This is a genomic window from Rhodoblastus acidophilus (assembly GCF_025961575.1).
Taxonomy (GTDB): Bacteria; Pseudomonadota; Alphaproteobacteria; order Rhizobiales; family Beijerinckiaceae; genus Rhodoblastus; species Rhodoblastus acidophilus_C.
Genome location: NZ_JAOQNX010000034.1, coordinates 1 through 52,668 on the forward strand (window position 1 = coordinate 1; position 52,668 = coordinate 52,668).

The 52,668-nt window shown below is 60.9% G+C and carries 34 protein-coding genes and 4 pseudogenes; 16 read left to right on the forward strand and 22 right to left on the reverse strand.

The features are described from left to right. Positions 1-123: 123 nt before the first annotated feature. Positions 124-318, forward strand: a complete 195-nt coding sequence (locus M2320_RS19530; RefSeq protein ID WP_264598720.1) for a hypothetical protein — start codon at positions 124-126, stop codon at positions 316-318. 766 nt (positions 319-1,084) lie between these two features. On the opposite strand, the gene M2320_RS19535 is transcribed toward M2320_RS19530, so the two are convergent. The 3 genes from M2320_RS19535 to M2320_RS19545 are packed head-to-tail and all read right to left on the reverse strand — an operon-like array spanning position 1,085 to position 3,470. Then, positions 1,085-1,612 (reverse strand): PAS domain-containing protein, encoded by a 528-nt coding sequence (locus M2320_RS19535; RefSeq protein WP_264598721.1) that lies wholly within the window; start codon positions 1,610-1,612, stop codon positions 1,085-1,087. A 33-nt stretch (positions 1,613-1,645) separates the two neighbouring features. Continuing rightward, positions 1,646-2,974, reverse strand: coding sequence for a methyl-accepting chemotaxis protein (locus tag M2320_RS19540; RefSeq protein ID WP_264598722.1), 1,329 nt, complete (start codon positions 2,972-2,974; stop codon positions 1,646-1,648). Then, positions 2,943-3,470, reverse strand: a complete 528-nt coding sequence (locus tag M2320_RS19545; RefSeq protein ID WP_264598738.1) for a PAS domain-containing protein — start codon at positions 3,468-3,470, stop codon at positions 2,943-2,945. Before M2320_RS19545 ends, M2320_RS19540 begins: the two co-directional genes overlap by 32 nt. A 173-nt stretch (positions 3,471-3,643) precedes the next feature. Here M2320_RS19545 and M2320_RS19550 point away from each other — a divergent pair. Both M2320_RS19550 and M2320_RS19560 read left to right on the forward strand, forming a co-directional pair. Further along, positions 3,644-3,808: pseudogene (locus M2320_RS19550) on the forward strand (transposase); the annotation flags it as partial. A 637-nt stretch (positions 3,809-4,445) separates the two neighbouring features. Further along, positions 4,446-6,836: an EAL domain-containing protein gene (locus M2320_RS19560; protein WP_264598723.1), complete on the forward strand. Its 2,391-nt coding sequence runs from the start codon at positions 4,446-4,448 to the stop codon at positions 6,834-6,836. A gap of 102 nt (positions 6,837-6,938) precedes the next feature. Here M2320_RS19560 and M2320_RS19565 read toward each other — a convergent pair whose 3' ends face one another. Further along, entirely contained in the window at positions 6,939-7,400 is a 462-nt protein-coding gene (locus tag M2320_RS19565; protein WP_264598724.1) for a bacteriohemerythrin, read from the reverse strand. A gap of 843 nt (positions 7,401-8,243) precedes the next feature. Here M2320_RS19565 and M2320_RS23270 point away from each other — a divergent pair. Next, on the forward strand, positions 8,244-9,956 hold the full coding sequence (locus M2320_RS23270) for a methyl-accepting chemotaxis protein (RefSeq protein WP_319801455.1): 1,713 nt from the start codon (positions 8,244-8,246) through the stop codon (positions 9,954-9,956). A 2,060-nt stretch (positions 9,957-12,016) separates the two neighbouring features. Here M2320_RS23270 and M2320_RS19575 read toward each other — a convergent pair. Next, the gene (locus M2320_RS19575) at positions 12,017-15,028 is read right to left on the reverse strand and encodes a hybrid sensor histidine kinase/response regulator (protein ID WP_264598725.1); all 3,012 of its coding nucleotides are present in this window, start codon (positions 15,026-15,028) and stop codon (positions 12,017-12,019) included. Between the two features lie 510 nt (positions 15,029-15,538). Between M2320_RS19575 and M2320_RS19580 the strand changes: the two genes are divergently transcribed. After that, a complete protein-coding gene (locus M2320_RS19580) occupies positions 15,539-16,078 on the forward strand; it encodes a hypothetical protein (RefSeq protein ID WP_264598726.1) in 540 nt (179 codons plus the stop codon). A 92-nt stretch (positions 16,079-16,170) separates the two neighbouring features. On the opposite strand, the gene M2320_RS19585 is transcribed toward M2320_RS19580, so the two are convergent. From M2320_RS19585 to M2320_RS19600, 4 genes are all read right to left on the reverse strand, one after another. After that, a complete protein-coding gene (locus M2320_RS19585; RefSeq protein ID WP_264598727.1) occupies positions 16,171-18,933 on the reverse strand; it encodes a response regulator in 2,763 nt (920 codons plus the stop codon). 3 nt (positions 18,934-18,936) lie between these two features. After that, positions 18,937-19,377, reverse strand: a complete 441-nt coding sequence (locus M2320_RS19590) for a response regulator (RefSeq protein ID WP_184429983.1) — start codon at positions 19,375-19,377, stop codon at positions 18,937-18,939. Next, a complete protein-coding gene (locus M2320_RS19595) occupies positions 19,374-21,686 on the reverse strand; it encodes an ATP-binding protein (RefSeq protein ID WP_264598728.1) in 2,313 nt (770 codons plus the stop codon). Before M2320_RS19595 ends, M2320_RS19590 begins: the two co-directional genes overlap by 4 nt. A gap of 313 nt (positions 21,687-21,999) precedes the next feature. Further along, a protein-coding gene (locus M2320_RS19600; RefSeq protein WP_425540696.1) for an IS5 family transposase occupies positions 22,000-22,757 on the reverse strand; the annotation gives its coding sequence in 2 pieces (ribosomal slippage) (positions 22,000-22,401 and positions 22,404-22,757; 756 coding nt in all). 188 nt (positions 22,758-22,945) lie between these two features. On the opposite strand from M2320_RS19600, the gene M2320_RS19605 reads away from it, so the two are divergent. From M2320_RS19605 to M2320_RS19620, 4 genes are all read left to right on the forward strand, one after another. Then, positions 22,946-24,517 (forward strand): PAS domain-containing sensor histidine kinase, encoded by a 1,572-nt coding sequence (locus M2320_RS19605; RefSeq protein ID WP_264598730.1) that lies wholly within the window; start codon positions 22,946-22,948, stop codon positions 24,515-24,517. Further along, entirely contained in the window at positions 24,418-24,813 is a 396-nt protein-coding gene (locus M2320_RS19610; RefSeq protein WP_264598740.1) for a response regulator, read from the forward strand. Before M2320_RS19605 ends, M2320_RS19610 begins: the two co-directional genes overlap by 100 nt. Further along, positions 24,729-25,712 (forward strand): sensor histidine kinase, encoded by a 984-nt coding sequence (locus tag M2320_RS19615; protein ID WP_264598741.1) that lies wholly within the window; start codon positions 24,729-24,731, stop codon positions 25,710-25,712. The genes M2320_RS19610 and M2320_RS19615 overlap by 85 nt, the downstream gene beginning before the upstream one ends. A 165-nt stretch (positions 25,713-25,877) precedes the next feature. Further along, positions 25,878-26,099, forward strand: coding sequence for a hypothetical protein (locus tag M2320_RS19620; RefSeq protein ID WP_264598731.1), 222 nt, complete (start codon positions 25,878-25,880; stop codon positions 26,097-26,099). A 46-nt stretch (positions 26,100-26,145) separates the two neighbouring features. On the opposite strand, the gene M2320_RS19625 is transcribed toward M2320_RS19620, so the two are convergent. Next, positions 26,146-28,464 (reverse strand): multiheme c-type cytochrome, encoded by a 2,319-nt coding sequence (locus tag M2320_RS19625; RefSeq protein ID WP_264598732.1) that lies wholly within the window; start codon positions 28,462-28,464, stop codon positions 26,146-26,148. Continuing rightward, the gene (locus M2320_RS19630; RefSeq protein ID WP_184429986.1) at positions 28,461-30,134 is read right to left on the reverse strand and encodes an arylsulfatase; all 1,674 of its coding nucleotides are present in this window, start codon (positions 30,132-30,134) and stop codon (positions 28,461-28,463) included. Before M2320_RS19630 ends, M2320_RS19625 begins: the two co-directional genes overlap by 4 nt. A gap of 338 nt (positions 30,135-30,472) precedes the next feature. Between M2320_RS19630 and M2320_RS23400 the strand changes: the two genes are divergently transcribed. The 3 genes from M2320_RS23400 (at position 30,473) to M2320_RS19645 (ending at position 37,008) form a co-directional block, all read left to right on the forward strand. Continuing rightward, entirely contained in the window at positions 30,473-31,051 is a 579-nt protein-coding gene (locus tag M2320_RS23400; protein WP_425540699.1) for an acyl-CoA dehydrogenase family protein, read from the forward strand. A gap of 622 nt (positions 31,052-31,673) precedes the next feature. Then, the gene (locus M2320_RS19640) at positions 31,674-36,554 is read left to right on the forward strand and encodes a chemotaxis protein CheB (RefSeq protein ID WP_264598733.1); all 4,881 of its coding nucleotides are present in this window, start codon (positions 31,674-31,676) and stop codon (positions 36,552-36,554) included. Between the two features lie 4 nt (positions 36,555-36,558). Continuing rightward, complete coding sequence (locus M2320_RS19645; protein WP_184429990.1) at positions 36,559-37,008, forward strand: response regulator; 450 nt, start codon at positions 36,559-36,561, stop codon at positions 37,006-37,008. Between the two features lie 22 nt (positions 37,009-37,030). On the opposite strand, the gene M2320_RS19650 is transcribed toward M2320_RS19645, so the two are convergent. The 3 genes from M2320_RS19650 to M2320_RS19660 are packed head-to-tail and all read right to left on the reverse strand — an operon-like array spanning position 37,031 to position 41,245. Further along, on the reverse strand, positions 37,031-39,175 hold the full coding sequence (locus tag M2320_RS19650; protein WP_264598734.1) for a putative bifunctional diguanylate cyclase/phosphodiesterase: 2,145 nt from the start codon (positions 39,173-39,175) through the stop codon (positions 37,031-37,033). Then, positions 39,172-40,119: a GGDEF domain-containing protein gene (locus M2320_RS19655; protein ID WP_264598735.1), complete on the reverse strand. Its 948-nt coding sequence runs from the start codon at positions 40,117-40,119 to the stop codon at positions 39,172-39,174. Before M2320_RS19655 ends, M2320_RS19650 begins: the two co-directional genes overlap by 4 nt. A 22-nt stretch (positions 40,120-40,141) precedes the next feature. Continuing rightward, on the reverse strand, positions 40,142-41,245 hold the full coding sequence (locus M2320_RS19660; RefSeq protein WP_184429993.1) for a cobalamin B12-binding domain-containing protein: 1,104 nt from the start codon (positions 41,243-41,245) through the stop codon (positions 40,142-40,144). A 520-nt stretch (positions 41,246-41,765) separates the two neighbouring features. Here M2320_RS19660 and M2320_RS19665 point away from each other — a divergent pair. Then, positions 41,766-41,916: pseudogene (locus tag M2320_RS19665) on the forward strand (IS5/IS1182 family transposase); the annotation flags it as partial. Here the strand turns inward: M2320_RS19665 and M2320_RS19670 are convergent. From M2320_RS19670 to istA, 5 genes are all read right to left on the reverse strand, one after another. After that, entirely contained in the window at positions 41,895-42,464 is a 570-nt protein-coding gene (locus tag M2320_RS19670) for an IS66 family transposase (RefSeq protein WP_184429994.1), read from the reverse strand. The pseudogene M2320_RS19665 and the gene M2320_RS19670 sit on opposite strands and share 22 nt — an antisense overlap. Positions 42,465-42,945: 481 nt before the next feature. Then, positions 42,946-44,156, reverse strand: a protein-coding gene (locus tag M2320_RS19675) for an IS3 family transposase (protein WP_425540697.1) whose coding sequence is annotated in 2 segments (ribosomal slippage) — positions 42,946-43,880 and positions 43,880-44,156 — 1,212 coding nt in all. Because the reading frame shifts where the segments join, the coding sequence is not laid out codon by codon here. 530 nt (positions 44,157-44,686) lie between these two features. After that, positions 44,687-44,875, reverse strand: a complete 189-nt coding sequence (locus M2320_RS19680) for a hypothetical protein (protein ID WP_264598736.1) — start codon at positions 44,873-44,875, stop codon at positions 44,687-44,689. A gap of 429 nt (positions 44,876-45,304) precedes the next feature. Then, a complete protein-coding gene (gene istB / locus M2320_RS19685) occupies positions 45,305-46,135 on the reverse strand; it encodes an IS21-like element helper ATPase IstB (RefSeq protein WP_264598737.1) in 831 nt (276 codons plus the stop codon). Then, the gene (istA, locus tag M2320_RS19690) at positions 46,132-47,634 is read right to left on the reverse strand and encodes an IS21 family transposase (protein WP_425540698.1); all 1,503 of its coding nucleotides are present in this window, start codon (positions 47,632-47,634) and stop codon (positions 46,132-46,134) included. The genes istB and istA overlap by 4 nt, the downstream gene beginning before the upstream one ends. A gap of 760 nt (positions 47,635-48,394) precedes the next feature. Here istA and ltrA point away from each other — a divergent pair. Next, positions 48,395-49,723, forward strand: a complete 1,329-nt coding sequence (ltrA, locus tag M2320_RS19695; RefSeq protein WP_264598744.1) for a group II intron reverse transcriptase/maturase — start codon at positions 48,395-48,397, stop codon at positions 49,721-49,723. Positions 49,724-49,902: 179 nt separating this feature from the next. Next, positions 49,903-50,855: pseudogene (locus M2320_RS19700) on the forward strand (IS256 family transposase); the annotation flags it as partial. 60 nt (positions 50,856-50,915) lie between these two features. Here M2320_RS19700 and M2320_RS19705 read toward each other — a convergent pair. The 3 genes from M2320_RS19705 to M2320_RS19715 all read right to left on the reverse strand — a co-directional run bounded on the left by M2320_RS19705 (position 50,916) and on the right by M2320_RS19715 (position 52,228). After that, the gene (locus M2320_RS19705; RefSeq protein WP_264598745.1) at positions 50,916-51,068 is read right to left on the reverse strand and encodes a hypothetical protein; all 153 of its coding nucleotides are present in this window, start codon (positions 51,066-51,068) and stop codon (positions 50,916-50,918) included. Positions 51,069-51,248: 180 nt separating this feature from the next. Next, positions 51,249-51,467 carry a hypothetical protein gene (locus M2320_RS19710; protein ID WP_184429999.1) on the reverse strand — a complete coding sequence of 73 codons (219 nt, stop codon included), beginning with the start codon at positions 51,465-51,467 and terminating at the stop codon, positions 51,249-51,251. A gap of 227 nt (positions 51,468-51,694) precedes the next feature. Further along, positions 51,695-52,228 (reverse strand): hypothetical protein, encoded by a 534-nt coding sequence (locus M2320_RS19715; protein WP_264598746.1) that lies wholly within the window; start codon positions 52,226-52,228, stop codon positions 51,695-51,697. 306 nt (positions 52,229-52,534) lie between these two features. Here M2320_RS19715 and M2320_RS19720 point away from each other — a divergent pair. Next, positions 52,535-52,668, forward strand: a pseudogene (locus tag M2320_RS19720) (biotin-independent malonate decarboxylase subunit beta); the annotation flags it as partial.

A 52,668-nucleotide genomic window follows, 5' to 3' on the forward strand; every position in this document is an offset into this window, starting at 1 on the left:
AACGCCAGCGTCCCGTCTCATCGCCATCGCCATAGACCCCGTCGAGTTTACGTGACCCATGGGAATCAGCGCCAGCCGACTTCGTCAACGGGCTGCTAAACAGTGCGTGGGGAGAAGCCGACTATGAAGACGAATTGCGGCGACAAGCTGAGCGAAGTGGTGGAAATCAATTTGCTTTATGCGCAGAGAGAAATGGATCTGGCGGTTTTCGACCGCTCAGCGCTGGTTCGCGCCCGTCAACATCTCGAACATGCGTTGAAAGCCATCCGCGCAGAGAAGAGCGGTAAGCTGAAAATCGTAAAGAACGACGCGGCCTGAAAGTTCAACCGAGCGGACGCCCGGCGCCTCCTGCCGGGCTTTTCATTTCAAAATGGTTCGCGACTGCGCACGTTTGCCCGTTCCCGGAACGCCGCTTGCCGCACATTTCGCACTTCAGCCGAGCCAGTACCCCGCCGAGCTGCAAATCGCCTCCTGTGCGCTCGGAGAGAATTAACAGCGTGGGTTGGATCAAGTCCCAGTGGGTGGTGTCGGACGCCGGGAGCCGCTCGCGAAGCGCGCTTCCCTTAGCGCTGTAGCGAGAGAGCGGCTTTCGGCGACCCCCGACGATTTTCCCGTTTAGGTCGGGTTGCGACACACCAACGCAGACGTGGAGCGGCGGGATTGCGAAGATCCCAATCAAGGCCGCCAGCAGCGTACCGCCGAAAGCCGGCGTGCCCACGTCACGGCGGGCGAGTTGAGATGCTCGCGCCACGACCGCGGATTCAGGCCGAGGATGGAAGGCGAATGAGGTAATCATCACGGGGCTGAACCGGTCGCGGACGCTGACCTCCTCCCCTGATTTTCTGCCCGAACAGATCGGAGAACGCGCGGCGCAGCCGGTTATATGAACCGCAAGTGCGTGGGCGTTCGGCCCGAACGCTGGCGGCTTCCGGCAGCGGTGCCTCGGTCGTCGCGCCCGCAGCGGATTGAAAAACGCCGATGGCGCCGCGCGAACGGCGGATCGCGGCAACTCGAACCTCTGATGCCGACTTGGAGGCTTGCTCCACCGTTTCGCCCGGGAAGGCCGCCGTGCTGGCCTGCTTGCCTAAACGAGAGAGAAGACCAGTTCGTCGTAGCTGCGCGCCTTGCTCTGAACGACATCCTTGAATTGCCGGTAGGACGCCGCCAGGCCCTCCTTGGCGTTGGCGGTCGCCGTCTCGGTGTTCAGCAAGGTCTCGTAGAGCGGAACAATGGCGTCCCTCACGACGCCGGGGTCCGGCGCGCGCCGGTTGGAATGGAAGCCAAACAGGTTTCCGCCCATGTCATAGGACGGGGTGATATGGGCGAAGACCCAATAGTGGTCGCCGGTCTTGGCCATATTCTTCACATAGGCGAAGATTTCGTGGCCTTCCAGGATGCGTTCCCACATGAATTTGAACACCGCCCGCGGCATGTCGGGGTGGCGGACGATGGAATGCGGCGCGCCGATCAGCTCCTTCTCGCTGTAGCCCGCGACAGTGCAGAACACCCGGTTTGCGTAAGTGATCCGTCCCTTCAGGTCTGTTTTCGAGACGATGATCTCGTCGCGATCGAAAAAGACTTCGCGCTGGGTCGGCTGAATCACTTTCGTCATCGGGGCAGTCTTCCGGGTTGAAGCCGCGTTGGGTCACGCCGCCTGGGATCGCTGGCCGCTGGCGACTTCGCGCGCCAGTTTGAGGAAATCGGCGACCGACTGGTCGAGGCGGCCGACTTCGCTCGCCAGCGCGCCGGAAATTTTCGCGACATCATGCGCTGCTCGGCCGCTGTCGTTGGCGACCGTGTTCACGACGCTTGCGTTGCTCGTCACCGCCGCCGTCGCATCCGTGACGGTTTGCATGGTCCGCGCGATTTCCTGGGTCGCCAGCGATTGCTGCTCGGTCGCCGCGGAAATCGCCGAGGCGATTTCGACCACTTCCGACGTCGTTTGCCCAATCTCGAAAATCGAGTGCAGGCCGCGATCGGATTTGGCCTGAATGTCGGCAATCCGCGCCTTGATTTGCTCGGTCGCGTCGGCGGTTTGCGCCGCCAGATTCTTGACTTCCGTCGCCACCACGCCGAACCCGCGTCCGTGATCGCCGGCGCGCACCGCCTCGATATTGGCGTTCAGCGCGAGGGTGCGCGTCTGGGTCGAAATGTCGGCGATCAGCTCGACGACCTCGGCGATTTCGTGAATGGCGGCGGTCAATTCGGTCATCGCGTCGCCGGCGACAGAGGATTGCTGCTGCGCTGAGCGCGACACATCCAGGGCGCGGCGGGTTTGCGCGGCGATTTCGCTGGCCGAAGCCGTCAGCTGCTCCGAGGCGGAGGAGACCGTGGACACGCTTGCGGAGGTTTCCGCCGCCTGTTGCGTGATCGCGCCGGACCGTTCCTGCGTTTCAGTGGCGGCCACGTTCATGGATTTCGCCGCGCTGTCGAGCACCTGGACTTCATTCGCCAGCACGCCGGAGACGGCGCCCACGGTGCGATCGAACTCGCCGATCACTTGCGAAAAGCCGCTCAGCCGTCCGTGAATGGTGACCACGGCTTCGTTCATCGTCTGCGCGCCCCGGGCGAAGGTTCCGGCGAGCCCGCGTTCGACGATCCGCCGGTGGAATTCGCTGTCGCGCACGCAGGCGAGCGTCGCCGTCGCCTCGCGCACGAAGGCGTCGACGAGATCGAGCGCGCGGTTCAGGTCATCGGTCAAGGCCAGCATCTCGCCGCCATCGCGCGTCAGCACGAGGCGCGGCTCCAGATCGCCCTTGGCGGCGCTCGCCAGAACGGCGCTGACGGCCTTGAGCGTGGCGCGGGCGCGCCTGAGGCGCGCCATCGCCACGCCGGCGCACAGGCTGGCGGCGGCCAGGGCCGCCGCGTCGAGGATGCGGTCGTTGAACAGGGAGATGACCGCGCCCGCGAGGGCCACGATGGCGGTCAGGCGGACAAGCCATTCAGCTTGCGAGAGAGAAGACGAATTGGTCATAGGTGACGCCCGCTTGTGCGAGAATTGCGTTGAGGTGGGCGCGCGATTGCGCGAGCCCGTCGGCGCGATTGGCGCTTGTGTCCTCGATGTCGCGAAGTTTGCGATAGATCGGCTTGATCTTTTCGACGGCGTCCGCGTTGGGGACGCGGCGGTTGGAATGGAAGCCGACGATCGCGCCGCTGGCGGCAAAGGTCGGCGTCACATGGGCATGGACCCAATAATGGTCGCCATTGGCCGCGAGATTGACGACATAGGCGAAGATTTCCTTTCCGGCGGTCAGGCGCTCCCAGAGCAGCGCGAACACGGCGCGGGGCATGTCGGGATGGCGGAGAAACGAATGGGGCGCGCCGATGACCTCCCGCTCCGTCAGTCCGGCGACATCGAGGAACACGCGATTGGCGTAGGTGATGGTTCCCTTGAGGTCGGTCTTTGAGACGATGATGTCCGTTTCCGGAAAGCGGCGCTCGACGCCGGTTGGAGCGACGCGCGACAGCAGCTTCTGCTTGATCGGTCCGGCGGGCGCGGATCGGAAACTTGGGAACAAGGCACAATGCCTGAGGAAACGCTTGGGGACAATCACGTAGCGAAACTGACGGCTGACGCTTGCGTCAGGCTTGCACTTAGTTAGGCGCTTGATTTCCATTGTATTTGAGTGAATTATGATTGCGAGCCCCACCCAGGCAGACCTTCAGACGCGGCCGCGATTTTGCTGCCTGGCTTGGCCTCGTGCCAGTTCAGCGTTCAAGCGGAGGCAAGCAGCGCCTTGGGCGCACGACGAAAATGGGGCAGAGCGACATCCGTCGGCTCTTGATCATCGGCGCCGTGGCGGTGATCGGCTGGGCGTCGAAGCGTGGCGCACCCGAGCGATCCTGGATCAGTCGTGTGTTTGAGCTTTTGGACTTGGTCTTACGTTTGATCCGAAGCCCTCGCCCGTGTGGCGGATTGAAGTCATCACGGGTGGCGGGGGCGCGCGAAGCCAATGGTCGGATGGCGCCTCGACTTCTGGCTGACTTGCCAGCCGCGAATGGTTCCAGTCGCGCCAAGTGCCGCCGCCGCAGCATCGCCGTTGAGCACATAGCGGGCGTCGTAGGCGGGGGTCTGGGCGTCGGCGGAACCGGATAAATGGCGGAGATGCGCCGCATAACGACTTTCGCCGCCTCGTAGACGCGGGCGTCCGCTGTCAGAACAGAATGGTTTGCCTCGTTCTCGGCGACCCTCGAAAAATCTAATCGAGTGTATTGCTAACCGAGAACAACCCAGAATTGTTAACCTCTTGCAAATAGGGTCTCATCCGCGCAAACCGCGCGACGCCACTCCCGCGGCAACAGCAATGATTGAGGCGCTTCAAAGAATAAGAAGCCGCGTCCTCGGATGTGTGAACCACGCCCAGGCCGACGCTCGCGATGCGCTGAGTGCATCAAGACCCGCCTCGAAAGCTGGCTTGCTCCGAACCCTCGCCCTCCCGATCCTTATGATCGCGATTCAAGCGATGGTCGCTACCGTCAGTCTTCATACTCTGTCGGTCTTGCGCGTTCTTGTCGAAGCCGAGAGCGAGTGGTCCAAAGCGCAAAAGACCGCCGCCAACTTCCTGAATCAATATCTCGACCGCGGCGACGAGCAGGACTACCAAAGATTTCTCGCAGCGATCGCAACGGATTTCGGCTTCAATGCGGCGCGCCAGGCGCTGGAAAAGCCAGAGCCGGACGTCAGCGCCGCAGCGGCTGGGCTTCAGCGCGTCGGTGTTCATCCTGACGATGTTTCCGGCATGATTTTCTTCGTCAGGCATTTTCGCGACTACGGTCACTTTCGTGCGGCGATCGACATTTGGCGGGAAACCGACGCGATGCTGGCGGAACTTGCCGCCTTTGGAGAAGCTCTCCATTCGCGTGTCGCGCAAGGAGGTCGACCTTCGAACGAAGAGGCGCTGAGAACCTACCTCCGCGAATTCGATTTAAGCCTCTCGACCAAAGCCACCGCCTTTTCAGACGATCTCGGCGCCGGGGCGCGGGCGCTGACGAAACAGTTGGCGGGCGCCAACATTGGCTTGGCTCTGTTTCTCGTTGGGCTCGTCGTTTGGCGCGTGCGCGCCCTTTTCCGGCGAATCCATCTTTTCGAGAAAGCCTTGCGCGGTGAGAAGGAGCACGCCCAGGTCACGTTGCAGTCCATCGGCGATGGCGTAATCCGCGTGGACGCGAAAGCTTGCGTCGAATACGTCAATCCCGCGGCGGAACGACTTATCGGCATGACTCAGGCCGCGACGCAGGGGCGGTCGGTTGCGAGCCTGATCAGGATTGTCGACCACGACGCAAACGTGCTTTCCTTGCTCGAAGGCGAGGTGCGGTTCGACGCCTCTTGCGAACTCAAGCTTGTGACGACCGCAGGGATGACGCCGATTTCCGTGCAGAGGGAGGATCTGCAAGCCAGTGGCGAAGCGCCGGGCGCGGTTCTTGTGCTTCGCGATATGACCCGCGAGCGCGACCTCATCGAGCGCCTTTCTTGGCAAGCAAGCCACGACGAATTGACGGGGCTCGCGAACCGACGAGAATTGGATCGCAGGCTGCGCCGCGAAGCGGCCGCGCTGGCCGTTGAGGGTGGAGAATCCGCTTTCCTATTGCTCGATTTGGATCAGTTCAAGCTCGTCAACGATACGTGCGGACATGCCGCGGGCGACCAGCTCCTGCGCGAAGTCGCGACGATACTCAAACGAGAGGTGGGCGACAGCGGCCTGGCCGCGCGCATAGGCGGCGACGAATTCGGCGCCCTCCTGACGGGGTGCGAAATCCTGTGCGCGATAAAAATCGCCGAAAAACTGCGTCTTGCGATCCAGGACTTCTGCTTTGTCTGGGAAGGCCGCACCGTCAAGATCGGAGCGAGCATCGGCCTCGTCCCCAACGTCGGGGCGAGCGCAAACGCCGAGGATGTTTTGCGCGCGGCGGATGTCGCCTGCTACATCGCCAAAGAAAATGGCCGCAACCGCGTGGAGCTGCACACGCCGACCGGTGACGAGATCTTGAAGCGCGTCAGCGAAATGGGATGGGTGCATAAGATACGCGCCGCGCTCGACAAGGGCCACCTCTGCCTTCACGCCCAGCCTATCGTTCCGCTCCGCGGCGACGCGAAGGGCGCGCATTACGAATTGCTGGTGCGAATGCACGACGAGCAGGGCAAGCTGGTGGCGCCCCGCAACTTCATCCCCGCCGCCGAGCGTTACGCCCTGATGCCGCGCATCGATCGGTTCGTCGTCAACGCCGCCTTCGCCAACCTCGCCGCAATCACGGCAGGCGCCGGCGAAACGAGGCCGATCACATTCGCCATCAACCTTTCTGGACAGAGCCTCGGCGATCCAACTTTCATAGACTTCGTTCAATCCCAGTTCGACGCCTATGATGTCTCCCCGTCCTCCATTGCTTTCGAAATCACCGAAACGATTGCGATCGCCAACCTGGAGGCCGCGACCAGGTTCATTGAGACATTCAAGGAGGTCGGCTGCAGATTCCTGCTCGACGATTTTGGCGCCGGCATGAGTTCCTTCGGCTACTTGAAGCGCCTTCCCGTGGATTTCCTCAAAATCGACGGCGGCTTCGTCAAGGACATGCTCAACAGCCCGGTGGACCGCGTCATGGTCGATATGATCGTGAGGCTGGCGCGAACGCTTGGCATCGAGACCGTCGCAGAATGCGTCGAAACCGATGAGGTCGTGGAGGCGCTGCGCGCGCTCGGCATCGACTACGTTCAGGGCTATGCGGTCGGGCGGCCATGCGCCATTTGCCAGCAGTTTGGCGCCAAGACCTTGATCTGCCATTCGACGCGCTGCGACTTCCTAAAGCACTCGATCGACGTCGATGGCGCGCTATGTGCTTGAACGGGAGGTTCCTGGGCGGAACCACCCGACGAAGTCCTAAGCGGAGATTTGCCGATCCTGGCGGCGTGCAGTTCTCGCCCCGGTCGGGCGCAGCCGATTAAGTTATTTTATTCCATTGGCGTTGAAAAAGGGTCCATAGCGCTTGTCGCTGCCTTGAATGTGGTTGAAGAGCCAGTTCTTAAGAAAGTTCACGACTTCGTATGACAATGTTTCCTGCGCTCCTGACTGTAGTCTCGCCTGGATTTCCATCACCTGGCCGGTGAGATGATCGTGCTCAAGCTTGTGTTCGCAGGAAGCTGGATAACCGGTGCTGGCGAATAGCTCTTCCTCGTGCCTGAAATGATTGGCCGTATAGAATACCAATCCGTCCAGAACCTGGGCGAGAACGTCGATGGCTCTGCCGGCCTGTATGCCATCGTGAAGCGCATTTAGCAGTTCGACAAGCTGCTTATGTTCTTCGTCGAGCGCGGCGACGCCAACGCTCATCTTGTCGCTCCAGCTAATCAGAGGCACGAGCCGCTCCTGAGCTCGGCTGTAACTGCGCTTGGCGCCCGCGCCAAGCATCCTTCGGGGACTGCCCCAGAGGAGAGATTGCGCTCTCGCTCACGGTTTCACAAACGTCGAGCACACTTTCCCCCGTTTCCACCCTCACGGAAAGCAACTGCGTTGCAATTCGCGCCAATCGCCAGCGTGCGAATCTGTTGGCGACGACTTAAGATACATGACCAAAAGCGGTTTAGAAACTCGAATAAAGAGGACTTAGACTCCCTCAGCCACGCGTGGTCGCATGCGGGTTCTGCAATCCCGGGCTGCAACTTACGCTTGTCGTTGCGATCAATTCGATCGACACGCTCGCTACGCGCCGCTCCCGAGATTCGTAATTGATCTTGGGCAAGCTGCTGCCCTTCTTATTGGCTATTTATACTTGTATATCGGCACTAGCGCCCACAACCGTCGGTAGTTATTGTGAAAAAGCTGCGATGCGAGTTGGCAGCGGGCAACGGCGACGGAGGCGCAAGTGGCAGATAGCAGCCTTGAGAATCGATCAAGATCAATCTCTTCTAAGCCCAATTGAAGAGGCCCTGAAGAAAATTCTCGCCGCCAACCTCTGGTTAGGAATACTACGGAGCGATCCGTCTTGGAGACAGCGACCTAGGACGACTTGAACGGTCCCCATTTCACTCCCGCCATCCGCCGGACGCAAGGCTCTAAAGAGCCGCTTGAGATTTTAGGTAATCGCCTGAGGGCGGGTCGTCGCTGGTGAAAAAGTCGATCAGCAACGCGACCGTCGTGGTTGATCGTCGCTCCGCCGAATGCGCCAAACTTGTCGACCCGCTTGGCTTGACACTGATGCAGCTATGACGGCGGCAGCTTACTTCAAGTACAAGCCAGCCTTGGAAAACCATGATGCTTTCTGCCGTCGCCAACTTCCGCATTTTCACCAAAATCACGCTCGGCGTCGCCTCCGTACTCGTCTTGCTCGCCGCAGCGTCGACATGGACTTACATTTCGATGTCCCGCCTGGACCAGTTGTTCGCCGAGTATCGTGATAGGGCGGAGATAATCACGCTGGGCGACAAGCTTCTCCAGGACATGAACTCCTACGGCTTTATCGCTGAGACTTATGCGCGCACAGGGGACGAGAAGCTACTCGACAAGTCTTCCGAAATTAGCGGCGCCGTCAACGACGAGGTTGCAAGCTTGCGCAAGGCCATCCACAAGGCCGACCGAATTTCGCTCCTCGACCGGGCGGACCAAAAAAATCAAGAATTGGCCCAGCAGGTTTCAAACGTGTTGGAGGCGTGGGGCGAGTTGAAAGGCGGTCGCAGCCATTCCACCGCAGGTGCAATCGATGCCAGTCCAATAGAAGCTCTCGCCGCGACGATATCTCGTCAGAGCGAGGAACTGAGCGAAGACGCGTCGGCTCTCGTCGCTGGTCTGCGCGCGGACCAGGCCGAGATCACCGACACGACTGCTGCGCTGATCCGCGGCAACTTGCGAGACATCCTCCTCGCCTTGAGCCTTGGAATTGGCGTAGGGCTCATTATCGCCTTCGGCGTCGCGCGCACCATTTCTAAGCCGATTACGGCGATGACGGCGATCATGGACCTGCTGGCGAACGGCAACGCCGTGCCGTCCATCCCGTACACCGAACGCACTGAGGAGCTCGGCAAGATGGCGCGCGCCGTCGCCGTGTTCCAACGGAATCTCGAAGAGAACGCGGGGCTTCGCCAGCAGAACCTCGAAAGAGAGGAGCAAGCGAGGCAAGCGCAGCGCGCACAAGCCATTGCGCTCAGCGATCGCTTTGAAAAGGCGGTGGGCGGCGTCGTCAGCGCCATCGGAACGGCGGCTCAACAGCTCCGCTCGTCAGTGGAATCCCTTTTACGGTCGACCGAAGAAAGCGCGGCGCAGGCGACGTCTGTGGCCGCCGCCACCCAGGCGGCGTCCGCCAAGGTCCATGCTATGGCGGCGGCGGCTGAACAATTGAGCGCGTCGATCGCGGAGATTGCGGAGCAGTTCTCCCAGGCGCAGGCGGCGTCGGCCGCCGCCGCCCGGGAGGCGGAGCAAAGCCGCAGTCAGATCGACGCCATGAGCGCCGCCGCGGATGAAATCGGCGGCATCACCCGACTCATCAGCGAAATTGCGGAGCAGACCAACATGTTGGCTTTGAACGCCACGATTGAGGCGGCGCGCGCCGGCGAAGCTGGCCGCGGGTTCGCGGTCGTTGCGCAGGAGGTCAAGACGCTTGCCGCCCAGACCGGCGCCGCGACGGAATCGATCGGCAATCAAATGAGCTCTATGCAGCGCGCGACTCAGACCGCCGCTCGATCAATGTGCGCCATAGCCGAAACAACGGAGACGGCCAACAGCCTTGCGACGAGCATCGCCGTGGTGGTCGAGCAGCAGAGCGCCGCGACGCAAGAAATCGCCGTCAACGCGACGCAGACTTCGACGGATGTTGGGGCCATCGCCCTCAACATCGCCAGCGTCGAGAAGGCCGCGACGACGTCCCGCGATGCGTGTGGGCAGCTGTTGTCTGCCGCCGAGGCTTTGTCCGCGCAGGCCGATCGACTCGATCAGGAAATGCAGTCAGTGCTCTTACACCTGCGCGCGGCATGAAGGTGCGCGCCATTCCAGGCATGCATCCTGGGTCCCTTGCGTTGAGCGGCCGGGCAGCCAGCCAAGAGCGGGCGCGTCCAAGTTGGGCGCGGTCGGCTCTCATGGCATCTGAAGGCGTTTGACTCGACGGACCTCCTCGCTTTGTTCTCAAGTACGCTTCCTCGAAGTCCGCCATCGCCAATCGGCTGTCTGCCCCCACCGCCGAAAGCCCGTGGCTCCCGTCGATCGCAACAGTTAAAGCAAAGCTCACAGCTGCACTGAAAAACCCCGTCGGGATGTCCAAACCGCGTACGAACTTGATCTCCCGTGATGCAACTGGTCGGCAGCTCTTAAGTTCACCAACAGTTCACTCTGTCTCACCAAACCCGTTGAATGCCCTTAGGTAATGATTTTCACGTTTGCTGACAATTAAGGCTCTCCGTGCAATAAAAACAACGCTGTATGCTACAACGCTTTCAATCTCGCGTTGGAGGGTAAAATGAAGTATCATAATTTTGCGATGGCCATCGGTGCAGTCTCTTGCGCATTTATGCTTCAGGGCTTCATCGGAGTCAGTGGAGACATGATTTACGCTCCGACTAAGGCCAAAGCGCCAGGCTATGTCGTTACAACAACGCCGGCCGCGGCGCATAAATACGTCCGACGGACCTAACGGTGGGTATCTCATGCCTCGGCGAGACGATGGCGCGCACGGCTCTGCGAAGCCGCCGAAGTCATTGTCAGGCGTAATGAGATTTTCGGCGCTGAAGCGTGGAAGATCATGGCCATGAACGCGATCTGACAGTTTCCCGACGGATATGCCGCGAGAGCGTGGACGATGTTCGTCGCCATCCTTCATCGACGATCACCGGCAAGCCCATAAGGTCGAGCCGATCGGCAAGGTCTTGCCGATCGGCCCTTCCACTTATCACGCCCATGCCGCCATGGCTCCTCTCGGTTGGCAAGATCGGCAAGCTACACATCGCTTTGACCCGAGGCGGCCGCACTGAAAACGCCCTGTTACTGGCCCTCGTGTCGCACCGCGACTCCGCTGAAGCCCTAATCGATTGCAAGCGATTGCTCGAATCGTGACGGCCCAGATCGCAGGCCAGATCGGCGACATCCAGACCACGGCGCAGCGCGCGGCGCAGAACATTTCGGCCATCGTGCGCACCACCGACGAGACCAACCGCGTGGCGTAATACATCCTGTGACTGCGTCCGCGGCCATTGGCGGTTCGCCTCCAGCACGAGCCGGGAATGTCGCCCGGCTGCGCCGTTCAGGAGAAAGCGTCGGCGTCATCGCGTGGTGATGAGGCGCTATGGCCTAACGAACGGTTTCGACAATCGCCATTCTTTCGGACCGTTCCTTCCGAGCGCGCGCTCGATTCGGCCGACGTCGTCATTGTGGCAGTAGATTGCTTCGAAGCCAGGCATGCAAGCGGCGGCAAGTTCCGCCAGAGATCCGCGCCAGACATGGCGCCTGCGGCGGCGCAAGTCACAAAGCCGCGGGCATCGTGTTCGCTGACTACAATTTTCCAGCCTATCGAATGATGGGCTCCCATCGAGGAGCGGGCTCGCCAAGCGCGCGAGATGCTCAAGGAGCTTGATCCGAAACGGCCATTGCCTCCATTGCTGTAGTTCGTGCAATCGGCGACGTAGCGTCTTGGTGACATTCTGTTTAGCCTCAGTTGCGGCATTGCGACGCCTAAATTTTATCCATGGAGCATATCTCAACTGAAAAGTTTTGAAACCCAGCGGGGTTCACGAAGTTTTCAATACGCAGTTATTTGCCTTGGACCGATCGTCAATTCCTCGCCATAAGACGCGGCGGAACTTTGGCGAGAAGTCAATTTAGAGGTCGAACACAATGAATGATGGGAGAGAAAATAATAAGGGGCTAGCTTTAGGCGTGGGTGCTGTGCTGCTGTTCTTGGCAGCTGTGGTCACGTACCTTTACTGCGTTTGGAAAATGATGGACTTTTTGTACGCGCTTCTGCACCGTTGGTGATAGATGCCCACTTCAGCGTCCGGCAAGCGTCCGGCGCACTGGAGGAGTTGCCGTCTTCGCATGAAACTAGGTCAAGAAGCTTTCCGATTCGAGATCATTGTCGCGATTTTCCGGCGCAACTCCTCGTCCGATACAGGTTTATGGAGCAATTCGAAGCCGCTCGACAGGATTTCTCGAATCTGGTCGATCGCGGTGTCTCCCGTCAGAATCAATGTCGGGATCGCGCGACCCGCGCGCCGCCTGATTTCCGTCGCCGTCTGGACGCCGCTCAATGCGTGATCGATCCGTTGATCGGAGACGATGCCGTCGATGGTCCAATCAAGTTGCGCCGCTCTTTCCAAGGCCTCCTTGCCGCTCGCGGCTGCGATTGTGTCGTAACCCCATGTCTGCGCCATGTCGGCGATGCATTCGCGCAGGACCGAGTTGTCCTCGACGACGAGAAGGCGTCCGCCCGCATCTTGGATTTCGAGTGCAGCTTCACCGTGAGCAGCTTCGGCGTCAGTTCTACGGGGGAGATCGAGAGAAAAACGCGAACCGCGGCCGAGCCGCGAGGCCATGTCGATCCTGGCGTCGAGAAGCGTCGCCAGCCGCGCCACGATGGCGAGGCCAAGCCCGAGGCCCAGGCCGAGGTCGCGGCCGGGATTGTCGACCTGGACAAACTCTTCAAAAATGTCGGCTTGACGATCCTCCGGGATGCCGATGCCGGTGTCGATGATTTCCAAACTTACGCGCGGACCGCGCGGCCGCGCCCCGATCAGGATCTTGCCTTCGTGGGTATAGCGCAGCGCGTTTTCGATGAGGTTGCGCGCGGCCCGCTCCAGAAGCGAGCGATCGGCCCATACGCGCAACCGACAGGGCGCCTGGCGCAACTCAAGGCCCTTGGCCTTTGCCTTCACGACATATTCGGCGGCGAGCCGATCGAGCAAATCCCCGACGTCGACCACTTCGGGCGCCGCATCGACAACGCCGGCGTCGAGGCGCGACATGTCGAGAATTGCAGTCAGGAGACCGTTCAGGCCGCTCAGGGCCTGTTTCATCCTCTGGGCGGTTTCGGCCGCGTTCGGAACGCTTGCGACCTGCCGTTCGATGATCGACAGCAGCAGGACCAGGGACTGAACCGGCTGGCGGAGGTCATGACTGGCCGAAGCGAGGAATTTGGACTTGGATTGATTAGCGCGCTCCGCCTCGGCGCGCGCCGCGGCCATCGCCCGCTCCGCAGCTTTTTGCTGCTCGATGTCTCGGAAATAGACGGAGGCGCCGCCTCCATGCGACGGATAGACGCTGAACGTCACCCACCGTTTCATCGCGGGCGAGACCGTCTCGAACTGCACCGCGCGGCTTTCTGCAACGGCCCCCTGAAAATCCGTCCGGATATCCGCGTCGAAAATGGCGGGAAAAACCTCGAACAGCCGCCGTCCCAGAACCTCGTCCGACCTCTTGCCAAGCATGTCTTCCGCGCGGCGGTTGAAGTAGGAGAACCGCGATTGCGGGTCCAACGCGAAGAACCCATCGCCGATGCTGGCGAGGATTTCGTCGGCTTTGGCGTTCGCGGCTTCGAGCGCGCTCTGTTTTTCGACGATCGAGGTCACGTCGAGCAGTGTGACGAAGACCTTGGTGAGCCGGCCATTCCGGTCAAGTTCGGAATTCGCGACGCTCTCAACCCAGCGCGTAAGGTGGTCGTCTCCGAGAACTCTGAAACGGCTCTTGCCGCCGACGCCTGAGAAAATGTCGTCAAACATGGCCGATACGGTGGTCCGGTCGGCTTCTACGGCGCGCCCTGTCAGGCCCATCCGCGCGCCCTGCAAGGTTCCGCCGCCCCGCGGCGTGCTCGGCTTGTATCCCATGACTTTTTCGAAGTTTTCGGCCAACTCGACCCGATTGTTCTTGAGGTCGAATTGGAGATAGGTCAGGCGGGCCGCGTCCGCGGCGTGCCGCAAACGTCCTCGGCTCAGGCGCAACGCGGTGTCAGCGCGCCTGATTTCGGTCACGTCGAGGTTCGTGCCGACGCATGTCTCGATTGCGCCGCCCGCGCTCTGCCGCGCCTTCTCGACCATTTCGATGACGCGGATCTCATTGTCGCTTGGTCGCCGTATGCGGAATTCACGGCGACTGACGCCGCCGCGGCGCAGCAGCGTCCGCAACAGCATCTCCTGCTGTCGCAGGTCCTCCGGCAGCACGACTGCGGCCCACGCATCGTAGGACACAATTCCGTCCGGCGTCGGCTCCATGCCATAGATCTTGAACATCTGGGCGTCCCAGATGGCGAGATTGGTTTTGACGCTCCATTCCCAGACGCCGACGCACGTCGTTTCCGTCGCCAGTTCGGCGCGCTGCTGCGCGGCGCGCAAGCGCGCTTCATCACTTCGTCTTTCGGTGAAGTCGCGAATGATCTTAGACGCGGCGACTATGGCCCCTTGTCCGTCGCGGACGGGCGAGATCGTGAGCGAGACATCAATCAGGCGCCCGTCTTTCGCAACGCGTCGAGTCTCATAATGCTCGACGCGCTCGCCTTTCTTGAGCCGATCGATGATTTCGCCTTCCTCGCCCAAGCGGTCCGCGGGCAGAAGCGGTGTGGTGGATCGCCCGACGATCTCGGCGGCGCTATAGCCGAAAAGGCGCGTGGCGGCCGCATTCCAGCTCAAAATTATCCCGTCCAAGTTCAAGCTCAGGATCGCGTCATCTGAGGTTTCGACGATCGATGCGAGATGTGATTTGAGTGACTGCGTCTCGGTCGCGGCAAGCTCCCGGACATGACCGCGAACGAAGGCGTCGGTCAGGCAGACGATGACACCGCCAAGGACCAGGAAAAATCCAAGTCCGATCCAGTCGGCCGCATCTCGCAACGGAATGAAAGCGAAATGAATGACGCTGGCGGACAGCACAACGGCGGTGACGCCGGCGGGCGCCCCGCCGATCAAAGCGGCGAGCATCACGACTGGCCAAAATGTCAGGTAGGCGGCCCGCTCGGAGTGGGGACCAAGCAAAGCTAGGCGCAGGAGCGCGCCCGCGGCGACGAGCGCCGCGCCCAAGATAATGGTTAGGGGCCACGAAGCTCCCGCACGCAAGGCGACGACCGAATTCAAGCCACGCTCTAATGCGGGCGGAAGACGTCCCCCCTTTCCGCCATTGGAGCCATTAGCGGCAGTTCCGTCTTGCGACATGCAATGCCCCGTGTGCTGAGCCCTGCCGGGTCAGGAGTGAGATTAATTTTCTCGTTTCGAAGCGACCCGTCAACGCCATAAGCGCCATAGGGCCATGACAAGCCTCGTCTTTCGACGTTTCGTCGGAAAAAGCGGCGGCAAGTTGTCCGAGCCGCCGTCACCTGCTTCGTCGACACGGACGGCGCATTTATCTTCCCATTTTCGTAATCGAAAGCGCGGTTGCTATCCGCGCCCAAGGTCAACATCGCGCCGATGATATTGGGGACTTTTCCGTCTGCTTGGAGTTTGAGTCGCATGGGAATGCCCGGGCGCTAAGGGCAAAGCCATGTCAGACGTCGCAGGAAGAACTCGCGATCTCGGGAAGAGCACAACCGATACCACTCCACCCCCGCGAGCTAGCCAAAGCGAGAGAACACAGGGAGGATGACGACCGTGAGAACGGCACTGATCAAAATGCTTTCGGCCGCTGTGGCGATGGCGCTCGCGACGGCCGCTGTCGCCCAGCAGCAAAAGCTTAGCGACGCCGATTACATGGCGAAGGCGATGTCGGCCGCGCCCGAGACGGTGGCGAAAGGGGCGACCATCGCCGCCATGGAGGGCGGCAAAATGCGCACGCTTCAAAAGGGCTCCAACGAGTGGACCTGCATGATCATGCCCGACGGCGTGCCGATGTGCACGGACCCGGCCGGAATGGAATGGGTGCATGCGCTGGTCACCAAAACTACGCCGCCTGACAAGGTCGGCTTCATGTATATGCTCACCGGCGACAACGGGACCAGCAATGTCGCTCCCGGCGCCGAGCGGCCGACCCCGGACAATCATTGGGTCAAGACGGGGCCGCACGTCATGCTCCTGGGCGCGGGCGTGAAGGCGATGGCCGGCTATCAGCGCACGCTCGACCCGGACCCGACCAAGCCCTACGTCATGTGGGCGGATACGCCGTACGAACACCTGATGATCCCCGTGAAATGAAAGAGGGCGGCTACCGGCGGGCGTGATCAACGGGACCAACCACGACGGGTGCGGAAGGATTTTCGCCCCCAGCTGGAAATCATCGCCCGCCGTCAGTGTAGTTCTCGACGGATAAGCGCTGCTATTTCGCGGCGCAGTTCGGTCGCGGAGACAGGCTTGTGCAGCATTGAGTAACCGCTGGAGTTGATCTCGGCGATCCGTTCCTTCGCGGTGTCGCCGGTGAGCACAAGGGCGGGGAGGGCCCGGCTGGCGCGGCGGTTGATCTCCCTGGCGGTGTCTGTGCCGGTCAAACCCGCCCCCAGTCGCTGATCGGTGATCAAAATGTCAAAGGGCAAATCCCCGGTTGCCGCCAGTTCGAGCGCTTCTTCGCCGCTGGCCACCGCCGTCGCGTCATAGCCCCAATTGTCCAACATGGCGGTGAGGCTATGTCGGACGACAGCGTTATCCTCGACGATCAGCACGCGGCCGCCGGGATCCCGGATTGCGGTCTCGGACTCACTGCGAATCGGCGAAGACACGCCCGCGACTTCCGGCAGAACCAGCGAAAAGCGGGAGCCGCGTCCCGGCCTTGACGAAACTTCGATTTCCGCGCCCAACAGGCTCGCCAGGCGAGCGACGATCGCCAGCCCCAGGCCCAATCCTTTTTCGAGATCGCGGCCGGGATTATGCAACTGGTGGAATTCCTCGAAAATGTTCGCTTGTTGACCTGCGGGTATGCCAACGCCGGTGTCATAGACGTCAATGCGGACATATGCGCCGCGGCGTCTGACGCCGACCAGGACGCCGCCGGTCGACGTGTAGCGAAGCGCGTTCTCGATCAGATTGCGTATGGCGCGCGCCAGAAGCCTGGCGTCGCTGCGAACAAAGATACGCCTTGGCGCCAGTCGCAATTCCAGTCCCTTGGCGGCGGCGCGAGGGACATATTCGTCATGCAGTCGCAGCAGCTTCGCGCCGAGATCGACAGTCTCAAAAATGGGAGATTCGACGCCAGCGTCCAACCGCGAAAGGTCGAGAACGGCGCCAAGAAGGGCGTTCAGGCCATCCAGGGACCGCTTCATCAAAGCGATGATTTTCTTCGTCTTTGGCTGCGCTTGCGCTTCACGCTCGGCAATCGCCAACAGCAAGACCAGCGATTGCACGGGCTGGCGGAGGTCGTGACTGGCGGCCGCGAGAAAAGTCGATTTCGCCGCATTCGCGCGTTCGGCTTCGGCCTTGGCGGCGATCAGGGCGGCCTCCACGGCGCGTTGTTCGGAGACATCGCGAAACCCGACCCAGATTCCGCCTTCGCGTGTGGGGTGGACGCTGAATGAGGTTGGCCTCTTGAGGATCGGACACATCAACTCGAAGTCCAAAGGGTGCTTCTCGGCCATAACCCTCGCGAAATTCGCGTGAAGCTGCGTGTCTTCGGCATGAGGAAACACCTTAAAGTAGGAGTGGCCCAAGACGTCAGCGGCTTTTTTGCCAAGCATGACCTCCGCATGCACGTTGATAAAATCGAAACGCCAGTTCTTGTCCAGGGCGCAAAAGCCGTCCGCTATCGTCGCAAGGATTTCCTCTGACTTGTTCCTTGCGGTTTCCAGAGCCCTGCCGCCCTCCACCGCAGTGACGTCCCGACAGGTGATCATGCTCCGCAGCGGCTTGCCGCTGGCGTCGCTTTGCAAGGTCCATGCGCTCTCGATCCAGCGCTCCGCGCCATCGTCGCACAGGACGCGGTATGTGAGCGATCCCTTAGGCTTTCCGGCCAGGAAATCCTGGTGGGCTTGCCGCACCCGCGCGCGATCTGCGGGGGCCGCATTCAAGACGAGATCGTCGATGAATTCGACAGGACTGTCCGCGCGCTGCGCCGAGGACGAATGGCACATCACCTGCGCGTAGTTTTCCGCCAGTTCCAGGCGACCGGAGCTGAAGTCATAGTCGGCATAGGTCATGCGGGCGGCGTCCGCCGCGATCCGCAAACGCAACTGGCTTGCACGAAGCTTGTCGTCCTGCTGACGCAGGATTTCCTCGGCGCGCTTCCGTTCGCTTACATCCCGAAATGTCACCGAAATGGCGATAGTTTTTCCATCGAGATCCTGGATTGGCGCGGCGCTGAGTTCGACAAAGAGCCGGCCCCCGTCCTTGCGGCGCCGCGTCGTTTCGACAAAAATCGCCTTCTGCTCGACGATGACTTGCCGATAATGTTCAGGCTGATCGTCCCGCAGTTCGGGCGGCGCGATCAAGTCGTTGAGCGAGCGGCCCATGGCCTCGCTTTCGCAATACCCGAATATGGCCGTCGCGCCGGGGTTCCAACTCTGCACGGTCAAGTCGAGACCGACGCGCAGGATGGCGTCGCTGGACGCGGTGACAACCGCCGCAAGCTGCGCATTGCGCTCCTGCAATTCGCGCTGCCGCCGCAAGAGGTCAAAGCGTTCGATGCTGACCTGGATGGCGCGGCGCAAGCTGAAGCTGTCGTCGGTCAAATGACTCTTATTCAGATAATCCTGCGCCCCCGCCTGCAAGAACTTCGTTGCAGTCGCTGCGTCCGAGACCGCGGTCAGAACGACGACGGCCAAAGGGATCTCGCCACCCGGCGCACGCAGCGCGTCAAGAACTTCGATCCCATCCATGTCGGGCAGGCGATAGTCCAGCAGGATGCAGTCCGGCTTGAACGCCTCGGCCGCCATGAGACCATTGCGGCCACTCTCAGCCTCCTTGACGAGGCAACCGAAATCTTCGAGCGCGAACCGCGCGACAATGCGGTCCTCGGGGGAATCGTCGATAACAAGAATTTTCAGAAGCGCCGACGCATCCGATTTTTGCTCCGATGGCTTAGAACTCGGAGGCGTGATGGAGAATGTACCGGCCTTGGTCGACATGCCTCAACTTTCTGCTCGGTAGGGCGGAGAGGCGCCAGGAAGCCATTTTTCGATGAGTTCGCCGATTGCTTCTTGCCAGCGATCAAATTCTAGCGGCTTGACCACATAGTCATTGGCGCCGGCCTTCGTGCAAAAATCAATGTCGTTCTGGCTGGACGACGTGGTCAGCACGACGACAGGCTTGTCCTCCCCGCGCCTGCGGAAAAGGCTGAGCAATTCGTGGCCGCTGACGCCAGGCATGTTGAGATCGAGCAGGATGATCGCCGCCTCGCGGGCCTTCGCACACCCCTCGTCGGTTTCAAGCATCGCGCGGGCTATCCTGCTGTCGGCGCAGCGCTCGACCGGGTTGGCGACGCCCAGTCCTTCGAGCGCGGCGCACAGGCTGAAGAAGTCCTCGTCACTGTCTTCTACAGATAGAATGGTTGAAGGCTCTAGCGCCGTCATGACGGCGGCCTTTCTTCCTCTTGCAGCGTGAAGAAGAAAGTCGAACCTGCGCCGGGCGTCGATGTCAGCCAAATGCGCCCGCCATGGCGCTCGATCGTCTTCCTGGCGATGGTCAGGCCCGCTCCTGTCCCCCCGCCGAATTCGTCGCGACCATGCAACCGACGGAAGATTTTAAAGATCTTCGCGTGATTTTTCTGGTCGACGCCGATGCCGTTGTCACGCACGTAGAGTGTGACAGGTTTTTCCCGCTCGATCCCAATCTCGATCCAGCGTTCGCCTTTGTCGTTGTATTTAATCGCGTTGGAGATCAGGTTGACCAACACTTCACGCAGACGGACCCGGTCGGCCTTGACAATAGGTAGCTTTACTGAGCGGCGGATGACGACGCCGGACTCGGCTACCCGTTTGGTCAACATCTGCAACGCCTCATCGACCAGGGCGCCGAGATCGACGTCTTCCAACATGAGGTCAACACGGCCGGTGCGAGAGTATTGCAACAACGATTCAATCAGATCGTCCATGCGCCTGGTCAGCTTGAGAATCGTTTCGATGTGCTGGTCAGGATCGCCTTGCTTGCGTTGAACGAAGGTGGCGAGGTGATTGATACCGCGCAACGGCTCCTTGAGATCATGAGAGGCGACATAAGCGAAGCTGTCGAGTTCTCTGTTGACCTCGCGCAGCTTGCGATTGACCAGTTCGGTCTCTTCGGCGCGCGCCAGTATGACGTCGACAATGCCCCAACGAAGATCTGCGGCCGCCTCGATCTCGCATGTGATCCAAGGCTTCGAGCGCCCTTTGACGCTTTCCTTCCAGATCGCAAAGGACATGCGCGGCGACAGGCGGACCGAGCCGTCGGATTCATCGATATGAACGGGCTTCGCCGGATCGCCGGCCCATTGGACCGTATGGGCCTGCTCGGGACGAAACCACATCACGAAGTCCGGACGCCGCTTCGAGAGCCGCACGGCGAGAACGCCGGCGGCGATCTCGACATAGGGTGCGGCGTCTGGAAGATGTTCGGCCAGCCGATCGTTGGCCACAACAAGTTCATCGCGGCCGGCGAGCCAGATCGCCAGTTCCCTGAGTTGCTCATCCGAAGGCGTTTCGCCGAATTTCGTGATCTGGCCTTCCGTGATCAAGGCGGCGCCGCCGGCGTCGATATAATGACGGATGTTGGCGTCCGGGCTGGCGCAGAGGGCGGCGTGAATGTCGGGATTGCCGTGGAGCGCCCGCATCAAGCGTTCCAGCACCTCCTTCATGTGCGATCGGTAGTCGCTGCTTTCCGCGTCTTCCTTGGACGACATGGTCAGCGAGATCATGTGGGCCAGGAACTCGGACGCCATCCGGATCTCAAAGGGGACGTGTCGGGGCGCGCTCTCATGGTTGCAGGCGAGCAGCCCCCACAAGGCTCCATTCTTCATCAGGGGCATGACCATGGAGGCCTTGACGCCCATATTCTTGAGGTAGCCGGTGTACATCACCGAGACGCTGCGCAGGCTCGCATAGCTCAGATCGACCGGGGCGCCCGTGTGGGGTGAAAGCTCTGGAACCAGCGGAATCGGCTCATAATCGGCGTTCGGCAAATGCCGCAGCCACGACAGCGCGAACAGGCGGCGAGCCGGCGCTGGAATGTCGCTGGCTGGATAATGGAGGCCAAGGTAGGACTGGAATCCATCAGCGATCGACTCCGCGATGACGTGGCCGCTGCCGTCCTCCTGGAATTTGTACGCCATCACCCTTTCGAAGCCGGTGAAGCGTCGGATCTGCGCCACGGCGAAATCGAAAAAGGATTGCAGGGTCGGGGCGGCATGCAATCGCGCCATGGTCGCGCGCAGATCCGAATAGAGATCGAGCATCGGCCAGCCGTCTTCGTCCGGCAAGACTTCGAACTCAAGGATCATTGCGCCGCCACAACGATGTCCAAACAGATGGAATGGCCGACTTGCGCGTGTGTCCTGAGCTTTCAGGCTCGCAAGATGGACCGGACCATTGTCGAGGTTTTCCGTCGACAGGCGCGAAACGACGGCTTCGACCCGAGTTGGAATGACATCGGCGAGTGTTTTTTCGCCCGGTTTCTCAAAGGAAATTCCCAGGAGATCAGCGCAATTCGCGGAAGCCTGCAAGATCCGCAGCGATGTCAGTTCGATGACCAGCATGCAGCCGTGTGGTTGAATCGCGCCCGAAAACTGCACTTGCTCGCGATCGCAATTCGAGAGATCGACGTTTTTTGCGGTTACGGCTTCACCATTCGCGTGCATTTCAACAGATTTGCTCAACCGTATCAAATTCGCAACAAGAAACTGGCGCAAAAATGATTCGTATAGCTAAGCTTACGGACTATGCCGGCTGCAATAATGATTGTCTGTGATCTTGAAAGAAGTGGATTTCTGGCTATCGCCGCGTTCTGAGGCGACCGTTTACTGTCGAGCTTTGGCTCGCGACATGAGGAATCGGTTTGCGCTGGATCTCCAGCCTGAACTGTTCTGCCGGGCCAATGATTCAGGCAAAGGCGGCTCGTTTCAGCCAAGCGCGTATCGAAGTCGTAAAACGAAAGGCCGCGATCGGAATGCCAGCTGAGCGCTGAGCGGCCAACTCTATGATCGAACACGCTAGGCTCGGGACTCATAACCAATAGCTGACGGTCGCCGCGAGGCACACGGTTGCGAGAAAATTGATAGCGTTGCGGTCGTACCGCGTGGCCACGCGCCGGAAGTCTTTCAGGCGGCAGAACATGCGTTCGATGGCGTTGCGGTTGCGATAGAGGAACGGCGAGAAGCAGTTCTTCCATCTGCGGTTGGCCTTGGGCGGGATGTTCGGCATGGCGCCTTGATCCTCGACTTGACGGCGGAGCTTGTTGGCGTCGTAGCCCTTGTCCGCATGCAGGATGTCGCAGGCGGGCAACCGCTCCAGCAATGTCGCGCCCGCGACGCAATCCGCGATGTTTCCGCCCGTGAGCATGAAGGCCAACGGACGGCATTGCGCATCGGTCAGGGCGTGGATTTTCGTCGTGCGCCCACCGCGCGAGCGGCCGATGGCCTGACTTTTCTCCCCCCTTTTCCGCCCGCCGCGCAGCGGTGAGCTTTGACGGCGGAACTGTCGATCAGGACCTCCGCAGCTGGCCCGCCAGCGCGCGCCAATGTTTCGAACAGCGAGGTCCAAACGCCTTTCTCGGCCCAGCGAACAAAACGGTTGTAGAGCGTCTTCCGCGGGCCATAATCCGGCGGCGCGTCGACCCAGCGCCCACCAGATTTCAGCACATGCACGATGCCGCTGATCACGCGGCGATCATCGACGCGCTCCTTGCCGCGCGTGTCGGTCGGAAGATGGGGCTCAATCTTCGAAAACTGCTCGTCCGTGAGCCAAAACTGATCCCGATTCATGCAAGCTTCCTTTCGGAAGCGCGTGAATCATAAGCTGCTGCTCAGGCCAAGCGTTTTATGGGTCCGGAGCCTAATAATCACGGAAGCTTTACTCGCTGCGCCGTTGCTGGTCAGGATAGAGAAGACCGAAAAAGGCTTACGAGCTGTGGTTGCCTGTCGCCAGAACAGCGCCGCCACAGGAGGGGTTCATGAGCGGTTCCTCACCGCGCTTGAGCGGCATGGAAGACGTTAGGGCCGTCGACAATTCCGAGCCCCATCGTCTCGATGACGTTGAGTGGCTTGATCAGGAACTCCGCAACGCCGCTCCGGGTCGCGAGACCGACTTGATGCGGCTGCTGCTGTCCCGCGTGACTTTGAACAACATGTTTCAGTTCTGCGCCCTGCTCGATACGGCGGGGCGGATGTGGGACGTCAACTTCGCCGCATTGCGCGGCGGGGGGCTAACACGGTCCGACATCCATGGGCAACCCTTCTGGGAGGCCCATTGGTGGCAGGTTTCGGAGGCGACCAAGACCCGGTTGCGGGAAGCGATCGCCCGCGCGTCGGAAGGCGCCTTCGTCCGTTACGATGTCGACGTTCTTGGCGGCGCCCGGGGGCAGGAGGTGATAACGATCGATTTCAACATTGCTCCCGTCAAAGACAACGAAGGCGCCGTTCGCTTCCTGGTGTGCGAAGGACGCGACGTCACGGAGCAGCGCCGCCTCGAAGCCGAAGTTCGTCGGCAGCGGCAGGAATTGGCGCGTCTCGATCAATTGAAGACGCAGTTCTTCACCAATGTCAGCCACGAATTCCGCGCGCCTCTGACCTTGATGCTGGGCCCGGCCGCCGACGCCCTCGCCGACGCGGAGGAGCCGCTCGGCCCGCGCCAGCGCCGGCGCATCACCCTGATGCAGCGAAACGCAACGCGGCTGCTGAAACTCGTCAACACGCTGCTCGACTTCTCGCGGCTTGAGGCGGGCCGCGCGCAGGCGTCCTGCGAGCCCACCGATCTTGCGGCCCTGACCACCGATCTCGCCAGCAACTTCCGCTCGGTGATCGAACGGGCGGGGTTGCGCTTCATTGTTGATTGCCCGCCCTTGCCGCAGCCTGCTTATGTCGACTGCGACATGTGGGAGAGGATCGTCTTCAACCTGGTGTCCAACGCGTTCAAGTTTACCCATCAAGGGGAAATCGCCGTGACGCTGAGAGCGGACAATAGCTCGGCGAGCCTTGCCGTCTCCGACACCGGGATCGGCATCCCTGCGGAGGCGCTGTCGCACATCTTCGATCGTTTTCACCGCGTCGAAGGCTCGCGCGGGCGAAGCCATGAAGGCTCCGGCATAGGGCTGGCTTTGGCGCAGGAACTGGCGCGTTTGCACGGCGGCGAAATCACGGTCGAGAGCGCCCCTGGCGAAGGCAGCCGTTTCTCAGTCACCGTGCCGCTGGGCGGCCCCCGGCTCACAAGCAATGGCGTCGGCGTTGCGTCGACGCTCGCCTCGACCGCAACCGCCGCAACCGCCTATGTGGAGGAAGCGCTGCAATGGCTTCCTGACCAAGGCGGCGGTCAGCGAGTTCGACTGCGAACGAAGCCGCGACGTCGTCCTCGCCCAGGGAGGATCGCCGGTCGCGCGTGGTCGTCGCCGAAGACAACGGCGACATGCGCGATCACCTCAAACGCCTGTTGTCGGAGGCGGGTTATGACGTCGAGGCCGTCGGCGATGGACGCGCGGCCCTTGCCGCGGTTCGCGCCGAGCCGCCAGATCTTCTGTTGGGCGACGTGATGATGCCGGACCTCGACGGCTTTGCGCTGCTGCGCGAGATCCGCGCCGATCCGGTGATCGCGGCCACGCCATTCCTTATGTTGTCGGCGCGAGCCGGCGAGGAGGCGCGGGTCGAGGGGCTCGACGCCGGCGTCGACGATTCGCGCGTGTGGAAGGCGTGCTTCGGCTCTCCCGGTTGCGAAGGGAGAAGGCCGAGTCGGAGCAACGGCGCCTGGCGCACGCGCTCGACCTCTCCGAGGATCGCCTCAGCCTGGCGCTGGAAAGCGGCCGGATGGGAAGCTGGAACTGGAACCTGAGCACGGACGAACTTGGCTGGACGCCCACATGCAAGGCCATGTTCGGCATGCCCGCTGACGCGCTGGTGACCTGGGCGATGTTCATCGATCGTTTGCATCCGGAGGACCGCGACCGAGTGGACGCGCTGTGCCGCGCGGCCCTGGATCCTGCGATCCGCGCGCCTTACGACGCCGAGTACCGTATCGTCGGACCGAGCGGCGGAACACGCTGGATCCTCTCGCGCGGAAAAGCCTATTTCGATGGGGCGCGCGCCGTCCGATTCACCGGCACGCTCGTTGACGTAACCGAACAGAAAGAAGCCGAGGCGCATCTGCGGTTGTTGGTCAACGAACTGGCTCATCGCGTGAAAAACACCCTGACGGTGGTGCAATCGATCACCGAACGGACGTTCCGCGGGGGCGGCGGCGTCGACGGGATTCGGCAGGCGCTGGGCGGCCGCCTTCAGGCCCTGGCCGACACCCATACGCTGCTGACGCTTTCGAATTGGCAGAGCGTGGACTTTGGCAGTCTCGTTTCGCGCTCGACCGGCCATCTCGTCAGAGACGACAGCGCCCGCTTCCGTATGGATGGCCCCACGCTGGCCCTCGCGCCCAAGGCCGGCGTGGCTTTGGGATTGGTTCTGCATGAACTCGGCGTCAATGCGGTGAAGCACGGCGCCTGGTCGGTCGAGGGCGGCAGCGTTTCTTGCCTGTGGGCCATTGAAAATCAGACCTTCCGTCTGGAGTGGAGCGAATCAGGGATCTCCGGCCTGGCCGCGCCGACGCGGAAAGGCTTTGGCGCGCAACTCGTCAATCGATTCGTCGCCTACGACCTGAAGGGCGAAGCGCGCCAAATCTGGCGTCCAGAAGGGCTGCTGTACGTCCTGAAGGCGCCGATCGGCAACACGCTGGCGGAATGATGCATCCGCGATGATCCGCGAACCAGGACGCAAGCAGAGCCATCCCTACAGCGTCGGCGCGGGTTCGGGCGGGCGAAGAGACGGCGCCCCGAGGGCCAGCTCAGGTTCGTCTCGGACAAGTTGTGAGAATAACGTGCGAAACAGCGTCAGCGCCTGGAGCATCAAATGCCGCGCACATCGGAATTAGCTGAAATCGCCTCCGTCAAGTTGCTGATTGCAAAGGAGGACGTCATTGCGCTCGGCGATCCTGAAGCCATCTTGTGGGCGCTCGATGAATTCCATCGGGCCGAAGCGTTGCTCAACCGGTTACTGTGGGAATCGTGGCCGTCCCCAAAGCCTGGAGCGCTTGAAGTTACGAACCGTGTAAGGCGAGACTTTCGTGCTTAGAGGTCCTTTCGGCTGCGACCGCATCAACGCCTTGGGCCACGCTTAATTATGGGTAGGGCCGCCGGGGTCCCGTTGTCGTCGGCCGCGCGAGGCGCGCGCGCAAGGCTTCAGCGAAGCGCCGCGAACGAGGATCGTTCGGTTCAAGTTTCTCCAGTGTCTCAGCATGGCCCAGCGAAGAGGCGTAATCGCCCATCTGCGCCTCATACGAAGCAAGCGCCGACAGGATTTCGCGGGCGTTGGGCCGGCGGGTCAAGGCGCTGCGGAGCACCTCGACGGCATTGGCGGACTCGCCGAGGTCATGCAGGGCGATCGCATAGACGTAAGCGTAATGCGGGACCTTGGGCGCCAGCCGCGCCGCCACCTCCAACTTGGCCATGGCCTCCGGGTACCGTTTTTGGCGGATCAAGCTCAGCGCCAGAGCGTGGGCGAGCGGCGCTGATGCAGGATTGTCCGCCAGGGCTTGCGCGAGCCCCGCCTCGACGGCCTCCTCGTCGCCGCGCTTGCGCGCGATCTCGGCAAACTGGATCGCCGCGGAGGCAAAAGTCTTGTCGAGCGCCAAGGCCTTGGCGAATTCCGCCTGCGCCTCATCGATCCGTCCGCGCGCAAGAGCGAGGCCGCCGAGATTGGCGTGGGACTCCGGCCGCTCGGCGTTGAACATCTGGCCCGCGACATATTCATCGAGCCCCTTGTCGAGTTGCGCGTGATCCTCCTGCTTTAGGCTGGCTTCCGCGTCGCCCGCCAGGGCGCGGGCGGCCTGCATGCGCACCAACCGCGAGGGGTCGCCGAGCAGCGGCGCCAGCGCGCGCGCCTTCACCGCCGCGTCGGCGCCGGCCAATACGTCGGCCGCCGCTGCGCGGATCATCGGATCATCGGCATTGGTCAAGTGTTCGGCGGATTCGAGCACAACCGGGGCGACGGCGCCGTCGAGACGATGCAGCGCGCTGGCGCGGGCGACGGCCGACTGGGCGCCGTCTTTCGCAACTGCGACCAAAGCGTCGGTTGCGCCCGGTCCGTCATTATCCGCGAGCGCGAAAGCCTCGGCGAAGGTCTGGGCGCCGGACTTCTCAGCCACGCCCCAGCTTTTCAGCTGCGCCATCGCCCAAGGCGCGTCCTTGTCCGCGTGGCATGCGTTGCAGGCGTTGGGCGCCCCGAGACTCAGGCTGCGGTCCGGACGCGGAATCCGGATGGAATGATCCCGGCGCGCGTGGACCTGCATGAAAGTGGCGGTCGGCATATGGCAGGCGGCGCATTGCGCGCCCGGGGAAGCCTCGGGATGATGGTGGTGAGCGGTCGTGTCGAAGATTTTTGCGGAATGGCATTGTCCGCAGACGCCATTGCCGGCGATCCGCAGCTTGCCCGAATGTGGATTGTGGCAATCCGAGCAGGTGACCCCGGCGGCGTGCATGCGGCTCTGTGCGAAGGAGGCGAATTCAAACACCTCGTCGCGCTGCTGGCCGTCCGGATAAAAAAGGCCGGGCGTCAAGGTCGAGGGATGAAAGGCGTCGTAGAACTGCCGGACGTCGCCTGGGGCGTCCGAAAACTGGCTGCGGCGCGCATGGCAGCCCGCGCAGACCAGTTCCTCGTTGCGTTCTCCAGGGGGACGAGAGCGCACGGCGGTTCCGCTGGGGGTTGCGTTCCAGGAGACGCCGGCGCGCTGGTCGAAGCGCAGCGCAAAACCCTTGTTCACGTCCGCTGAAAGGCCGCTCCCTTTGGCCCATTCGAGGTGACCGGAGGCCGGACCGTGGCACGCCTCGCAGCCGACGCTGATCTCGGACCAGCGGGTCGCGAAGGTTGCGCTCCCGGGATCGTAGTTCTTTTTCAAATCGGTCGAATGGCACCAGGCGCACTGGAAATTCCAGTTCTGGTCTAGGCCCGTCCAGTGCAGCGGATCGCCGGCCACCAATTTGCGGTCGGGATAAAGGTCGAACCAGCGCTGGCCGCCCTGGTCGGCGGGACGGGCGTCCCAGGCGAGGCCAAAAGCCTGGAGCCGGCCGCCAGGGAGTTCAAGCAGATATTGCTGAAGCGGATAGACGCCGAATGTGTATTTGATTTCGAACTCCGCCAGCGCGCCGCTCGGCCCTTCCGCGCGGACCCAATATTTGCCGTGGCGGCGGAAGAACGTGCTTTCGGCCTCGCCCTTTCGGAAACGGGCGTCGTTAAAATCGCCCAGCACGGTCTTGTCGTCCGCGACTTGCATCGCTGCGGCGTGATGCGAGGTCCGCCAGTCCTCATATTGGCTCTGGTGACAAGCTGCGCAGCGCGCCGACCCGACGAATTGCGCCTCTTCCGCGCGCGCCGGGGTCAAGGCGAGGACAAAAACACCAGCGAGGAGGAAGAACCTCCCCACCGACTGGAACGGCCTCACTGCCCTTCGTGCTCCTTCTGCATCTCCTCGACCTTGCGTTTCACGGCCTCCAGATTGAACGAAGCCGGGGCTTGCATGGGCGGGAAATCGACGGCCGTCTCGGCCAGCGCCGCGACCCTCTGCTGCACCAGGACAAAGCGCCAGAACTCCCGGGCGTAAAAATCATTCATGTAGCCGCCGCCCAGGTTGTTGATCGTTTCGCCGCGAATAGACGGCGTGCGCTCGAACGGGTCCTGCCGCAGATTGATGATGGTCGGCATGTCCGTCGTCGTCTTCTCGCCAGGCCAGCCATAAGGCTGTTGATAGAACTGGTATTTGAAGTCGTCGATGCGGATCGCGCCGAGGTTCGGGCCGCCGAAATAGAAGATTTCGTGGCGCTGCGACGGTCCCTCGCCGAGCAGGAGCTTCATCTGGTTGTAGCCATCCAGATGGTTCTTGTAGCTCTGCCCGCCCAGTGTCGCGCCTTTTAGCAACTGTTCGGTGATGTTCGGATTGCCGGCTGCGTCAGCAAGCGTCGGCAGCCAGTCCAGACCGGAGAAAATGCCGTTCTCGATCTTCCCGGGCTTGACCTTGCCGGGCCAGCGGATGATCGCCGGAACCCGAAAACCGCCTTCGAACACCGTTCCCTTGGTCGCGCGAAATGGCGTCATGCCGCCGTCGGGCCAGGTGAAGACTTCGGCGCCATTGTCGGTGGTGAAGATGACGATGGTGTTTTTCGCCTCGCCGATGTCGTCGAGATGTTGCAGCAGCGCGCCGACGGAATCGTCGAGTTGCGCCATGCCGGCCTCCTCGACATTGTAATTGGTCTTAAAGTTCATCATCGCCTGGTATTTCGGCGGCAGATAGGTGAACACGTGCATGCGCGTCGTGTTGTGCCAGATGAAGAAGGGCTTGCCGTCTTTCTTGGCCTTGTCCATGAAGCCGTTGGTGTGCTTGACCAGCACCTCGTCGAAGGTCTGCATGTCATATTTGGCGGGCCGTCCCTCCTGCCAGTTCTGCACGTTCTTCATGTTGGGGAAGGGCGGCAGCGGGCCTTCGTCCTCTATTCTCTGCCTGCCGACCCTGCCCCAGCGCGGCTGCACAGTGGCGTCGTCCACGTCGGTCGCATAGGAATGGACGAGGTTGCGCGGGCCGTACTTGTCGATCCACTCCTGCGGGTAGTCGAACCAATAGGGGTCCGACATCGCGTCGAGATGGTACAGATACCCGAAGAACTCGTCGAAGCCGTGCACCGTCGGCAAATATTTGTTGAGGTCGCCGAGATGGTTCTTGCCGAACTGCCCGGTTTCGTAGCCGAGAGATTTCAGGACCGTCGCCAGCGTCACGGCCTGGTCGGGAATGCCGACGTCCGCGCCGGCCTGGCCGACCGTTGTGAGTCCGGTGCGCAGCGGGAGTTCGCCGGTGATGAAATTGGCGCGCCCGGCGGTGCAACTCGCCTCGGCGTAATAATCGGTGAAACGCATGCCTTCCGACGCCAATCTGTCGAGGTTCGGCGTCTTGCCGGACATGATCCCCTGATGATAGGCGCCGATGTTGAACCATCCGACATCGTCGCCCATGATGACGAGGATGTTCGGCGGCTTGGACGCTTGCGCGACGGCGGGAGCGATGTAGCAAGCAAAGCTTATGCAAACGGCCAGTATCGCAGTAATGTTGCGGTGAAACGACATACGAATTCCCCCGGATGCTTGGGAGCGCTTGCTCTTTTGAGCATTATGTTTGTTCATTCGGTCCGAATCTGCTAATGATTTTTTCGTGATGTTTATTCATGCTACGCTATAGTCGACGAGATATAATTTAAGCGTCAATAGTATACGTTCCGGCGCGGCGGTAAATTTAAGCCCCGCCGGCTGGACGATGGCGCGAAGAACGCGTTCGAGATCGTGCGGCTCAAGCCGAAGCTGGGCAATCTCTCTAACGCCACCTGCGAAATGGAGCTGCGCGGCGCCCTGGCGTGGCGGGTCGGCCCCGAGGACGCGGCGCCGCCACCATCCTCGACATGGTCGCCATGACGCGCTTCGACTGCATCGTTAGGTCGGCATCGGGCATGCGGATGGCGGTCGCGCAAGCCATCGACCATTGTCGCCAACGCAAAGCTTTTGGCCGCGTCCTGACGGAATCAGCCGCTGATGCAAAACACCCTTGCGGACCTCGCCCTCGAGGCCGCCCTGGCCCTGGCCCTGGCGCTGGCGCTGGCGTTGCGCGTTGCCCGGGCGCTCGACGCGAGCGACGACACGACCGAGGCGGTCTTCGCGCCGCCGTCCCGCTCGGCAAGTTTCTCTGCAAGCGCGCGCCCGGCCACGCCTATGAGGCGATGGAGTGCATCGGCGGCTCGGGTTTTATCGAGGACGGTCCGATGCCGCGCCTCTACCGCGAGGCGCCGGTCAACGCGATCTTGGAGGGCAGCGGCAACATCCAGTACCTCGACCTTTTGCGCGCCTTTGCGCGACAGCCCGAAACGCGCGAAGCCCTGTTGAATGAAATCGACAAGGCGCGCGGCGGCGAAGCTGTTTTCGACAGCCATGCCGCCGCGCTCAGGACGGAGCTTGGCAACTCGGCGGAATTTGCATCGGAAATGGAAGGTTAGGCGCGCGCCCTCGCTGAGCGCCTCGCCTGCGGCCTCCAGGCCAGCCTGCTTCTGCGTCATGCCCGCAGTTCGTGGCTCAGGCGTTCTGCCGCTCGCGTCGGACGACGGTGATCTGACGCGAAGAAGTGCTTCGGCAGCTCGATTAACTCGAAACACAGGTCTCGGCGCTTCGGCGTTTATGTTCCGCAGACGTTTTGACCGGAGCTTGGAACCGACGCCATTTTGAGGAGGTCGTCGCGCCGAGCTCGAACGAAGCGACCGGCAACGAGAGCCTGTGTCCTTATACGACGTCACGGCCTTGCATGATGCTGGCCGCTAAGCGCACCATGGCGCGGATCGCAGTTCAAGCAATGCGCCACGTGCCAGGGCTCCGCAGGTGCACGAAAAATCATCTTATAGAACAGAATAATGCCGAAAACGCACCTTGAGGTTGCAGTTAGAGATTGGCTAAAACGACGCTTGGTTCTGGTTGGGGGTGGCTCAAGCTTCAGCCCAAGTTCAAGGGTGCGAGATGTCAAAGAATGGCAAGACGCCTGGGCCGACGCCGAAACCGCGCAAATCTTCGTCGCGGAAAAGAGCCGAGGTCGCATCCAGCGCATTAGGATCTTCCGAACGCGCTCTCTTGCCGTCCATCATCGCCATCGGCGCAAGCGCCGGCGGACTCGAAGCTCTGGAAAAATTCTTCGATAACGTTCCGGTCGATACCGGAATGGCGATCGTCGTGATCCAGCATCTTGATCCCAATTTTCGCAGCATGATGGACGAGTTGCTCGGCCGGCATGCCAAGATTCCGATCCACAAGGTCGTCGATCAGATGCTGATCGAGCCCAACGCTATTTACCTCAATCCCGCCCGGCAGGACATGTCCATCGACAAGGGGCGGTTTCGCCTTCATCCTTCGGAACGCACGGGCGGCTTGACCCTTCCGATCAATTGCTTTTTCGAGTCGGCCGCCTGCGAATATGGCGAGCGCGCTGTAGCGGTGATCCTGTCCGGCACCGGATCAGACGGCGCCAAGGGCTGCGAGGCGATCAAGGAAGCGGGCGGACGCGTCTTCGTCCAGGATCCGGCAAGCGCGAAATTTGGTTCGATGCCGTCGTCCGTAATCGCCAGAAAAATCGCCGACGGCGTCGATTTGCCGGAAAAGCTGCCGTCGCTCATTACTCAGCCAAGGCAGTCCGATATTTCTCAAAAACACCTTCCCGCCGGCCGGGAAGCGAACCAAGATCCATTGGCGGCCATATTTTCCACCGTCAAGGCGCGGCACGACATCGATTTTAGTGTTTACAAAACGGCCACAATGGAGCGGCGAATTCGTCGGCGAATGGGTCTCGTCAATGCGTCCAGTCTGTCGGATTACGCGGATCTTTTGGCCGTCAGTCGCGAGGAAACCACCACCCTTCTAAAGGACCTGCTGCTGGATGTGACAGCCTTTTTCCGCGACCCGGAGGCCTTCAAGGTCCTGTCGGAAAAAGTGATCCTTCCCCTTGTCGAAGCCATGTCTCCGGAGCGGGAAACCAGGGTCTGGGTGGCTGGATGCTCCTCCGGAGAAGAAGCCTATTCGCTGGTGATTTGTTTCGCCGAATGCGCCCGGGCCCTAGGCAAGAGTTTGAACGTCAAGATTCTCGCTACCGATATTCATCAAAGCTCTTTGGCGGTGGGGTCAGCCGGTCTTTATCCCGAGGCGTCATTTGGCTCCATGCCGCCGGAAATTGTCGAACGCTACTTTGACCGCGAAGGAAAGCAGTTGCGGGTCAAGAAGGCGGTTCGCCGATTTATCGTTTTTAGCCAGCACAATATCTTGAAAGACCCACCGTTCACACGCATAGATTTACTGACATGTCGCAACGTACTTATTTATTTTAATGAAGAAGCGCAACAATATGCGTTGACCTTGTTCCATTTTGCGCTCTGGCGCGGCGGTGTCATCTTTCTCGGTCCGAGTGAAACGCTTGGCGCCATCGCAAGTGAGTTCAAGGTCATCAACCAGAAAATGCGGCTTTTCTCGAAGACGCGCGATCTGCACCTGCTGGCGCCCGGCGCGATCACGCTGCACACCGGCCGCGCGAGCTCCTCAGCTGTGGGCCGAGGCGGGGACGCATACCATGGCCCGCTCGCTTCGTCGCTCAACAGCCGGCATATCATGCGCGTCACAAATGGCGCGTTGAAGGAAATGTTGAGTCGGTATGCTCCGCCGGGTTTCCTCCTGTCGCGCGACGGCGCTCTGATGCATGTCTTCGGCAACGCCGCCAAATATATCACGATAAAGCGTGGCGTCTTCAGCCAACAGATCGTCGACTTGCTGCCACGGGAGTTGGCCCTGGTGGTCGCCAGCGGGTTGGGTAGCAATATTCAAGAAAAATTTTCTAAATTCCGGCGGAGCATCCGCGGGCACGCCGAAAACGGCGAAACCTTGCAAACCGTGACGATTGAAGCGCTCCCAGATCCGGAGAGCGATGCGGACTATCTGCTAATGACCATTGAGGAGGCGCCGTCGTCGCCGCATGTGCGCAAATCGGAGCCGGAACAATCGCTGCAAATGTTCGGCGATCCGCTCGATTTTCGCCGCAGAAACGAGGAGTTGATCGCCGATTTGCAGGCGACTGAGGAGAATCTGCAAGCGGCGATCGAGGAACTCGCCACCAGCAACGAGGAGCTTCAATCGACAAATGAAGAACTCATGGCGTCGAATGAGGAGTTGCAAAGTACCAATGAGGAGCTGCATTCCGTCAATGAGGAGCTTTACACAGTAAGCACGGAGCATCAGCAAAAGATTGATGAATTGATTCAGCTGTCGCTCGACATAGAGCACCTTCTGAAGGCGACTGAGATCGGGACTATTTTCCTCGACGAGAAGCTTTATGTCCGGCGCTTCACCCCGGCCGTCGCCCAGGCTTTCAACCTGATTCCGCAGGATGTCGGACGGCCTATTTCGCATATCACCTTGCGGTTTGAGAACGTCGATTTCTATGCCCTTCTCGATGAGGTCAACCAGACACGCGTGATGCGGGAGGAAGAAGTCTCGGTCGCCGGCCATTCTTACCTGCTCCGCATTCTGCCTTATCGCGCCGATGGAGCCGACCTCCTGGGCACTGTCGTCACGCTGATCGATGTAGACGAGCGGAAAAAGGCGCAGGCGCGGGTTCGCGAACTCGATGAAAGGCAACAGCAAGTTCTGTCGGCGCTGCGCGAGTCCATCCTGAGTTGGGATGCGCGCAGTGAAAAGATCCTGTTCTGCAACGACGTCTTTGCGCATATGACGGCGAAGCGCAAAGAGGAAATCATCGGCGCCGATTTGCGCTCGGTGCTGGACGCCGAAAGCTATACCGAGAAAAAGAACGCCGTTGCGATTCTCGCACGATATCAGATGGCGAGCATGCGCACGCGCGTGGCGTCTCCGACCGGGGTCATAACCCACCGTCACATCAACATCAGCTGCATTCATAACGACCGCGGCGAGATCGTGAGCTACATCGCCTGCGGTCGAGACGTTTCCGAAGAGACGCGCTACGCCGAAGCATTGAAGGAGCTTTCCGCGCTGGAATCGCATATAGACGAACCGATCGAGACCGCAGCGGGCGCCGTTCTGGACATAGGCGCGAGGTTTCTTGGGCTCGAACAGGGCTTGTTATTGCAAATTGACACCGCCGGCGAGCGGATCGTCAGCCACGCCGGACTTGGAGGCCTCGATCACGCGGTCGGCTCGATCATTAAACTCCCGCAGAGCTTGCGTAATCCTGGGGTTGGTTCCTACGGTGCCAAATCTCTGGTCAAGGAAGGCGATGCGCCGACCTTCGACAAGCTGGTGGAGGCGCCAAACAACGGCCCGACGAGTTATATCGGCAAGCCCGTGCGCTGTTCCGGCGCCCTCTACGGGATGGTCTGCTTCTTGTCCGACAGGCCTCCGCTATACGGCCCGTTCACCGACGTCCAACGCGGTTTCATCGAGCATCTGGCGCAATGGATCGGCCTGAAAATAGAGGCGCGCCGCCAGCATGAGGCTTTGCTGCAAAGCGAAGCGGAATTGCGTCTGATCTTTGACAATGTGCCCGCCAATATCTGGCGCATGGATTCGCAACATCGGGTGATGCGCGCCAACGCAGCGGCGGCGCGGGCTGTGCCGTCTTCGCTCAATGCGGCGGACGGCGAGACGATCGAGGCGCAAATGCAGCAGCTCGATGCGCAATGGCTGGAGCATGATGACGAAATCATGCGCTCGGGCCAGCCGCTTTATGGAATCGTCTCGCACAGTTCGGGTCCAGGAAACCAACGGCGCTGGACATCGACCGACAAAATTCCCTACGTGGACCCGGCGACCGACGAGCGTTCGATCCTTGTGGTGGCTTCCGACATAACGGCGCTAAAGCAGCGCGAAACCGCTTTGGAACAGCTCAACCTCGAGGTCGAAGCAGGCCGCAAGCGGTTTGAACATCTTTACCAGCAGACACCGGTGATGATGTGTTCGTTTGCGTCCGATGGACTGTTGACCGAAGCAAGCGATCTATGGCTTGAAAAGACGGGGTTCGCGCGCGACGAGGTTCTCGGACGCCCCTTCGGAGATTTCCTGGACGAGGACTCCCGCCGTCAGGTGAATACGGTCTTTCTGCCGGCCTTGTGGGGCGACGGCGTCAGCGGACCCATCCCCTTGCGGGTCGTCTCCAAGTGCGATCAGATTGTCGAAGTCGAGCTTTCGGCGTTTCTCGACAAAGCACGTCTCCCACAGGACTTCTGTCTCGCCGTTCTCATCGATGTCACCGAGCGAAATAACGCCATCCGGTCTCAGGAGCAGGCCAATCGCGAATTGGCAACCGCCAATGATGGATTGAAAAAATTCGCACATGTCGCGTCGCACGATCTTCAGGAGCCGTTGCGCAAGATCAGCCAATTTGGCGATATGATCATGACCGAGTATCAACATTTCCTGCCGGAAGACGGGAAGTTTTTCGTGCAAGTGATGCGTGACTCCGCAGAAAGAATGCGCCTCCTGGTGGGAGACATTTTAAGCTTTTCGAAATCTGTCAATGCATCGCTGGAACGACGGGAGGTGGATCTTGCGGATGTCATCCGAGACCTGATTATCGAACTCGAAGTCGCCATTCGCGATGCTCAAGCTCAAATCGAATGCGTGGATGTGCCGATGATCATCGGCGACCGCACCAGCATCCAGCAATTGTTCCGTAACCTCCTGACAAACAGTCTCAAATACCGCCGCCCAAACGTAGCGCCGCGCATTTTAATCAGTTGCGCCGGCGATCCCGCGGGAGCAATGGTTATCAGCGTGGCCGACAATGGTTGCGGTTTTGACTCACGCTATGAGAAGACAATATTCGAAGCCTTTACTCGCCTTCATACCGCGAGCCAAATCGAGGGAAGCGGGATCGGGCTCGCTATATGCAAATCGGTTTGTGATCGGCACAGCTGGACAATTTCGGTAAAGACTGTGGCAAATCAAGGCACTGAATTCTTAATCGCCATTCCGGCAATTGATGTCGTCGAGAAATAGGCCCATGTCTGAAAACTCCCCAATCATTCTGATGATCGATGATGATGAGCATGACGTATTCCTCGCAAAACGCATCTTTGCGAAACATTCAAAAGTAGTGGAATTATATCATTCCGCAGATGCAGAGGCCATTTTCGACGACGTCGAGAAGATAAAAGTCAAAAAAAGCGATGAAACACACGTTCCGGATTTCATCCTTTTAGATATAAACATGCCAAAGGTGAGTGGTCTTTTGTTGTTGCGGAGAATAAAAGATAGTCCTGTTTACAGGAAAATACCGATTATTGTTTTCACGACTTCAGACGTGCAGGAACATGTCGATTTGGCATATGCTATCGGCGCGTCGGCCTATATGGTGAAACCAACCGCGATTGCAGCCTATGAAACGTTTGTAAAATCTTTTCTTGATTTCTGGTGCGGATCTATCAGACGTCCCGATTTGACGGTGACATGAAAACCGTTGTCGCCAACGCGTGTCACCCGTGCCGACGCTCTCCAGCGCGTTCCGCCCTGTCGACACGCTCGATCAGTTCCTCCTCCCAAAGCGGTTTGTCGAAAAGATAGCCTTGAGCGAGGTCGCAGCCGTAGAGCGTCAGAAAACTGGCCTGCGCCTGTGTCTCGACGCCTTCGGCAAGCGCCTTCACCTTCAGTGAATGCGCGAGGCGTATGACGGTTGAAGTGATCTCCATCCCGGTGGTGTCACCGGGGATGTCGGCGATGAAACTCCGGTCGATCTTCAGTTTGTCTATCGGGAAGCGCTTCAAATAGGCAAGCGAGGAATGACCGGTGCCAAAATCGTCGATGGCGATGCGAACCCCGAGCGCCTTCAGGATTTTCAGCTTTTCTTCCGCTCCGTCGCCCTGCCGCATAAGCGCGGTCTCGGTAAGTTCAAGCTCCAGGCATTCCGGCGGAAGCCCGGTTTCGGCAAGCACGGCGCCCACGCGCTCGCATAGGTCCGCGCAGTCGAACTGGCGCGGCGATAGGTTGACCGCGATCACGTCGATGTCGCGCCCCGCGTCGCGCCACGCCTTCATCCGTGTGCAGGCTTCGCGAAGCACCCATTCGCCGAGTTGAACAATCAGGCCAGTCTCCTCAGCAAGCGGAATGAACTTCATCGGCGCAACGAGGCCGGCAGAGGAACGCCACCGCACCAGGGCTTCGACGCCGATCAGGCGTTCGTCAGGCAAGGCCACGAGCGGCTGAAATTGCAATACGAACTCATTCCGTTCGAGACCTCGGCGCAGGCCGGTTTCGAACTGGAGGCGTTCGCTGGCCGCAAGCGTCAAGGTTGAGGAATAGAGTTGTACCGCCGCACCGCCGCTTCTTTTTGCGCGATAGAGAGCGGCATCGGCATGCTGGATGAGCGCGTCGGCGGTGTCGCCGTCGGCGGGGAACAGGGCGACGCCGATGCTGAGGCCGATAAATATCTCCTGCTCGCCGAAAAGCAAATAGGGTTCCGCCATCTGATCGATCAGCCGCTGGGCGAAGGCGGCCACTTCCAAGGGGTCTTGCGCGTCTTCGATACATGCAATGAATTCATCGCCGCCTTCTCGCGCCAACGTATCGGAAACACGCATACTGGCCTTGAGCCTTTCGGCGACCTTGATAAGCAATCGGTCGCCAATCGGGTGGCCAAGACTGTCGTTGACGGTTTTGAAACGGTCGAGATCTATGAACAGCACCGCGCCGCCTGAATTATTTTGCACCGACCGCGCAATCGCATGCTCAATCCGCGACCGAAGAAGCAACCGATTGGGGAGGCCCGTCAACGGATCATGATGCGCGAGATATTCCAGCCGCGTTTCCGATTGCTTCAGTTTGGTGATATCGGTGAAAACACCCACGTAATTGATGGCGGCGCCCTTGTTGTCGAGCACCGCGCTGATCGTCAGCCATTGCGGATAGATATCGCCACATTTGCGGCGATTCCAGATTTCTCCCTGCCAGTAGCCAGCTTCATGAATGGTGCGCCACATGGTCTGGTAGAAATCGCGTCCATGGCGGCCAGACTGCAGCATGCGGATATGGCGTCCGCCGAGTTCATCGTCGTCGTAGCCGGTGATGGTCCTGAATGCCGGATTGACCACAATGATTAATCCATCGCGATCAGTGACGACGACCCCCTCGTGTGTGCTGGTGAAAACGGCCGCGGCGAGCCGCAAATCGGTTTCGTGACGCTTGCGTTCGGTGATGTCGACATGAGTTCCGGCAAGGCGCACCATCTTGTGGTCAGCGCCGTAGACTGGAAAGCCTCGCGCAAGAATGTCGAGCCAGCGCCCATCCTTGTGGCGCATTTTGATTTCAAGTTCGTAATTGGCCCGGGTGCCCGCCCCCAGTTCAGCAATCTGCTCTTCAATGGCTCGATAGGACTCGGGTGTCGTCAGGCGGAGGATTTCGTGGAAGCTGTTTTGAATCTCGTCCTCGAAATAACCGAGCATCGCCTTGTAGCGCGCGGAGAAATAGACGTCGCTAACGGCAAGATCGCCATCGAAACGCAGGTCCCACAGACCAACATTGGCTCCCCGCATGGCGAGACGGAAACGGTCCTCTTCGGCTTGAAGCGGGTTTTCGACCGCCTTGCGCCCAGAAACCTCCCCGGACTTTTTCGGTGAGATATTCATGGCGTTGTGCTCCGGGCGGCGGTCGCAGACGAGGCGGGAACGGCTGGGCTAAAATGCGCAATCACCTTGTTCCTCCCTTGCGCCTTGGCTTGGTAGAGCGCTTGGTCGGCACGGCGGATCAGCGCGGGTCCCTGTTCGCGCGGCCCCAGTTCGGCCACGCCGACGCTCACCGTGACGGGGTGGGTAATCGGATCGATCCGCGTCGCCGCGAGCGACGCCCTGAACCGATCGGCGACCAGTATCGCATCGTCCAGTTCGGTGTGGGGCATCAGCACGATGAACTCTTCGCCGCCAGAGCGGACCGCCACGTCGCTCGCGCGCGTGTGCCGCCGCAAGCAGTCGCCGAATGCGGCGAGCACGGCGTCGCCGGCTTCATGGCCGTAAACATCGTTCACGCGCTTGAAATGATCGAGATCGGCGACGAATGCGCACAATTTCGAGCCCGTGCGTTCGGCGCGCTTGACTTCGGCCGGCAGGGCTTCGTCAAGGCGTCGGCGATTGCCAACGCCTGTGAGCGGATCGGTCAAGGAAAGGGCCAGGATCTCCGCCTCGCGCTGCCGCAGCCGGAGGTTGGCCTGCGCGAGTTCGCGCTGCGTGCTGGCATAATCGCTGTTCAGCTCCAGCACGGTTTGGTTGAGGCGGTCCAGATCGTCGACGTCATATTCCGCCAGCAAGCGGATTTCGCCGTTCACGCGCCACACGCGTCCGCGCAGGGATTGCGTCCGCTTCATCGGATCGCCGAGGGTCAAGGGGCCGCTGTAGATGTCTCCATCGTCGCCGCCATTCAACTGAGCCAGCGTCGCAAAACTCGGCTGCGCGAACAGCGCCGTGGCCCGTGCCCCGATTACCTCCGGCGCGCACAGTTCAAGCAGCCTCTGGAAACCGGCGTTCGCCTCGATCACGCGACCGTCGGGGGCCAGCGTCGCTGCCGCAACGGCGAGCAAGTGTTGGAAATCACTGGAGTAACTAGGCACTGGCTCTCGCCTCCACCAACTGGTTGCCATAGGCGACCGCCGCGGCCGCTGTGGGGATAAAGGCGTCGGCATGCGATGCGCCAGCGAGTGAAGCGAATGTTCTTATCGCCAGGCCGCCGATGATGACGCGAGGACGGGACGCGCCGAGGCGGCTGTCGAGCTTCGCGACGATGGTCCTGACCGAACACAGGTGTTCAGGAAAGGACACCGACAGACCGACAAGGTCGGGCGACGACTCGACAATCTGTTCGACCAGCGAGGCGGTGGGCATGTTCGCGCCGAGGTACTGAACCTCCCATCCGTCGAGTTGGAATGCGTCGGACACCATGTTCAGCCCGACTGCGTGGATATTGCCTTCGACGCATGCGAGCAGTACTTTTTTGTCCAACATCGAGGGCGGAGACGATCGCAGCAAACCTACGGTCATCACGGATTGCGCGATCGCAGTCGCCATATGCTCCTGAGCGACCGTCACCTGGTTCAACTGCCACATGTCCCCGATCTGGTGGAGGGCCGGCGCGATGACATATTGCTCCAGCTCGACCAGGTTACGTCCCTCGGAGAACCAGTGGTCCACGAACGAAAATGCGTCCTTGCGCCGTCCGGCCAGCAGCGCCGTCAGGAACGCGGCCCGCTCGTCGCGATATCCGGGTTCGGATTGGTTCGCATGAGACGTATTGGCCGCCTCGTGAAACTCGGTCTGCGCCGCTCGCAGCGCGTCGGCGACAGCGCGACCTTCCCTCCCTTTCATCTGTCGGGTGAAGAACGCCGCCAACCCGTCAAGCGACGTCGCTAAATCGTCCACGGGCAAGCCGCGGGCGAGCCAGACGCTCCTCGACCATACGAGATAGTCGACCATCGGCTGCAACAGACCGAATTCCATTACGGGGCGAAGCACCGCGAGGCAGATGACAATGTGCTCGCGACAGGCTTCTTGGCGGCAGGCCTCCTGCGAGCGCGTCGAGAGCGCCTCTGGCGTTGCCGTCGACGAGGGGTAGATCAGCTTCGTCACACTATCCGCCGCCTCGAGCTGCAACGATTGGAATCTTTGCAACCCGTCGGGTTCCAGCGTAGTCAGCCTGGCATGCGCGGCCATATGCTCTCGCTCCCGAACTTATTCGGATCGGTTTCAGCCCTGTGCGTTCCGCGCATGGCCACGGCAGTTCCGTTGTGTCGGCGCTCAGCCGGACAGCCCGGTTTGAAAGGACAGGGCGGAGCCGATGGCGGAGTTTCTCCGCAGATAATTCTTATCTCGTTTCCGGTTCGAAGCCGGCTCACAGCAGCGATCATTGAGGCGCCTTATACGGCGGGAAATGCCGGGTCGGGTGGAAAGCCGCGCCCGCCAACAACCACAGGTAGAGCCTCTCTATCAATAAACGATTTACACCATTGAACATCATAACATTTTTGTCGCCAATGCGTCATAAAGGCGCCTGTATTAGGTCGACGGCGGCCGATGAGGGGCGTGGGACAGCCTGCAAGTGTTGCAACTTCAACGGACTTATTCAGGTTGTGCGCGGTCATGCAGCGCGGCGTAGAGGCAAGTCGTGCGGCTTTCCGACGGCGACATCCTGCATGCAGACAAAGGCTGCGGCGCCGAACTGCTTCTAGCGCCCCTCTATCGCAACAGCAACGCCATTGATCGCATGTTTTGCCGTCTCAAAGACTTCCGTCGCATGGCCACACGATACGACCGTAAGGCCGTCAACTTCCTCGCCACCGTCTGCTTCGCGGCGACCAGTCAGCTACTGGGTATCCCTCCGGTGAAGCACGCGGGCGGCCCGGCGGAGTTGGAGGATGACGCTCAGGCTGCTTCGGCTTGTTTGCTCTGGGGCCGCCAGTTCCATGGGACGAACCAGAGCTTGAAGTGCAGAGGAAGAATCATCCGATCCATGCTCCAGAGCGAAGGCGGCATCGCGCGCCAGATGCGCCAGGCATGTCTGGTGGCGCTGGCCATGCGATTGCTGAGCCGAATAGCGTTCCGAGATCCACACCTGGGGTCTGTGGCCCCCCATCGTCTCTTTCACGACGCGAGCGGCGCGGGAATAATCGGGCTGATGCACCACGGCGTCCTTGCAGTGGAAGACCCAATGATAAGCGTTCGCTCCCTCAATCCGGACGCCGGTCTCGTCGCTGGCCACTTCGCGCGCGGCGCGAAGGACCGCCTTGGCCTTTTCAACCTCGATTTTGAAACGCGCGTGGGTGCGGATGAACATGTTACCCAGCGCGCCCTCGCTGACGCAAAGCCCGAACGCGTCGCGGAAAATGAGGCGCAGCCGCTCATAGGACAGCGCCTGGAAACCCTTATAATGCATGGCGAGCGCATGGATGCGCGGCCCGAAAGGCGTTGTGGTGGCGACCGCCGGCGCCGGACCTTTCGCCTCAGAGCCGCAATGCTGGCAGCGGCAGGCGAAGCGCCGGTGGCGGACGACATGGGGGTGACCGGCGGAATGTCGATCTCATCGTATTCGCCGATTAATTCCAGGTCGGCGTCCGCCGACACGGCGCCGCCGCAGAACGCGCAATGCGTTGGCCGGTGATCGCGGATTTCGTCGGGATTGTCGGCGAGCCGGCGATTGTGAGGCTCATGGCCGGGCTTCGCCCCGCCAGGCCGAGAATTTTCACGCTTCTCTTTCCTGTCGGTCGAAAGGCGGCTTCGACGAAGTGCGCGAGGTTTTGTCGGGCCGCTGAAGTTGCAGCACCAAGTCGATCAACTGCTCTTTGAAATGGACCCGCGAAGCGGGACCGCTTGATGCGATTTCGTAATTGGAAGCCAGCCGCTCCGGATTTTTTTTATCACGCAGCCAAAGGCTTTGTCTGCTGCTGTGGGTGTGGGCATGTGGTCAACGCGGCAGCGTTGTCCATCATGTCCACAGCCTTCTCCGCCGCCATGCCTTCGTGCCAGACCACCATCGGCGGCCGGTGGCCGAGGGATTGGTGAAGGCGGCGGTTGTTGTAGAATTCGATCCAATTGCCGAGGCCGGCCTTGGCTTCGAGTCCATCGGCGTAGCCTTTGAGGTAGAAGTCCTCGTGCTTCAGCGAACGCCACAGCCGCTCGACGAAGACGTTGTCCATCCACCGGCCGCGGCCGTCCATCGAGATTTTGATCTCCGCCGCCTTCAGGGCGCCGGTGAAGGCGGCGCTCGTGAACTGCGAGCCCTGATCGGTGTTGAAAATCTCCGGCTTGCCGAAGCGCGCCAGCGCGTCTTCCAGCGCCGCCACGCAAAAGGATGCGTCCGCCGTATTGGAGATGCGCCAGGACAGCACCGCGCGCGTCGCCCAGTCGATGATCGCGACGAGGTAGAGAAAGCCGCGACCGATCGGCAGATAGGTTATATCGGCCGCCCAGACGTGGTTGGGCCGCTCGATTTTCAGGTCGCGCAGAAGATAGGGGTATATCTTGTGCCCCGGCGCCGGCTTGCTGGTGTTCGGCTTCGGCCCCAGCGCCGCGATCCCCATCTGGCGCATCAACCGCTGCACGCGCTTGCGGTTGATCGTCTCGCCTTCCTCCTTCAGCATTCGCGCGATCCGGCGCGAGCCGAGGAAGGGCCAGGACGTGTACATCTCGTCGATGCGCCGCATCAGCGCGAGGTCGTTGTCGTTGGCCGGTTTTTTCGGCCGATAGACGCCGGAGCGCGCAACACCCAACAAGGCGCATTGCCGGCGGACAGACAGCTTCTCGTCGGCGCGGTCAAGCAGGCCTCGACGGTCCGGCGCGCTCATCTTCCGGACCTCTTGGCTAAAAAATCGCGCTCTACAGTGAGTTGGCCGATTTTGGCGTGGAGTTTCTCGATCTCCTTCTCCCGCGTCGCCTCTGCGTCCACGCCGACGCTGGCGTCAAACGCCCGCGCCGCATTTTCCAGTAACTGCTTCTTCCAGGCGTAAATCTGGTTCGGGTGAACTTCATAGCGCTGCGCCAGGTCCGCAATCGTCGCCTGCTCGCGCATCGCCTCCAAGGCGATCTTCGCCTTCAACGCCCCGTCAATCTTGCGTCTCGTCTTCTTCATCGTCCGCTCCGTTTATCAAACAGAACGGCTCGTTTCCAACTTAACCGCCGGTCCCAAAAACGGGGTCCATTTCACTTTGCTGAGCTGCTGCAAACCACTGCGATCCATGCCGACATGGATTCAGAGTTTCTCAAGCCTGGCAAGAGCCCCGCAAACGCCTGCGCCTTGCTACGTCAAAGCGCAAAAGAGGCCTGGGTAATTACCATTCCCAAATGGCGGCGGGGCGGGTGTGAGGCTAAAGAAGGGGCTTTGACACATCGCAAGGCAAGGCGACGTTACGGCAATTACTGACTAGATGCGGCTTGCATCACGACGACCGCACGCTAACTGGCCCGCTTCATCCCGCTCGATTGATAAACGCTGAGGATAACGGAAATGGAGCTGAGGCGATGGCGCGATGAACCAACTGCACATGCTTTAGAGTTCGCCTTGATCGCCTGCCTGCTCGCCGTGATCGCCCTATCATTGCTCGCGGCGCCGGGCTAGAATTTGAGGTCTAGCACAGCGCCGTCCTGCGAACGTTTCGAGGCTCAAGCAGCGCGTTTTGTCTCGCCGGCCTCCTGGAGGATGAGGAGCTTTTCTAAGTTGGCCTTGGTGACCCAGAGCCGGGCGAAGGATTCAGCGTGTTGTTCGTCTCGCGGTGCAGTCGCATATCCCTGGTTGAATTCTGCGATGGCGTAAAGCACCTCTATAAGGGCTCGTTGCAAGTGCTCATTCATGACGAATGCCTGACTTCGGCTGGTGTTGACTGAACCCTACAGAACACCGCAGGGCAGGAACTGAAGCGTTGTTCAACTGGCGTGAAAACCTAGCTGAACCGGCGCGTTGGCCAAGGTTCAAGGGGTTAATCCGTCGTTTAACGTGTCGATCGGCCGCAGACAGCCGCCATCGGTAGCCCAAATGGGCCTTACCAGCGTGTGGGTGATCTGCACGCGCGACGGCTGCAAAAGATCGGTCGCGCTCGAATGGGACAAGCTCGGCCTTCACGACGATCTGCCGTTCTCCGAAATTGGGGGCGGTTGTAGCGCGACAATCTGGGTGAGAGGCGCGCGACAATCAAAGTGAGAATCCGTAGTCGCGGCGACGCTGATCATTGCGGCGTTGATTGACGCGCGCAAGCGGATTTTGTCGCTGATTGTCGCGGCGCGTCATTCGGCGAGTTCGGCTTCAGCGAGATTTGCAGGCGTCGCCTGGCTTGCCGGTCGACCTGGCCCGCGCTTGCGTTCGAGCGCATGGCGCCGTCGATAGCTTTCGACATTCATCTCGAAGATGATGGCGTGGTGGACGAGGCGGTCGACCGCGGCGAGCGTCATGGCGGGATCGGGAAAAACCTTTCCCCATTCGCCAAAGGGCTGGTTGGCGGTGATCAGCAGGGAGCGCCGTTCGTAGCGGGCGCTGATCAGTTCGAACAGGACGCTGGTTTCGGCCTGATCCTTGGTGACATAGGCGAGGTCGTCGAGGATGAGCAGGTCGAAGCGGTCGAGCCGATTGATCGCCGCCTCCAGCGCCAGATCGCGTCGCGCGGCTTGCAGCTTTTGCACGAGGTCGGTCGTGCGCGTGAACAGGACGCGATGACCGTTCTCGATGAGGGCGAGGCCGATGGCGGACGCCAGATGGCTCTTTCCCCCGCCGGGCGGCCCGAACAACAAAAGATTGGCGCCCTTTTCGAGCCAGGCGTCGGCTGCGGCGAGCGCCATGACCTGCGCCTTCGAGATCATGGGCACGGCATCGAAGGCGAAGGTCTCCAGCGTCTTGCCGGGTAGAAGCTTTCCTTCGGCGAGATGACGCTCGATCCGGCGCCGATCGCGTTCGGCCAGTTCGTGCTCGGCGATGGCCGCCAGGAAACGCGCGGCTGGCCAGCCCTCCTTGTCGGCGGTCTCGGCGAAGCGCGGCCAGAGGGTCTTGATGGCCGGAAGGCGCAGCTCGTTGAGCAGGAAGGAGAGCCGGGCGGCGTCGATGGACGTGTGCGGCGTGTTCATGCGGCGTCTCCCATCAACTCTTCATAAGCCTGAAGCGGCGCGAGTTCGACGGCGACCTCCGGCAGCCGGGCGGGATCAGGCGCAAACCGTTCGCGCAAACGTGCGAGATCGGGCAGTTCGCCGCGCGCCAAAATCTCGTCGAGCGCCTCGGCGAGTTCGGCCTCGCAGCAGCGCTCATGGGCGAGCGCGAGGAGATCGACCGTCGTCCGGCATGCCTGGCGTTCCGGCAGTCGCTCCATCAGAACATCGAACGCGCGCCGGAACGCCTGCCGTGGAAAGAGCTGGTCGCGATAGACCAGATTCCTGAGCGCCATCGGCTTCTTGCGCAGCGAATGAATGATATGGCGGTAGTCGACGACCTGGCCGCGCTTGCCGGGGGCGGCGCGTCCGCGCGGCAAGGTCTCGATTTTGGAGCTGCCGAGAAAGAGTTCGAGGCGGTCGTCATAGAGCCGCACCCGTAGCCTGTGCCCGATCAGGCGCGATGGCGCGGTGTAGAAGACGCGGCGCAGGATGAAGCCGCCGGAGGAAGTGACATAGGCGCTGTCTTCCTCGTAGTCGCAGGTTCTGCGCGCGGGCAGCGTCTTCAGACAAGCGCGCTCGGCCTCGATGCGCTGGCGGTCGCGTGCGTTACGGCGGCTGACGACCTCGTCGATGAAGCGGCGGTAGGCGGGAAGATCGGTGAAGTCGCCGCTGCCGCGCAGCAGCAGCGCGTCGGTGACGGCGCTCTTCAAATGGCCATGGGGACTTTCGATCGAGCCGTTCTCATGGGCCACGCCTTTGTTGTTGCGCGTCGGCGTCATGCCGTAATGCGCGCACAGCTCGTCGTAGCGCCGGGTGAGATCCTCGTGCGCGTCGGGACAGAGATTGCGGAAGGCGGCGGAAAGACTGTCGCTGCGGTGCTCTTCCGGGGCGCCGCCCAGCGACCACAGCGCGTTCTGCAAGCCTTCGGCGAGCGCAGAAAAACTTTCGCCGCCGAGCACGACATGGGCGTGTTCAAAGCCGGAATAGGCTAGGCGAAAGTGATAGAGCCGGTGGTCGAGCGGCTCGCCGGCGATGCTGACGGTGACCTTGAGATCGCCCATGGCGGTGAAGTCGGACAGGCCGACCCGGCCGGGCTCATGGGTTTGACGGAAAATCACCTCGCGCTCGGCGCCATGCAGCGCGCGCCAGGTGCGGATGCGCCGCTCCAATGTGCGCCGCACGCCGCGACCCAACTCGGGATGCCGGCGGATCAGCTCGTCGAAGATTGCGATGGACCGCAAGCCCGGCGCGGCTTTCAGCATTGGCACGACCTCCTGGTCGAAAACCTCGGCCAGGGGATCGGGCCGGCGCCGCTCGCGCGGCTCCTTCTTGGCGGAGGGCAGACGTGGATCGTTCTGGATGCGATAGCCGGAAGCCTGGCTGATGGACGCCTTTGCGGCGGCGACCGCGACCGTCTCGGTCTGACGGAACTTCATGAAAAGCCTCATCTGGTGGTCGGTGACGTGGCGGCCGGGCACAAAGCGATTCCTCCTGCGGAAAAATCCCTTCGTTACCCAGCCGGCTGCGACCGCCGGAAGGCTTTCGAAAAAACCCCTCGCCGTGGGGGCGTGACTGCGCTCGGCCTAAGGCCTCACTCCGTCACGCCCTCACGGCGATTCTCATCCTGATTGACGCGCCGTTCTCAGCTTGATCGTCGCGGGACAGGGCGGTGCCGGTTCGTCTGTTCCGGATGCGGGTCCAGGCGGTAAGCATGACGCCAGATTGGCGTGAGCTATGGCGGAAAACTGGGGTGCGCCCCGAAGGCGCGTGTTGCTTGTGGAGGGAGATTCCACCCGGAGAGTTGTCGATTGATCTGGTAGCTGACGAGCGGTTCGGCTGGGTAACTGGCGGGATCGGAGCCTCGTGACAAAGGCCGCCCTGGGCGGTTGAGCGATCCAGCGGGCCGTAACGCGAGTGAAGTCTGAGCAGGCCTCGAAAGATCCGATGCGGACGCCGACCCACCCTCAGTTTGGGGAAGGCCGTGCGGACAGGGAAGCAATCGACACATGCACCTGTTCGGTCCGCCGGGGTAATGGACACGGCACGTTGGAAGGGCAACGCGGGTAATCGGGGGAGACCCATCTGATCGGGGGTCGCGGCTTCAACAGCGCATGAGGCGTTGGATCAGGTGGGGGTCGGACAGGGTCGTACTACCATTGAGGCCGGGTAACGCCGGCGGAGGAAAGGGCCCTGACTTCTGGTGTGCTTTCGAAGATGGAGAGGAAAGGGTGATTGGCGATGAGCCTTGAAACGCCCGAAAAGATCAGGACCCTTCAGAGGAAGCTCTATTGTAAGGCGAAGACGGAACCCGCTTTCCGCTTCTACCTGCTCTACGATAAGGTTTACCGCGAAGATATCCTTCGCCACGCTTATATGCTGGCTCGCGCCAATGCGGGGGCCTCAGGCGTGGACGGGGTGACTTTCGAGCAAATCGATGCGTCGGGCGTAGAAGCTTGGCTGTCGGGTTTACGCGAGGAACTCGTTTCGAAGACGTACCGGCCCGATCCGGTGCGACGGGCGACAATTCCGAAACCGGGAGGCGGCGGCGAACGCCCGCTCGGCATTCCAACAATACGGGATCGGGTTGTTCAGACCGCCGCCAAGCTCGTGCTGGAGCCGATATTCGAGGCGGACTTCGAGGATAGCGCATACGGCTATCGACTGCGACGCAGCGCGGTCGATGCGGTTAAGGAAGCGCACCGGCTGATCTGCCGGGGCTATACTGACGTGTTAGACGCTGATTTGTCGAAATATTTTGACACGATCCCGCATGCGGCCCTTCTTAAATCGGTGGCCCGCCGCATCGTCGATCGGCATATGCTGTGGCTGATCAAGCTATGGCTGAAAGCGCCGGTCGAAGAACGGGACGGCGACGGAACGCGGCGTATGAGCGGCGGCAAAAGCAACGGCTGCGGCACTCCGCAAGGCGGTGTCGCAAGTCCTTTGCTCGCCACGATCTACATGAACCGCTTTCTGAAGCATTGGCGTCTCACCGGATGTAGCGAAGCATTCCAAGGTCACGTTATCTCTTACGCGGACGACTTCGTCATACTCAGCCGCGGACACGCGGATGAGGCTCTGACGTGGACGAGAGCGGTGATGACGAAGCTCGGGCTGACGCTCAACGAGGACAAAACCTCGGTGAGGAACGCCCGGAAGGAAAGCTTTGACTTTCTTGGCTACACGCTGGGACCACGCCATTTTCCCAAAGATGGTCGTTGGTATCTGGGCGCGAGCCCATCCAAGAAGAGCGTGCAAAGGATCAAGCTGAAAGTCCACGACATGTTGTCCCCGGGCAACAAGAGCGCATGGCCTGAAGTGCAAAAGCGACTGAACCGCCTTCTGGGCGGCTGGTCGGCGTATTTCGGCTATGGCGCTCTCGCTGCGGCGTATCGAGCCGTTGACGATCACGTCTATGACCGAGTGCGCAACTTCCTATGCAAACGACATAAAGCGCCAGGGCGCGGCACCAACCGGTTCTCACGGGAGCACGTCTACGGAGAGCTGGGAGTGCTGCGTCTTCGAAGTCGCGGGCGCGGCTTGTCGCCGGCGTGTGCCCTACAATGAAGCCAGTCGGAAAGCCGAATGCGGGAAATCCGCACGTTCGGTTTGATGAGCAGGGAGGGGAAACGGGGCGCAATATGCTACCGCGCCTCTCTCTGACTCTACTGATGACGGCGTGAGGAAGGCGGCGTAACGGGGTTGGTGACCAAACCTGCCCGAACCTCCCGAAGGAGCGTTACGCCATGAATGAGAATAAAGTCGTCGTCCTGCGTCAGAAGAGGAAATCGACGATCCGCTCACCGAAATCTTGCGATTAGGAGCCAAGCGGCTGATCGCGCAGGCGGTGGTTTTATTGCGGACCATGCGGACAAGATGCTGGCGGATGGCCGGCAGCGGGTTGTTCGCCACGGGCATGATCCTGTTCGTCAGATCCAAGGATCGGGCCGGTGGAGGTGCAGAAGCCCAAAGCCCGTGACCGCGGCGCGGCGAGCGAAAGCGAACGCATCCGCTATTCCTCTGCGATCCTGCCGCAATGGGCGCGGCGCACCAAGAGCCTCGACGCGCTGCTGCCGGCGCTCTATCTGCGCGGCGTTTCAGCCGGCGATTTTCAGGACGTCCTGGCGGCGCTGCTCGGCAAGGATGCGCCCAATCTCTCACCGTCGGTCATTTCGAGGCTGAAGCGCGAATGGGAGGACGAATATCAGCGCTGGCAGAAGAGAAATCTCGCCGCGCGCCGGTACGTCTATCTCTGGGCCGACGGTGTTTATCTCCAGGCGCGCATGGAGCCGCAGGCCGAATGCATGCTGGTCGTGATCGGCGCCACGCCGGAGGGCAAGAAAGAACCGGTTGGCTTTCAGGCCGGCTTTCGCGAGAGCGCGCAGAGCTGGAAGGAGCTGCTGGTCGACCTGAAGGCGCGCGGCCTGGCGTTGGCGCCGGAACTCGCGGTCGGCGACGGCGCGCTCGGCTTCTGGAAGGCGTTAGAGGAAGCGTTTTCGACGACGCGGCATCAGAGGTGCTGGTTTCACAAATCAGGAAATGTTCTCAAAAAGTTGCCGAAGTCGCTTCAGACGGCGGCGCACCAGGATCTGCGCGAATTCTGACTGGCGCAGCCGCTTCTGCGACGGCTGAGGCTCGGCGCCGGCCAGCCCGGCGCAATCCTCGATTAGGGACATGCTGTGGGGCGGGCCGCCATCGCTTCTACCCGGCGAACATAGGGTCTAGGTCCAGACACACAATAGCCCTCGTTCGTGAGAGCTCATCTCGTGGCCATGATCTGGAGATCGGTGAACCACTTCCGCATCGTCTGATCGTTTCTGATGGCCTCAAGCACCACATCGGCCGTCATCTGGAGGTGCGCCGCCAGCGATTCGCCTGCGCGCGCGCCGTCCCGCGCGAGGGATACGTCCATCAGGGCGCGATGTTCGCCTTCAAGGTCCCGAGCTTCCCATCAATGCTTCCGTTAGGCACCGCGCAAGTTCCCCGCGAATCTTCAATCGGCTGGAGGCCTCGAAACGACGTCGCGGCTATCGCAATGTCCAACCCGACTGGGCGTTCTGACGAACGTTACTTTGCCGCGGGGGCTCTTTTTTCACCCAAACGTCTGGCAATCGGAATATCCCTTGAGCCAATCGAAAAATTCATCTGCCGAAATATTCAAGCCCCCGGGGCCTTCAATTCTAATGATCTCGCTTCCTTGGCGCTGCAAAGCGCGCGCATGGATCAGCGCATTCAACTTCGCCTCAATCGCTGGGCTTCGTTGTTCAGGTTGTCGCGCGAGACTGAAATAAACAACAACCCAATTGGACATCTCGGAGCGTTCCCTACCCCAACGGGACTACATCACGGCGTCGTCGCGATCACAAGCCTGAGAATTCAGCAGGTCGCTTTGGGATCAGATCATGGGCTAGTCAAGCTTCGTTGGCTCAGAACGCGCCGCTGCAGCCTCGACGGAGATCGCCAGCTCGTCTGCGGCGGAGTAGACGCGCCGCAGGAAGGCGAGCGCACTTCAAACTTTACGGCCGACGCGTTCGAGCGCTATGCGCGGCCAGAAGCCGAAAACGACTTTTCGCCTTCGCGCTCCACCGCTGCCAGCAAGCCATCGCGAAGGGACATAAGGTCATACGGCATATGGCATATGCCCGATTTTGGAAACCGCTCGCGCAAGGCCTCAAGTTCCTCGAATGTGGCGAAGACGAAGGGAATGCCGCGAGCATGCAGCGCCTCTGCCACGGACAAGAAATCTCTACCGGTCAGATCAGCGTCGACGTAGGCGGCGTCAATTATCGGTTTGGCGGCCAAAAAATCAAGTGCAGCCTTGACGGACCTTGGATGCCCGACAACTTCGGCCCCCTCGTTCTCCAGCGCATAGCAAAGCGCTTGGTTGAGCATGAAGTCGCCTGCGACGAGGAAGACTCGCCTCTGCTGCAATGAAGAACCCATGATCGCTCCCGATGGAAAATATTGTTGTCGCTCCCGCTTCGCTGGCAGGCGCGCCGACGGCTTTGTGTCTTTTCCTGAACTTTCGTGCAGCGCGCCAGTTCCTTGGGCGATGCGCTCCTTTGATTGCAACAGTCTTGTATTCCGTCGGTTCGCTCAGTTGCCGAATCCGTTGGCGCCGAAATCGACGCCGTCTGCCTGCCCGCCCATTGTATCGGCCCTGTCCAAACCGTTGGCCGATTGCTGCAATATTTCGAGAAAAACGAGGTGTCGATATTCTCCGACCGTAGACTGGGCCGCAGCAGCAATGGTTCACCCTTGGCCCTGCACAGCTGATGTGGATCGACGAATCATCGACGCTATATTGCGGCGCAAGTCCTCCAGCTTCACGGGCTTATGCAGAAGTTCGAGGCCACAGGATGCGATCTGTGACATTCGCTGGGCGGCGCCGTCGGCGAGGTGCATGGCGCGAAGATTGTCGGCCTGCTGGAGCGCGCCCTGGACGAGCGTCCGGCCGCCGTGCTGCTGCTGGTCGAATCCGGCGGCGTTCGGCTGCATGAAGCCAATGCGGG

Excerpts from the sequence above, each read along its gene's own strand:
- M2320_RS19565 (WP_264598724.1), bottom strand. The coding sequence starts at position 7,400 with ATGCTTGGCGCGGGCGCCAAGCGCAGTTACAGCCGAGCTCAGGAGCGG.
- M2320_RS19705 (WP_264598745.1), bottom strand. The coding sequence starts at position 51,068 with ATGGACGTATCCCTCGCGCGGGACGGCGCGCGCGCAGGCGAATCGCTG.
- M2320_RS19605 (WP_264598730.1), top strand. The coding sequence starts at position 22,946 with ATGAGCGGTTCCTCACCGCGCTTGAGCGGCATGGAAGACGTTAGGGCC.
- M2320_RS19645 (WP_184429990.1), top strand. The coding sequence starts at position 36,559 with ATGTCTGAAAACTCCCCAATCATTCTGATGATCGATGATGATGAGCAT.
- M2320_RS19540 (WP_264598722.1), bottom strand. The coding sequence starts at position 2,974 with ATGACCAATTCGTCTTCTCTCTCGCAAGCTGAATGGCTTGTCCGCCTG.
- M2320_RS19530 (WP_264598720.1), top strand. The coding sequence starts at position 124 with ATGAAGACGAATTGCGGCGACAAGCTGAGCGAAGTGGTGGAAATCAAT.
- M2320_RS19710 (WP_184429999.1), bottom strand. The coding sequence starts at position 51,467 with ATGTCCAATTGGGTTGTTGTTTATTTCAGTCTCGCGCGACAACCTGAA.
- istB (WP_264598737.1), bottom strand. The coding sequence starts at position 46,135 with ATGAACACGCCGCACACGTCCATCGACGCCGCCCGGCTCTCCTTCCTG.
- M2320_RS23270 (WP_319801455.1), top strand. The coding sequence starts at position 8,244 with ATGCTTTCTGCCGTCGCCAACTTCCGCATTTTCACCAAAATCACGCTC.
- M2320_RS23400 (WP_425540699.1), top strand. The coding sequence starts at position 30,473 with ATGACGCGCTTCGACTGCATCGTTAGGTCGGCATCGGGCATGCGGATG.
- M2320_RS19630 (WP_184429986.1), bottom strand. The coding sequence starts at position 30,134 with ATGTCGTTTCACCGCAACATTACTGCGATACTGGCCGTTTGCATAAGC.
- M2320_RS19670 (WP_184429994.1), bottom strand. The coding sequence starts at position 42,464 with ATGCATTATAAGGGTTTCCAGGCGCTGTCCTATGAGCGGCTGCGCCTC.
- M2320_RS19680 (WP_264598736.1), bottom strand. The coding sequence starts at position 44,875 with ATGAATGAGCACTTGCAACGAGCCCTTATAGAGGTGCTTTACGCCATC.
- M2320_RS19650 (WP_264598734.1), bottom strand. The coding sequence starts at position 39,175 with ATGAATATCTCACCGAAAAAGTCCGGGGAGGTTTCTGGGCGCAAGGCG.
- ltrA (WP_264598744.1), top strand. The coding sequence starts at position 48,395 with ATGAGCCTTGAAACGCCCGAAAAGATCAGGACCCTTCAGAGGAAGCTC.
- M2320_RS19660 (WP_184429993.1), bottom strand. The coding sequence starts at position 41,245 with ATGGCCGCGCATGCCAGGCTGACTACGCTGGAACCCGACGGGTTGCAA.
- M2320_RS19590 (WP_184429983.1), bottom strand. The coding sequence starts at position 19,377 with ATGACGGCGCTAGAGCCTTCAACCATTCTATCTGTAGAAGACAGTGAC.
- M2320_RS19560 (WP_264598723.1), top strand. The coding sequence starts at position 4,446 with ATGATCGCGATTCAAGCGATGGTCGCTACCGTCAGTCTTCATACTCTG.
- M2320_RS19535 (WP_264598721.1), bottom strand. The coding sequence starts at position 1,612 with ATGACGAAAGTGATTCAGCCGACCCAGCGCGAAGTCTTTTTCGATCGC.
- M2320_RS19585 (WP_264598727.1), bottom strand. The coding sequence starts at position 18,933 with ATGTCGACCAAGGCCGGTACATTCTCCATCACGCCTCCGAGTTCTAAG.
- M2320_RS19620 (WP_264598731.1), top strand. The coding sequence starts at position 25,878 with ATGCCGCGCACATCGGAATTAGCTGAAATCGCCTCCGTCAAGTTGCTG.